General features: G+C 61.2%; 46 protein-coding genes and 1 riboswitch (2 of these 47 cut by a window edge). Of the genes, 13 read left to right on the forward strand and 33 right to left on the reverse strand.

What is annotated here, in order from left to right:
* The 3 genes in view from GIW48_RS07805 to asd are tightly spaced (at most 57 nt apart) and all read left to right on the forward strand, a layout consistent with a single transcriptional unit that may run on beyond the window.
* A protein-coding gene (locus GIW48_RS07805; protein WP_236460417.1) for an HDOD domain-containing protein crosses the window boundary here: on the forward strand, nucleotides 1–1,221 show its 3' portion. It extends 315 nt beyond the left edge of the window; only the last 1,221 of its 1,536 coding nucleotides appear in the window; its start codon lies off the left edge, out of view; it ends in the stop codon at nucleotides 1,219–1,221.
* A gap of 57 nt (nucleotides 1,222–1,278) precedes the next feature.
* Nucleotides 1,279–2,094, forward strand: a complete 816-nt coding sequence (rhdA, locus tag GIW48_RS07810) for a thiosulfate sulfurtransferase (RefSeq protein ID WP_236460418.1) — start codon at nucleotides 1,279–1,281, stop codon at nucleotides 2,092–2,094.
* 15 nt (nucleotides 2,095–2,109) lie between these two features.
* Nucleotides 2,110–2,970 carry an archaetidylserine decarboxylase gene (asd, locus tag GIW48_RS07815; protein ID WP_017138475.1) on the forward strand — a complete coding sequence of 287 codons (861 nt, stop codon included), beginning with the start codon at nucleotides 2,110–2,112 and terminating at the stop codon, nucleotides 2,968–2,970.
* Between the two features lie 141 nt (nucleotides 2,971–3,111).
* On the opposite strand, the gene serB is transcribed toward asd, so the two are convergent.
* Nucleotides 3,112–4,326: a phosphoserine phosphatase SerB gene (gene serB / locus GIW48_RS07820; protein ID WP_017138476.1), complete on the reverse strand. Its 1,215-nt coding sequence runs from the start codon at nucleotides 4,324–4,326 to the stop codon at nucleotides 3,112–3,114.
* Between the two features lie 133 nt (nucleotides 4,327–4,459).
* Here serB and GIW48_RS07825 point away from each other — a divergent pair, with 133 nt between their 5' ends.
* On the forward strand, nucleotides 4,460–5,992 hold the full coding sequence (locus tag GIW48_RS07825; protein WP_099548089.1) for an AhpA/YtjB family protein: 1,533 nt from the start codon (nucleotides 4,460–4,462) through the stop codon (nucleotides 5,990–5,992).
* Between the two features lie 189 nt (nucleotides 5,993–6,181).
* On the opposite strand, the gene GIW48_RS07830 is transcribed toward GIW48_RS07825, so the two are convergent.
* From GIW48_RS07830 to GIW48_RS07870, 9 genes are all read right to left on the reverse strand, one after another.
* The gene (locus GIW48_RS07830) at nucleotides 6,182–6,889 is read right to left on the reverse strand and encodes a PqiC family protein (RefSeq protein ID WP_026013799.1); all 708 of its coding nucleotides are present in this window, start codon (nucleotides 6,887–6,889) and stop codon (nucleotides 6,182–6,184) included.
* Between the two features lie 176 nt (nucleotides 6,890–7,065).
* A complete protein-coding gene (gene parC, locus GIW48_RS07835; protein ID WP_017138479.1) occupies nucleotides 7,066–9,330 on the reverse strand; it encodes a DNA topoisomerase IV subunit A in 2,265 nt (754 codons plus the stop codon).
* A gap of 10 nt (nucleotides 9,331–9,340) precedes the next feature.
* Nucleotides 9,341–9,862, reverse strand: coding sequence for a retropepsin-like aspartic protease family protein (locus GIW48_RS07840; protein WP_017138480.1), 522 nt, complete (start codon nucleotides 9,860–9,862; stop codon nucleotides 9,341–9,343).
* Entirely contained in the window at nucleotides 9,859–10,854 is a 996-nt protein-coding gene (locus GIW48_RS07845) for an esterase-like activity of phytase family protein (protein WP_170039105.1), read from the reverse strand. The genes GIW48_RS07840 and GIW48_RS07845 overlap by 4 nt, the downstream gene beginning before the upstream one ends.
* On the reverse strand, nucleotides 10,854–12,758 hold the full coding sequence (parE, locus tag GIW48_RS07850) for a DNA topoisomerase IV subunit B (protein ID WP_099548087.1): 1,905 nt from the start codon (nucleotides 12,756–12,758) through the stop codon (nucleotides 10,854–10,856). The genes GIW48_RS07845 and parE overlap by 1 nt, the downstream gene beginning before the upstream one ends.
* Nucleotides 12,759–12,802: 44 nt before the next feature.
* The gene (locus tag GIW48_RS07855; RefSeq protein WP_099548086.1) at nucleotides 12,803–13,411 is read right to left on the reverse strand and encodes a YqiA/YcfP family alpha/beta fold hydrolase; all 609 of its coding nucleotides are present in this window, start codon (nucleotides 13,409–13,411) and stop codon (nucleotides 12,803–12,805) included.
* A 179-nt stretch (nucleotides 13,412–13,590) separates the two neighbouring features.
* Nucleotides 13,591–14,406 carry a 3',5'-cyclic-AMP phosphodiesterase gene (cpdA, locus tag GIW48_RS07860; RefSeq protein WP_236460419.1) on the reverse strand — a complete coding sequence of 272 codons (816 nt, stop codon included), beginning with the start codon at nucleotides 14,404–14,406 and terminating at the stop codon, nucleotides 13,591–13,593.
* An 86-nt stretch (nucleotides 14,407–14,492) separates the two neighbouring features.
* Nucleotides 14,493–14,942: a DUF1249 domain-containing protein gene (locus GIW48_RS07865; RefSeq protein WP_017138485.1), complete on the reverse strand. Its 450-nt coding sequence runs from the start codon at nucleotides 14,940–14,942 to the stop codon at nucleotides 14,493–14,495.
* Nucleotides 14,933–15,550 carry an NUDIX domain-containing protein gene (locus tag GIW48_RS07870; protein WP_017138486.1) on the reverse strand — a complete coding sequence of 206 codons (618 nt, stop codon included), beginning with the start codon at nucleotides 15,548–15,550 and terminating at the stop codon, nucleotides 14,933–14,935. The genes GIW48_RS07865 and GIW48_RS07870 overlap by 10 nt, the downstream gene beginning before the upstream one ends.
* A 194-nt stretch (nucleotides 15,551–15,744) precedes the next feature.
* Between GIW48_RS07870 and GIW48_RS07875 the strand changes: the two genes are divergently transcribed.
* On the forward strand, nucleotides 15,745–16,491 hold the full coding sequence (locus tag GIW48_RS07875) for an RsiV family protein (protein ID WP_017138487.1): 747 nt from the start codon (nucleotides 15,745–15,747) through the stop codon (nucleotides 16,489–16,491).
* On the opposite strand, the gene cytX is transcribed toward GIW48_RS07875, so the two are convergent.
* A complete protein-coding gene (gene cytX / locus GIW48_RS07880) occupies nucleotides 16,460–17,749 on the reverse strand; it encodes a putative hydroxymethylpyrimidine transporter CytX (RefSeq protein ID WP_138450750.1) in 1,290 nt (429 codons plus the stop codon). The two genes, GIW48_RS07875 and cytX, sit on opposite strands and share 32 nt — an antisense overlap.
* A 136-nt stretch (nucleotides 17,750–17,885) precedes the next feature.
* Nucleotides 17,886–19,790: a phosphomethylpyrimidine synthase ThiC gene (gene thiC / locus GIW48_RS07885; RefSeq protein WP_138453474.1), complete on the reverse strand. Its 1,905-nt coding sequence runs from the start codon at nucleotides 19,788–19,790 to the stop codon at nucleotides 17,886–17,888.
* Between the two features lie 147 nt (nucleotides 19,791–19,937).
* Nucleotides 19,938–20,043: riboswitch (TPP riboswitch) on the reverse strand.
* 196 nt (nucleotides 20,044–20,239) lie between these two features.
* Between thiC and GIW48_RS07890 the strand changes: the two genes are divergently transcribed.
* Nucleotides 20,240–21,679 (forward strand): TolC family outer membrane protein, encoded by a 1,440-nt coding sequence (locus GIW48_RS07890; protein ID WP_026013800.1) that lies wholly within the window; start codon nucleotides 20,240–20,242, stop codon nucleotides 21,677–21,679.
* A 136-nt stretch (nucleotides 21,680–21,815) separates the two neighbouring features.
* Here GIW48_RS07890 and waaA read toward each other — a convergent pair whose 3' ends face one another.
* Together waaA and GIW48_RS07900 are read right to left on the reverse strand one after the other, a co-directional pair.
* A complete protein-coding gene (waaA, locus tag GIW48_RS07895; RefSeq protein WP_017138491.1) occupies nucleotides 21,816–23,093 on the reverse strand; it encodes a lipid IV(A) 3-deoxy-D-manno-octulosonic acid transferase in 1,278 nt (425 codons plus the stop codon).
* Between the two features lie 23 nt (nucleotides 23,094–23,116).
* The gene (locus GIW48_RS07900) at nucleotides 23,117–24,007 is read right to left on the reverse strand and encodes a LysR family transcriptional regulator (protein ID WP_017138492.1); all 891 of its coding nucleotides are present in this window, start codon (nucleotides 24,005–24,007) and stop codon (nucleotides 23,117–23,119) included.
* Between the two features lie 103 nt (nucleotides 24,008–24,110).
* Here GIW48_RS07900 and GIW48_RS07905 point away from each other — a divergent pair, with 103 nt between their 5' ends.
* Genes GIW48_RS07905 through GIW48_RS07920 form a run of 4 tightly spaced genes read left to right on the forward strand, consistent with a single transcriptional unit; the run spans nucleotide 24,111 to nucleotide 27,487 of the window.
* Nucleotides 24,111–24,446, forward strand: a complete 336-nt coding sequence (locus tag GIW48_RS07905; RefSeq protein ID WP_017138493.1) for a DMT family transporter — start codon at nucleotides 24,111–24,113, stop codon at nucleotides 24,444–24,446.
* Between the two features lie 55 nt (nucleotides 24,447–24,501).
* Nucleotides 24,502–25,677, forward strand: coding sequence for an NAD(P)/FAD-dependent oxidoreductase (locus GIW48_RS07910; RefSeq protein WP_138450524.1), 1,176 nt, complete (start codon nucleotides 24,502–24,504; stop codon nucleotides 25,675–25,677).
* Complete coding sequence (locus GIW48_RS07915) at nucleotides 25,674–26,486, forward strand: aldo/keto reductase (protein ID WP_138450526.1); 813 nt, start codon at nucleotides 25,674–25,676, stop codon at nucleotides 26,484–26,486. Before GIW48_RS07910 ends, GIW48_RS07915 begins: the two co-directional genes overlap by 4 nt.
* Nucleotides 26,487–26,527: 41 nt before the next feature.
* Nucleotides 26,528–27,487, forward strand: coding sequence for a hypothetical protein (locus tag GIW48_RS07920; protein WP_017138496.1), 960 nt, complete (start codon nucleotides 26,528–26,530; stop codon nucleotides 27,485–27,487).
* A 74-nt stretch (nucleotides 27,488–27,561) separates the two neighbouring features.
* On the opposite strand, the gene GIW48_RS07925 is transcribed toward GIW48_RS07920, so the two are convergent.
* The 3 genes from GIW48_RS07925 to msbA form a co-directional block, all read right to left on the reverse strand.
* The gene (locus tag GIW48_RS07925; protein WP_236460420.1) at nucleotides 27,562–28,497 is read right to left on the reverse strand and encodes an NAD-dependent epimerase/dehydratase family protein; all 936 of its coding nucleotides are present in this window, start codon (nucleotides 28,495–28,497) and stop codon (nucleotides 27,562–27,564) included.
* Entirely contained in the window at nucleotides 28,490–29,914 is a 1,425-nt protein-coding gene (gene hldE, locus GIW48_RS07930; RefSeq protein ID WP_017138498.1) for a bifunctional D-glycero-beta-D-manno-heptose-7-phosphate kinase/D-glycero-beta-D-manno-heptose 1-phosphate adenylyltransferase HldE, read from the reverse strand. The genes GIW48_RS07925 and hldE overlap by 8 nt, the downstream gene beginning before the upstream one ends.
* A gap of 216 nt (nucleotides 29,915–30,130) precedes the next feature.
* Complete coding sequence (gene msbA / locus GIW48_RS07935; RefSeq protein ID WP_017138499.1) at nucleotides 30,131–31,936, reverse strand: lipid A export permease/ATP-binding protein MsbA; 1,806 nt, start codon at nucleotides 31,934–31,936, stop codon at nucleotides 30,131–30,133.
* A 159-nt stretch (nucleotides 31,937–32,095) separates the two neighbouring features.
* Here msbA and GIW48_RS07940 point away from each other — a divergent pair, with 159 nt between their 5' ends.
* Nucleotides 32,096–33,958: a bifunctional O-antigen ligase/aminoglycoside phosphotransferase family protein gene (locus GIW48_RS07940; protein WP_236460421.1), complete on the forward strand. Its 1,863-nt coding sequence runs from the start codon at nucleotides 32,096–32,098 to the stop codon at nucleotides 33,956–33,958.
* A gap of 582 nt (nucleotides 33,959–34,540) precedes the next feature.
* Here GIW48_RS07940 and GIW48_RS07945 read toward each other — a convergent pair.
* The 8 genes from GIW48_RS07945 to GIW48_RS07980 all read right to left on the reverse strand — a co-directional run bounded on the left by GIW48_RS07945 (nucleotide 34,541) and on the right by GIW48_RS07980 (nucleotide 43,164).
* Complete coding sequence (locus GIW48_RS07945; RefSeq protein WP_177034882.1) at nucleotides 34,541–35,425, reverse strand: glycosyltransferase; 885 nt, start codon at nucleotides 35,423–35,425, stop codon at nucleotides 34,541–34,543.
* Nucleotides 35,422–36,576: a glycosyltransferase family 4 protein gene (locus GIW48_RS07950; protein ID WP_236460422.1), complete on the reverse strand. Its 1,155-nt coding sequence runs from the start codon at nucleotides 36,574–36,576 to the stop codon at nucleotides 35,422–35,424. The genes GIW48_RS07945 and GIW48_RS07950 overlap by 4 nt, the downstream gene beginning before the upstream one ends.
* Nucleotides 36,573–37,457 carry a DUF6625 family protein gene (locus tag GIW48_RS07955; protein WP_099548081.1) on the reverse strand — a complete coding sequence of 295 codons (885 nt, stop codon included), beginning with the start codon at nucleotides 37,455–37,457 and terminating at the stop codon, nucleotides 36,573–36,575. Before GIW48_RS07955 ends, GIW48_RS07950 begins: the two co-directional genes overlap by 4 nt.
* A 58-nt stretch (nucleotides 37,458–37,515) precedes the next feature.
* The gene (locus GIW48_RS07960) at nucleotides 37,516–38,931 is read right to left on the reverse strand and encodes a PIG-L family deacetylase (RefSeq protein WP_236460423.1); all 1,416 of its coding nucleotides are present in this window, start codon (nucleotides 38,929–38,931) and stop codon (nucleotides 37,516–37,518) included.
* Nucleotides 38,928–39,824 carry an antimicrobial resistance protein Mig-14 gene (locus tag GIW48_RS07965; protein WP_017138505.1) on the reverse strand — a complete coding sequence of 299 codons (897 nt, stop codon included), beginning with the start codon at nucleotides 39,822–39,824 and terminating at the stop codon, nucleotides 38,928–38,930. The genes GIW48_RS07960 and GIW48_RS07965 overlap by 4 nt, the downstream gene beginning before the upstream one ends.
* A complete protein-coding gene (locus tag GIW48_RS07970) occupies nucleotides 39,824–40,954 on the reverse strand; it encodes a glycosyltransferase (RefSeq protein ID WP_177034881.1) in 1,131 nt (376 codons plus the stop codon). The genes GIW48_RS07965 and GIW48_RS07970 overlap by 1 nt, the downstream gene beginning before the upstream one ends.
* Nucleotides 40,938–42,695 (reverse strand): carbamoyltransferase family protein, encoded by a 1,758-nt coding sequence (locus tag GIW48_RS07975; RefSeq protein WP_017138507.1) that lies wholly within the window; start codon nucleotides 42,693–42,695, stop codon nucleotides 40,938–40,940. The genes GIW48_RS07970 and GIW48_RS07975 overlap by 17 nt, the downstream gene beginning before the upstream one ends.
* Before the next feature lie 133 nt (nucleotides 42,696–42,828).
* Nucleotides 42,829–43,164, reverse strand: a complete 336-nt coding sequence (locus tag GIW48_RS07980; protein ID WP_099548079.1) for a YceK/YidQ family lipoprotein — start codon at nucleotides 43,162–43,164, stop codon at nucleotides 42,829–42,831.
* A 183-nt stretch (nucleotides 43,165–43,347) separates the two neighbouring features.
* On the opposite strand from GIW48_RS07980, the gene GIW48_RS07985 reads away from it, so the two are divergent.
* A complete protein-coding gene (locus GIW48_RS07985) occupies nucleotides 43,348–45,426 on the forward strand; it encodes a TonB-dependent receptor family protein (protein WP_138450278.1) in 2,079 nt (692 codons plus the stop codon).
* Nucleotides 45,427–45,557: 131 nt separating this feature from the next.
* Here the strand turns inward: GIW48_RS07985 and GIW48_RS07990 are convergent, their stop codons facing one another.
* The 8 genes from GIW48_RS07990 to glnE form a co-directional block, all read right to left on the reverse strand.
* The gene (locus tag GIW48_RS07990) at nucleotides 45,558–47,000 is read right to left on the reverse strand and encodes a lipopolysaccharide kinase InaA family protein (protein ID WP_099548077.1); all 1,443 of its coding nucleotides are present in this window, start codon (nucleotides 46,998–47,000) and stop codon (nucleotides 45,558–45,560) included.
* Complete coding sequence (locus GIW48_RS07995; RefSeq protein ID WP_236460424.1) at nucleotides 47,000–47,752, reverse strand: lipopolysaccharide kinase InaA family protein; 753 nt, start codon at nucleotides 47,750–47,752, stop codon at nucleotides 47,000–47,002. Before GIW48_RS07995 ends, GIW48_RS07990 begins: the two co-directional genes overlap by 1 nt.
* Nucleotides 47,749–48,483 (reverse strand): lipopolysaccharide kinase InaA family protein, encoded by a 735-nt coding sequence (locus GIW48_RS08000; RefSeq protein WP_017138512.1) that lies wholly within the window; start codon nucleotides 48,481–48,483, stop codon nucleotides 47,749–47,751. Before GIW48_RS08000 ends, GIW48_RS07995 begins: the two co-directional genes overlap by 4 nt.
* Nucleotides 48,483–49,289, reverse strand: a complete 807-nt coding sequence (gene rfaP / locus GIW48_RS08005; protein ID WP_017138513.1) for a lipopolysaccharide core heptose(I) kinase RfaP — start codon at nucleotides 49,287–49,289, stop codon at nucleotides 48,483–48,485. Before rfaP ends, GIW48_RS08000 begins: the two co-directional genes overlap by 1 nt.
* The gene (locus GIW48_RS08010; protein ID WP_186617928.1) at nucleotides 49,286–50,410 is read right to left on the reverse strand and encodes a glycosyltransferase family 4 protein; all 1,125 of its coding nucleotides are present in this window, start codon (nucleotides 50,408–50,410) and stop codon (nucleotides 49,286–49,288) included. Before GIW48_RS08010 ends, rfaP begins: the two co-directional genes overlap by 4 nt.
* On the reverse strand, nucleotides 50,410–51,471 hold the full coding sequence (waaC, locus tag GIW48_RS08015; RefSeq protein ID WP_017138515.1) for a lipopolysaccharide heptosyltransferase I: 1,062 nt from the start codon (nucleotides 51,469–51,471) through the stop codon (nucleotides 50,410–50,412). The genes GIW48_RS08010 and waaC overlap by 1 nt, the downstream gene beginning before the upstream one ends.
* 1 nt (nucleotide 51,472) lies before the next feature.
* A complete protein-coding gene (waaF, locus tag GIW48_RS08020) occupies nucleotides 51,473–52,507 on the reverse strand; it encodes a lipopolysaccharide heptosyltransferase II (protein WP_017138516.1) in 1,035 nt (344 codons plus the stop codon).
* A 229-nt stretch (nucleotides 52,508–52,736) separates the two neighbouring features.
* Entirely contained in the window at nucleotides 52,737–55,676 is a 2,940-nt protein-coding gene (glnE, locus tag GIW48_RS08025; protein WP_170039085.1) for a bifunctional [glutamate--ammonia ligase]-adenylyl-L-tyrosine phosphorylase/[glutamate--ammonia-ligase] adenylyltransferase, read from the reverse strand.
* A gap of 383 nt (nucleotides 55,677–56,059) precedes the next feature.
* Between glnE and aceE the strand changes: the two genes are divergently transcribed.
* Nucleotides 56,060–57,671: the 5' portion of a pyruvate dehydrogenase (acetyl-transferring), homodimeric type gene (gene aceE, locus GIW48_RS08030; RefSeq protein ID WP_017138519.1), read on the forward strand. It continues 1,034 nt past the right edge of the window; 1,612 of the gene's 2,646 nt are visible here — the first part of the coding sequence; the start codon lies at nucleotides 56,060–56,062; its stop codon lies off the right edge, out of view.

Here is a 57,671-nt window from a genome sequence, read left to right on the forward strand (position 1 = left end):
GTGCCGGAAAAAGACATCCCGGTGGCTTTGCGCCAACTGCTGCTGATAAGCCAGCACGCCTCACAGCAAGCCAACGGTTTGTTCGCCAGCCGCCTGGCGCGGCTGTGGCAAGACATCCATTGGGGCAGCCTGCTGTTTCTGTCGCCGCTGTGGCCGCTGGCCGTGGCCTACCCAAAACTCCTGGAAGAATGGGAACTGCGGGTCATCCACAAAGGCCAGTCGGCGCACAAGGTCGAGCAGGAACTGTTCGGTGTACGCCTGCTCGACTTGTGCCTTGGCCTGACCGAAGCCTGGCACCTGCCGATCTGGGTGTCCCAGGGCTACAACCTGCTGCTGACCGAGCAGCGCTTGCTGGTCAAGGCGCTGCACATCGCCCGCGAAGATGACGCGCTGCGCCAGCAGCAACTGCTCGATGCCGAACCCAACCTGCGGCGCTGGTTGAACCAACCCGCCAACACCGTGCTGCTGGCCAACGGCCTGGCGATGTCGGCCCAGGAATCCTGGACCTGCCCGCACACCGAGCGCTGGCAATACCTTACCGCGCTGTACCTGCAAGCGCCGCTGTGTGACGTGCAGCAGCAGGTTCACCAACAAGCGGTCACCAGCGCGCGCACCACCTTGATGCCGGACCTCTGGCACCCGGCGCTGTCGCTGATCTGGCCGTGGCATGTGCAGAAGGTCCATCGCGGCCTGCTGCCCGCACCGCCGCCCACTGCCGAAGCACTGGCCGTGTGGCGCAAGCGCTGCACCGAGTTGCTGGTCGAACCGAGCCGCTTTGCCAACGCCATGCACTTGACCACCTGCGCCAAGGAAGCCTTGGTCGCCAGTGGCATGCAGCGGGTGCTGCTCTTTATGGCCGACCGCGCCCTGAGTACCTTGCGTGTGCATCAGGCCGATGGCTTGCCCAAGGACGCTGCCAACCTGAGCCTCGACGTCGTCAACAGCACACTGCTGCAACGCTTGCTGGAAAAGTCCGCCCAGGTGCGCCTCACGCCAGACAATCACGCGCAATTTTCTGCGCTGCTGCCGCCGATCCTGCGCCGCTGGTTTACCGGTGAACACCTGTTGCTACGCTCTCTGAGCTGCAATGGCCGCGTGGTGATGCTGATGGTCGCCGACCAGGGCGGCGGGCCGTTCTCGGAAACCACCGTGCAGGCTTTTGGCAAAACCGCTCAATGCATCGAGAAAGCGCTGCACAGCTTTACCAACCGCAGCGCCTGATGCTTGCGCTACAATCGCCCTCTTTTATCACCAACATTTGTGCCCAGGAGACCTCACATGCCTGACTTCTCTGGCTTGCCGCTGGTGATCGAGTCCAGCGACCTGCTTGGTCGCCTGGATGCCGAACACTTGATTCTGGTGGACCTCACCAGTGCCGCCCGCTACGCCGAAGGGCATATCCCCGGCGCGCATTTCGTTGACCCCAAGCGCACCCAACTGGGCCAGCCGCCAGCACCCGGCTTGCTGCCGCACAAGGCCGACCTGGAAAAGCTGTTCGGCGAACTGGGCCACACCCCGGACGCCACTTACGTCGTCTATGACGACGAAGGCGGCGGCTGGGCCGGGCGGTTTATCTGGTTGCTCGACGTGATCGGCCACCAGAAGTACCACTACCTGGATGGCGGCCTGCTGGCCTGGCTGGACGAAAAACACCCGGTATCCACCGAAGTGCCCGCCCCGGTTGGCGGCCCGGTCAGCCTCACGCTGCACGACGGCCCCACCGCCACCCGCGAATACCTGCAAAGCCGTGTCGGCGCCGCCGACCTCGGGATCTGGGACGCACGCGGCCCGCTGGAATATTCCGGCGAGAAAGTGCTCGCCGCCAAGGGTGGTCACATCCCCGGCGCCGTCAACTTCGAATGGACTGCCGGTATGGACAAGGCGCGCAACCTGCGTATCCGCCGCGACATGCCGCAGATCCTCGAAGACCTCGGGCTGACCCGCGACAAAGAAATCATCACCCACTGCCAGACTCACCACCGCTCTGGCTTCACCTACCTGGTGGCCAAGGCGCTCGGTTATCCGCGAGTCAAAGGTTATGCCGGTTCCTGGGGCGAATGGGGCAACCACCCCGACACCCCCGTCGAGATTTAAGGTTTAAGGACAGTTATGAAAAAGCAGTTGTTTATCCTCAGCCAGTACTTGCTGCCGCACCACTTGCTGTCGCGCCTGGCCGGCTGCATTGCCGAGTGCCGCGTGCGCTGGTTCAAGAATGCCTTCACGGCGTGGTTCGCCAAGCGCTATCAAGTGGACATGTCCCAGGCGCTGGTCGAAGACCTCACCGCCTACGAGCACTTCAATGCCTTCTTTACCCGCGCCCTGAAAGACGGCGCCCGCCCGCTGGATGAAACTCCAGGCGCGGTGCTGAGCCCAGCCGACGGCGCGGTCAGCCAGCTTGGCCCGATTGAACACGGTCGTGTGTTCCAGGCCAAAGGCCATAGCTTTAGCGTGCTGGAATTGCTCGGTGGTGATGCGGCGTTGGCTGCACCGTTCATGGGCGGTGATTTCGCCACTATTTACCTGTCACCGAAGGATTACCACCGCGTACACATGCCTTTGGCCGGTACGCTGCGTGAGATGGTCTACGTGCCGGGCCGGATTTTCTCGGTCAACCAGACCACCGCCGAAAACGTGCCGGAACTGTTTGCGCGCAACGAGCGTGTTGTCTGCCTGTTCGACACCGAACGCGGCCCGATGGCTGTGGTGTTGGTGGGCGCGATGATTGTGGCGTCGATTGAAACCGTATGGGCCGGGCTGGTCACGCCGCCGAAACGCGAGCTGAAAACCTTCCGCTACGACGAAGCCGCACGCGCGCCGATTCACTTGGAGAAAGGTGCTGAACTGGGCCGCTTCAAGCTGGGTTCGACCGCCATCGTGCTGTTCGGGCCGGATCAGGTGAAGTGGGCAGAGGAGTTGGTGGCGGGTACGCCGGTACAGATGGGCCAGGGTATCGCACTGCCGAAAGCCTGATTTGAAGCTGATGCAAATCAAATGTGGGAGCCGGGCTTGCCCGCGATAGCGGCGTACCAGTCAATACTTCAATGACTGAACTACCGCTATCGCGGGCAAGCCCGGCTCCCACAGTTACTGCAATATTGCAGTTAGATCGGGTTACAACTGCCCGTCGCGATCGCGAAAGCCCAACAGATACAACACACCATCCAGCCCCAGCGTCGAAATCGCCTGCTTGGCCGATTGCTTCACCAACGGCTTGGCACGGAACGCCACACCCAACCCGGCAATCGCCAGCATCGGCAAGTCATTGGCGCCGTCGCCGACCGCAATGGTCTGCTCCAGACGCAAACCTTCCTTGTGGGCCAATTCCTTCAGCAAGTCCGCCTTGCGCTGTGCGTCGACAATCGGCTCGACCGCCACGCCGGTCACTTTGCCATCCACCACTTCCAGCTCGTTGGCAAATACATAGTCAATGCCCAGCTTGGCCTGCAATTGCTTGGCGAAGTAGGTGAAACCGCCCGAGAGAATTGCAGTCTTGTAGCCCAGGCGCTTGAGTTCGGCAAACAAGGTTTCGGCGCCTTCGGTCAGGCGCAGCGAAGCACCGATCGAATCCAACACACTTACGTCCAAGCCCTTGAGCAGTGCCAGGCGCTCCTTGAAGCTGGCGCGAAAATCCAGCTCACCGGCCATGGCGCGCTCGGTGATTTCGGACACCTGCTCGCCCACACCGGCGGCCTTGGCCAACTCGTCGATGACTTCGGCTTCGATCAGCGTGGAATCCATATCGAACACCGCCAGGCGGCGGTTACGGCGGAACAGCGAATCTTCCTGGAAGGCGATGTCGACATTCAGTTCCTGGGCCACGCTGAGGAATTCGGCGCGCAAGGCTTGCGGGTCGGCCGGCTCGCCGCGCACGGAGAACTCGATGCAGCCCTTGCCTTTGTCGGCCGGCGTGTCCAACGGCATACGACCCGACAGACGGTCGATGTGATCGATATTCAAACCATATTGAGCGGTGATCGAGCTGACACGCTGCAATTGTTCGGCGGTTACTTTGCGGGTCAGCAGGGTCACGATGTGGCGCTTTTTACCCTGGCCTTCGACCCAATGCTGGTAATCGGCTTCGGAAACCGGGGTGAAACGCACCTGTTGATCAAGCTTATACGCCGTAAACAGGATGTCTTTGAGCACCGACGAGGCCTGCTCGGTGCTGGGGATTTCCACCAGGATGCCGAACGACAGCGTGTCGTGGATCACCGCTTGGCCGATGTCGAGAATGTTCACACCACCCTGGGCCAGAACACCGGTAATGGCTGCGGTGAGACCCGGGCGGTCTTCGCCGGTGATGTTTATCAGGACAATTTCGCGCAAAGCGCACCCCCAGGCTGGAAAAAAACCGCATTCTACCCACTTTCAGTGACCATCGGGCACAGCGAGCGCTTTGCCGGTTCTAGGCCTGTCGCTATACTGCGCGTCAACTTCACGGACCAAGAGCCGAGCGCAAGTGAACCGGCCCACGCCAGTAAAAACCGATAACTTCTTCCTGCTGATCTTCCGGGCACTGCGCCACCGCCGTGTACCGATCGCATTACGCATCGCCAGCCATAACGTGATCCTGGTCGCTCTGGCCCTGGTGATCTACGCCTGCGTGATGGGTTTGCAGTTCAAGCAGGCCATGCACGAGCAAGCCGACGCCCTGGGCGAGAGCCTGACGACCCAGACCGCCACTTCGGCGACTGAGTTGCTGGTGTCCAACGACATCCTCAGCCTCAACGTGCTGCTCAATAACCTGACCAAGAACCCGCTGGTGGCCCACGCCGCCATCTACAGCGTGGACAACCGGATCATGGCCGAAGCCGGGCAGCGCCCGAAAAACGGCCTGCTGGGTGAAGCCGAAGGTCTGTATTCGAGCAATATTACGTTTCAGGATGTGAAGGCCGGGCAACTGCGCATCAGCCTCGACATGCAGCAATTCCAGCAGCCGATGACCATCAGCCTGCAAAGCATGGGCATCCTCAGCGCGATCCTGCTGGCACTGGCCCTGGCCCTGAGCTTGCGCCTGGGTCGGCATATCTCCACGCCGCTGATGCAACTGCGCATCTGGCTGCGCGATATCGACGAACACACCCCGGCCACCGACCGCCAGGATGAAATCGGCGACCTCGCCCGCCAGCTTCACGCCAGCTTCGCTCCCGAGCCGGTGGTGCCTGAGGTTGAACCCGAGCCTGAGTACGACGACACCGACTACGACGACGAGCCCGAGTTTGAAGTGCGCAACCTGCGTGACCCAGGCTTTGACGAAAGCGCGCCGGTGGCCGCCCTCAAGCCTGCACCACGCCAGGTGATCAAGGCCGAAGAAGACGAACTGGACGATGAAGACCCGTTCGCCGACCTGCGCGACACCTCGGCCGCCGCACCCGTTGTGGCCTCGCAACCTGCGCCGGTAAAAAATACCGAGCCGCAGCACAGCGCCGTACTGGCTGTGCAACTGGGTGCCCAGGACCAACTGCGTCGCCTGCCCCGTGCGCGCCTCACCGAATTGCTGGAGCGCTACCGCGACTGCCTCGACCAGGCTGCGTCGCTCTATCAGAGCGAGCTGCACACCCTGAACGACGGCAGCACGTTGATGCTGTTCCACAGCGAAGACAGCGGCGAAGACTACCTGACCAATGCCATCTGCTGCGGCGAGCTGCTGCGCGCCCTCGGCCATGCCTTGCAGATTGAAGTGGCCGACAGCGGCATTACCTTGCAGCTGCAACTTGGCCTGACCGTCGGAGACGATCTGTTCGGCATGAGCCAGATCGACCTGCTGCTTACCGAGATCGCCCAGGATGCGCTGGCCTTGTCCCAACACAGCCGCAACCTGCTGCTGGTGGAGCGCAAGATCAGTGAAGATGCGCTGATCCGCCAGCGCGCACGAATCCGCCCGATCGCCAGCCCTGAAGGCGCGAGCTGTGTGGAGCGGCTGATGGAGCCGTACCCGTCGATGCTCGAGCGGCAGTTGGCGCGCATGCATGAGACCCGTAACAAGCCCTGATGGCTGATCGTTCCCACGCTCCGCGTGGGAACGCATTCCGTGACGCTCTGCGTCACTGCTGCGCAGTGCTGACGGCGGGACGCGGAGCGTTCCAAGAGGCATTCCCACGCGGAGCGTGGGAACGATCAAATCGTAGACAACAAAAAGGCCCGCTGAGTAAGCGGGCCTTTTGTTTGGGCGCGATTCAGATCAGAACCTGAACACTTCCATATCCGTGCGAATCGGCGTGGCCATCGGCATCTTAGGCTTCTGCGGAGCTGACGGTTTGGCCTGGGATGGCGCTTGCTTGCGCGGCGCCTCGGCCACTGGCGGCTGGTTGGCCAATGGCTTGAGCGCCACCGACAACTGTTGCGCCAGATGCTGCAACAACACGCCCTGGGCCTGGACCTGGGACGCGGTGGTGCCGGTATGTTCTTCCTGCAGGTGCACGATGCGGTTATCGCGCACCTGGCCACGGCGGTCGATCAAGCGCCATTGGGCGTCAAGAATCGCCGGTTGCGAAGTACCCGAGTCAAGCCGCGTGATGGTCAGCAATACCTGCACGTCCGGGGTAAAACCCGCCGGCCCAGGTGCAAGCACCACACGCTGGCTGTCGAGATGGCCAGCCACCTGACGCAACATCAGCTGGTTGATATCGGACGACAAACTGCCCGCCCAACGACCATCGGTGGAACCTTGCAGGCTGCCGTCGTTCTGACGTTGAAGCAGGGTTTCGCGTTGCAGGTAATCAGCAACAACGACCGGGCCAAGCAAAACGGCCATGCCTGCGGTTTGCGCAGGCTGAGCCGGACTTCCGCTGTCCAGCTGGTACAGCGACACCGGTTGGTGTGTGCTGCAACCCGCCAGCCCCAAAAGGCCAGCGAGCATCAAAAATAAAGGAAGGCGTGGAGCAGTCATCATCCCATCCAGGTGGCTGCCACAAGGCGAACCACAATGTAATACTAAAAATAACCTAAACACGCTCGGCCACGCCGGCGCTGGAAAGGCCATATCATCCGTGAATATGCGCCCTGACTCCAGCGCGAAAGCGCCGATCTACGCGTTAAATCGTAGATCGAGCCCTCTAATCCGCCTTAAACAGGCGTTTCCACCAGCAAAGCATCCACGCGCTGGAAGCCACGCGGCAGTTTATTACCCCGTCGGCCACGCTCACCCTTGTAGTGTTCAAGGTCGTCGGGGCGCAGTGACAGCGTGCGCTTGCCAGCCTGGAGCACCAGGGTAGAGCCTTCCGGGATCACGGCGATGTCGGTCACGTACTCTTCGCGACTGGCCACGCGCTCCCCGGGAATCCCGATAATCTTGTTGCCCTTGCCTTTACCCAACTGCGGCAAATCGCTGATCTTGAACACCAGCAAACGCCCTTCGGTGGTCACCGATGCCAGCCAATTGCTCTCGCGGTCTTCCACGGTACGCGGCAGGATCACCTTGGCGTTGTTCGGCAAGCTCAACAACGCTTTGCCCGCCTTGTTCTTGGCCTGCAGGTCTTCACCCTTGACCACAAAACCGTAACCCGCGTCGGAGGCGATCACATACAGTGAATCGTCGTCCGGCAGCAGCACGCACTCGAAATTCGCCCCCGGTGGCGGCGTCAGGCGCCCGGTCAGCGGCTCGCCCTGCCCACGTGCCGATGGCAAGGTGTGCGCGGGCACCGAATAGCTGCGCCCGGTGGAGTCGATAAACACCGCAAACTGGTTGGAACGCCCGGCCGCAGCGGTCTTGAAACCATCGCCAGCCTTGTACGAGAGGCCGGTGGCGTCAATATCATGCCCTTTGGCGGAACGAACCCAACCCTTTTCCGACAGAACGACGGTAATTTTCTCGTTAGGCAACAGTTCGGTTTCTGTCAGGGCCTTCGCTTCTGCGCGCTCGACGATTGGCGAGCGGCGATCATCGCCATAGGTTTCGGCGTCTTTGATCAGTTCGCTGCGCACCAGCTTCTTGAGCTTGGTTTCGCTACCCAACAGGGCTTGCAGCTTGGCTTGCTCCTTGAGCAGCGCGTCTTGCTCGTCGCGCAACTTCATCTCTTCGAGCCGCGCCAACTGACGCAAGCGGGTGTCGAGGATGTAGTCGGCCTGGATCTCGCTCAGTTCGAAACGCGCGATCAGCTCGGCTTTCGGGTGCTCGGCGGTGCGGATGATGTGGATCACTTCATCCAGGTTGAGGTAAGCGATCAGCAAACCATCCAACAGGTGCAGGCGGCGCTCAACCTTGTCGAGACGAAATTGCAGGCGGCGGCGCACGGTCTGTACGCGGAACTCCAGCCATTCCACCAGCAGGTTGCGCAGGTTTTTCAGCTGTGGCTTGCCGTCCAGGCCGATGATGTTGACGTTGACCCGGTAGCTGGACTCAAGGTCGGTGCTGGCGAACAGATGCTGCATCAGCACTTCGTGGTCGACCCGGCTGTTGGTCGGGATGATCACGATGCGGCAGGGGTTTTCGTGGTCGGACTCGTCACGCAAGTCAGCCACTTGCGGCAATTTCGACGGTTTGGCCTGCATCAGCGCGGCAATCTGCTCCAGCACCTTGGCACCGGACACCTGGTGCGGCAGTGCGGTGACAATAATGTCGCCGTCTTCAATGTGGTAAACCGCGCGCATGCGCACCGAGCCCTTGCCGGTCTCGTACATCTTCAGCAGGTCGGCACGCGGCGTGATGATTTCCGCTTCGGTCGGGTAATCCGGGCCTTGAATATGCTCGCAGAGCTGCTCGACCGTAGCTTTTGGCTCATCAAGCAAACGCACGCAGGCAGTCGCGACTTCGCGCAGGTTGTGCGGCGGCACATCAGTGGCCATGCCGACCGCGATGCCGGTGGTGCCATTGAGCAGGATATTCGGCAAACGCGCCGGCAACACCAGCGGTTCGTCCAGGGTGCCGTCGAAGTTAGGCCCCCAGTTCGCGGTGCCCTGGCCCAACTCGCTCAGCAGCACTTCCGAGTAACGCGACAGACGCGCCTCGGTGTACCGCATGGCGGCGAAGGACTTGGGATCATCCGGCGCACCCCAGTTACCCTGGCCGTCCACCAAGGTGTAGCGGTAGCTGAACGGCTGGGCCATCAGCACCATGGCTTCGTAGCAGGCCGAGTCGCCGTGGGGGTGGAACTTACCGAGCACGTCACCGACGGTACGCGCCGATTTCTTGTGCTTGGAATCTGCGTCCAGGCCCAACTCACTCATGGCGTAGATAATGCGCCGCTGTACGGGCTTAAGGCCGTCGCCGATATGCGGCAAGGCACGGTCCATGATCACGTACATGGAGTAGTTGAGGTAGGCATTTTCGGTGAAGTCAGCCAGCGATCGGCGTTCTACGCCATCTAAGCTGTCTGCGAGGATGTCACTCATGCGGGCCTCATCATTGTTTGGTCTGGCGCAGCAGCATGGTGCCGCTGCGCTGGGTAAATTCAAGTTGTTTCAATGCACTCATGCCCAACAGTACCTGCTCACCGCCCAAGCCCGGCGCTACCAGCGCGCGGACGTCCTGCAGGACAATATCGCCCAGCTTCAGGCGATCAAGGCTGGTGCGGTAGCCCTGGCTACGCCCATTGGCGGTGCTCAAGGTCACGGGCAGGCCGCGCTTGAGCCCGAGGCGGTCGGCCAATTCGGCCGGCACCGCCACATCGGTCGCGCCGGTGTCGAGCATAAACTCCACCGGCGATCCGTTGATCTGGCCGCTGGCGACAAAATGCCCTTGGCCGTTGCCCAGCAATTTTACTTCGATGTAACCCTCATGCTGCTCTGAGGTCACCACCGCATTGGGGTTTTCCTGACGCGCTTCCCACTGCCCAAAAAAACGCGTGGCCAAAAACAGCCCGGCGCCCCATGCCACGAACATCAGTACACGTCCGGCACGTTTGCCGGGCGGCGCTGCCGTCATGGTTGGGCGCCCCAGCCACCGGCCGGCGCGGCAAAACGATAGACCACCGGGCGTTTTTCACCGTCGGCACGCGGGCCAAAATTATTGTCGATACCCAACCACACACCTTCGGCATCCACCACCAGGGCTTCGGCCAAGCCATAAGGCTGGGCATAACGCCGGTTCGGTGTCAGGGTTTCGTCGGCAAACGACCAGCACAGCTCGACTTTGGCCGTGACCGCATCGCGCCGGCAAATCTGGAACGCATTGCGCTCCAGGGTAAACAGCTTGCCGTTGAACAGCGCCAGGTCGGCAAAGTCCTTGGACACCGCCTTGGCGTTGGTGAACTGTGCCGGTTGCACTTCCTGGCCGGCCTCGCTCAGCAACACACAGGGCCCATCGCAATCCCACACGCTCTGGCCACGCTTGATCGAGATCAACCCTCGTCGCTCTCGCTCGGCGGCCAGCCAGATCTGATTGCCTTCGGGGTTGATCGCCAAACCTTCGAACAAGGCATTGAAGTGCAGCAACATCCCACTGGCCCGCGCTTCGCGGACCATGCCCGGAGCAATCTTCAACCATTGCGGCGCACCGTTCACCGGCACTTGCAGCACCGCCGCATGGGCTTCACTGACAATGTAGCGGTTGCCGGCGGCGTCACAGGTGATGCCTTCAAAATCCAGGTCGCCGCCACGAATGAACGACGCAGCCTTGGTGCGCGAACGCAAACCCCAAGGCAGGCCGGACTCGGGCACCGGTGGCACCTCGATCTTTACAGTTTCGGCCTTCCAGGTCGGCGCGCTGATATCGAGGCGGTAAATCTGGTCGTCATCGCGGTCGGAAACCGTCCACAGGTCCTGGCCACACAGCGCCAGGCCCGACAGGTTGCCACCGCGCATGCCGTCCACCGGGTGTTCGGAGACTAATTTAAGCTCAGCCACGGGCGCGGCCACCGCTTGGGTGGCCGCCAACCCGCTCAACATCAGGATCGCCAGGGCGAAGCCTGTGCGCATCAGCCCAGTACCTCGGCCAGGTTACCCTTGGACTCCAGCCAGGCTTTGCGGTCCGGCGCACGCTTCTTCGCCAGCAGCATGTCCATCATTTCCGACGTGCCGGCGAAGTCTTCCAGGGTCAACTGCACCAGGCGGCGAGTGTTCGGGTCCATGGTGGTTTCGCGCAGCTGCGGCGGGTTCATCTCACCCAGGCCTTTAAATCGCGTGACCTGTGGCTTGCCGCGTTTCTTCTCGGCCACCAGGCGGTCGAGGATGCCATCGCGCTCAGCTTCGTCCAGGGCGTAGAAAATCTCTTTGCCCAGGTCGATACGGTACAACGGCGGCATGGCGACGTAGACGTGGCCGGCATCCACCAACGGGCGGAAGTGCTGCACAAACAGCGCACACAGCAAGGTGGCGATGTGCAAACCGTCGGAGTCGGCGTCGGCAAGGATGCAGATCTTGCCGTAGCGCAGCTGGCTCATGTCCGCCGCGCCCGGGTCTACACCAATCGCAACGGCGATGTTGTGCACTTCCTGGCTGGCCAGGACTTCGCTGCCGTCGACTTCCCAGGTGTTGAGGATCTTGCCGCGCAACGGCAGGATCGCCTGGAATTCCTTGTCTCGCGCTTGCTTGGCGGAACCGCCGGCGGAGTCACCTTCGACCAGGAACAGCTCGGAGCGCATCGGGTCTTGCCCGGCGCAATCGGCCAATTTGCCTGGGAGTGCCGGGCCTTGGGTGATGCGCTTGCGCTCGACTTTCTTGCTGGCCTTCAGGCGACGACCGGCGTTGTTGATCGCCAGCTCCGCCAGGGCCAGGCCCAGTTCCGGGTGCTCGTTGAGCCATAGGCTGAACGCGTCCTTGACCACACCGGAGACAAACGCCGCCGCCTCGCGGGACGACAAACGCTCTTTGGTCTGGCCGGAGAACTGCGGCTCCTGCATCTTCATCGACAGCACGAACGCGATGCGCTCCCACACGTCTTCCGGCGCCAGCTTCACACCGCGCGGCAACAGGCTGCGGTATTCGCAGAACTCGCGCATGGCGTCCAGCAAACCCTGGCGCAAACCGTTGACGTGGGTGCCGCCCTGGGCGGTGGGGATCAGGTTGACGTAGCTTTCCTGCACGCTGTCGCCACCTTCGGGCAACCACAGCAGCGCCCAGTCGACGGCTTCCTTATTCCCCGCCAGGCTGCCGCAGAACGGCTCGTTAGGCAGGCGTTCAAAGTCGCTGACCGAGTCTTCCAGGTAGGAGCGCAGGCCATCTTCGTAGTGCCATTCGACCTTTTCGCCGGTGCCTTTGTCTTCAAAGCTGACCAGCAGGCCCGGGCACAATACCGCCTTGGCCTTGAGTACATGCTTGAGGCGGCTGATGGAGAATTTTGGCGAATCGAAGTATTTCGGGTCCGGCGCGAAGTACACGCTGGTGCCGGTGTTGCGCTTGCCAACGGTACCGACGACCTCCAGGTCGGTGGCTTTGTAGCCATCGGCAAAGGTCATCTGGTACTCGTTGCCGTCGCGCTTGACCTTGACCCGCACCAGGGTCGACAGGGCGTTGACCACGGAAATACCCACACCGTGCAAGCCACCGGAGAACTGGTAGTTCTTGTTGGAGAACTTGCCGCCCGCATGGAGCTTGGTAAGGATCAGCTCGACGCCCGACACACCCTCTTCCGGGTGAATGTCCACCGGCATGCCGCGACCATCGTCGGACACTTCCAGGGAATGGTCGGCGTGGAGGATGACTTGTACCGACTTGGCATGCCCGGCCAAGGCTTCGTCGACGCTGTTGTCGATGACTTCCTGGGCAAGGTGGTTCGGCCGACTGGTGTCGGTGTACATGCCGGGGCGTTTGCGCACCGGGTCGAGGCCCGAGAGGACTTCGATGGCGTCGGCGTTATAAGAGCTAGCGCTGGGAGTGGCCATGGGGTCTCGTCGTGAGTCGTTCGATTAAAAAGTGCCCCTGGACTTTACAGTGCTGCAAAGTCGAAGGATTGATACTGATCTGCGCCAATGCCGGCAAAACTCAACATGGCCGGCAATTGCTGGGCGAACCCCTGGTAACCATGGTCGCCACCGGCCTGGATGCGCAAGGCACAGGCCCGGTAATACTGCTGGGCGAGGCGATAATCCAGGGTTTCATCCCCGGTCTGCAACCACACTTGATAACGCGCGGCATCCTGGGGCGCCGGCACTTCCAGTTCGGCCAGGGCCGTGACGTGGTCGTGGGTCAGCTCCCAGGTTTCATCGGTGTAGAGGTTCTTCTGGGTGCCCAGGTAACCGTCAAACATCCGATGCGGGCTGACCGCCGGGTTCACCAGCAGCGCCTTGAGGCCATGGCGTTCGGCAAGATGGGTTGCATAGTAGCCGCCGAGTGAGCTTCCCACCAGCAGCGGCCGCCCCAGTTCCGCAATGGCCTCTTCCAATTGAGGAATCGCCTGACGCGGGTGGTGATGCAGGGCCGGCACACGCAATTGGTCGCTCAAACCGAGGCTGTCCATCACGGTGCTCAACTGGGTGGCCTTGTTGGACGCAGGCGCGCTGTTGAAACCGTGGATATATAGAATCGACGCGGACATGCCGGGCTCTCCGTGCATCAGCCAAAGAGGCGCAGTTTACAGGGAATACAGGCAGAAGCGGATCGAATGTGGGAGCTGGCTTGCCTGCGATGGCGGCGGATCAGTTAGCTATTGATTAACTGGCACACCGCTATCGCAGGCAAGCCAGCTCCCACATGTTGATAAGTGTTTGCAACGTATTAGTAGCCGTTGCTGCCGTAATCGACGGTAAATTCGAATCCTTTTACCCGCTCCACGCCCGTCTCCAACCGTCCGTCGGCATGCAATCGCAGCCAGCGATACCCCGGCGCCTGCTCGCTGACCTTGAAGTCCTCGCTGCCCGGCGCGAACTGGATACAGGTGGACGGCGACGCCAGAAGGCGCACGTCATTGCGCTCACGGTCGATTTCCTGGTGCACATGGCCCCACAGCACCGCCTTCACCTGTGGGAAACGGTCGAGTACGGCAAACAGGGCTTCAGGGTTGCGCAGGCCGATGGGCTCCATCCACGCACAACCGATGGACACCGGATGATGGTGAAAACACACCAGATGATGACGGTTTGGCGCCTCACTCAGGGCTTGGGCGAGCAATTGCAATTGCGAATCCTGCAAATAACCGGGGACCGAGCCCGGAACCGCCGAATCCAGCAGGGTGACGCGCCAATTGCCGATATCGACCACCGGCTCGAGCAAATCGCTGTGCACCGCCGCGTGGGCCATGACCTGCGGCTCGTCGTGGTTGCCAGGAATCCAGCGCGCCGGCGCGTCGATCTGCCGAGTCAGGTCGCGAAATAGCTGGTAAGACTCAAGCGTGCCGTCCTGGGACAAGTCTCCCGTGGCCAGCACCAAATCGATCTGCGGCTGTTGCTCGCGCACCAAACCAATCACCCGCTGCAGGCTGTCGCGGGTGTTCATGCCCAGCAGCGAACCGTCGGCCTCGGCAAACAGGTGGCTGTCGGACAACTGCACCAGCAGCACCGACGCATCAGGGTTCACAGCGGATACGCTCGGCAAGGCGCTCTCCCAAGGCAATCACAGGAATGGATAGGTAGCGCGATTATGCTGGGGCAGGACACAAAGAGGAAAGACGCAGTTCACATCTAGCGCACGACTTCGAATTCATGGCCCAGGGCCAGGCAGTGACTCAACCATTCGCCGAGGAACACATTGAGTTGTGCTTTCTCATCGGGCTGGTGCATGAACACATTCGGATAAGGATAGATGCTGCGAAAGCGTCGCGCGTGTTCTGCGCTGATGACTTCGGCCATGCGCGCATCGTGATACACCTGAACCTCCAGCTGCGGCACCGGCAGCCAGGGCAGGCTGTGCTCCTGGCGCACCCGCAGGGTGGTGGTGTACGGGCAGTTGACGATGACCTCAAGGGTCAGCACGCCCAGCATCTGGTCGCCATGGGTCACGGCAATACGCCGCGCCTCGGGGGCGTGACGCATGTCGGGGAGCAGGCGCATCAGCCGCGCATAATTGGCCTCGCAGGCGGCTTGCAGCCCGATCAGGTCAACCCGGTATCGTTCCCGTGCCTTTACTGCCATAACCCCCTCACTTCCGCGCGATTAAGCGCAAGCCATTGCAGGGCGATAATGCTGGCTGCGTTGGAAATTTTGCCGTCACGCACCGCTTGCAGGGCATCTTCAAAGGCCCAGGGGGTGACGCGGATATCTTCTGCTTCTTCTTCCAGTCCATGGACGCCACCTGCACCTGAGCTGTCGCAACGACCGAGGTACAAGTGCACGAATTCGGTACTGCCACCGGGCGACGGGAAATATTTGGTGATCGGCCACAGCGCAGAGAACGTAAGGCCAGCTTCCTCCTCGGCTTCGCGGTGTGCAACCTCCTCCGGTTGTTCATCCTTATCAATCAGCCCCGCGACCATTTCCACCAGCCACGGGTTGCCGGTACGGCCCATGGCGCCGATACGGAACTGCTCGATCAACACCACTTCATCGCGCTGCGGGTCGTAGGGCAGCACGCACACCGCATCATGACGCACAAAGACTTCACGATTGATCACCCGGCTCATGCCGCCATCGAACTTCTCGTGGCGCAGTTGCACGCGATCAAGCTGGTAAAAGCCCTTATAGGCATTGTCGCGCTGAACGATCTCGATGGTGTTCGGCGTCGATTTGGCAATGTCCGTCATATCCTTCCTCGTTACGCAGGTGCAATTCGCGCCATCCTAACGCGCCCATGGCCCTTGATGCAGCCCCTTTCCGGTTGCCGGGATAGACGGCGGACGTCAAACTCACTCTAATCAGCTTAGTGGCGAACTGACGGCTTTGTTCGCAGTCGAAGCGCTACTCTTTTTCGCTTTCCATCGATTTCCGAAGGACGCACATGTCGCTTTTAAAAATCGCCTCCGTGGCCTGTATTGCCTTGACTCTGGGCGCTTGCCAGAGCCTGTTCCAGCCCAGCTACCTCAAGCCCCTGGACACCAAGCCGGACACTTCCGAACAAATCAAACCCGGCTGCAACAGCCCGGAATGCCCACTGGTGAACATCGACACCGTGCACTTCCCCAGCGAGCCGCAGTTGGACAGCATTGTTGAGCAACGCCTGCTGCAAATGACCCGCACCACGCCCGGCGCCAGCGTGCCGCCGACCCTGAATGCCTACCGCGACAAGTTCCTGCGCGAGTCGCCGAACCGCAACAGCATGTACTTGCAAGCCAAGGTACGTGAGCAGCATGACGGACTGGTGATCGTTGAAGTGTCCAGTTATCTGGATACCGGCACCGCCCACGGCGCGCCCGGCCGCGGTTTCATCAACTATTCACGCCTGCTGCACAAAGAGCTGAGCCTGGCCGACATGTTGCTGCCGGGCCAGGAACAGGCGTTCTGGAACACCGCGAAAGTCGCCCACAACAGCTGGCTGATCAATTCGCAGATGGACCGCGACCCGGAGTTCGTGAAGAGCTGGCCGTTCCAGAAAACCCCGAATGTGGCCCTGACCAGCGCCGGCGTGGTGCTCAAGTACAACGTGAGCACCATCGCCCCTTATGCATTGGGGCTGATCGAAATGACCATCCCCTATGCGCGCCTCACCGGCGTGCTCAAGCCTGAGCTGATGCCTGCGCGCCACTGACCGCACGCCCAAGGATCAGCTGTAACAGCCCTGCCAGCACCAGTGCCGGCAGGGTTGCACCGATATTCGGATACAGGTTGGCCAGCACGTGATAGGTGGCGATGCCACCCAGCCAGGCCACCAGCGCCGGCCAATGCAGGTTGGCAACCGTGCCTTGGCCACGGTGACGCAGGATAAAGTGATCCACCAGCACCACGCCAAACAGCGGCGCAAACACCGAGCCGATCAGCAGCAGGAAGTTCTGATACTGCGCCAGCGGCGCCAGGCAGGCGATCAAGGTGCAGATCACACCGATGACCAAGGCCAGGTGCTCGACCTTCAAGCGCAACAGAATCCCGCTGGACACCGCCGCCGAGTGAATATCGGCAAAGGCGTTTTCCGACTCGTCCAACAGGATCAGCAGCAACGGAATGCCCAAGCCAGCACCGGCCAGCGCCAGCAACAGCGCATTCACTTCACCACTGGGCGCAAATGCCAGGGTATAGGCCACGCCCAGGCTCATCAGCCAGAAGTTACCGATAAAGAAGCCCAACGCCGTACCGCCGAACACGCTTTTGGCGCGCTGGCCGAAGCGTGAGTAGTCGGCGATCAGTGGCAACCACGACAGCGGCATGGCGATGGCAATATCAAAGCCCACCGCAAACGGCATCGAGCCGTCACCGGACTTGGCCCACAACGCCGTGAGGTCAGCCTTGGCGAACAGGTTCCAGGTCAGCCACAGGCAGGCGGCGAGCAGCAGCCAGATGCCCCATTTACGCAGGATCTGGCGCACGAATGTCAGCGGCCCGCTGACCGCCAGCAACGTCGCCAAGCCACCGAAAAACAGGGTCCACAGCAATGGACTGGCGAGCAGGCTGCCCTCGCTGAACGCGCGGGTGCCCAGCAAGCTGGCGGCGTCGCGCATCACGATGATCTCGAACGAGCCCCAGCCGACCAGTTGTAAAAGGTTCAGCAGTGCCGGAAGGCTCGCGCCCTTGGCGCCGAGGCTGAGCTTGAGCGCGGCCATGGCGGACAGGCCGGTGTCGCTGCCGATCACACCGACGGCGGCCAGCAGCAACACGCCGACCAGCGTGCCGAGAAAAATCGCCAGCAACGAGCCGGACAAGCCCAGGCCCGGCGCGAGCAAGGCGCCGGTTTGCAGGACCATCAGGCCGATGCCAAGGGAGAACCACAGGGAGAACAGGTCGCGGGCGCCGAACACGCGTTTGTCGGCGGGGACCGCGATGTCCGGAGAGTAAGTACTCGGTTGAATGCTCAAGGGTGTTATCTCTGAGGGACATGATCGTTCCCACGCTCTGCGTGGGAATGCCGCTAAGGACGCTCTGCGTCCGCCTTTGTGACGCAGAGCGTCACGGGATGCATTCCCACGCTGAGCGTGGGAACGATCGTGGATGTCAGACCTTCTTGTACAGCTGACTGCCTTCCTGCTTGAACCGTTCCGCCTGCTCGGCCAAGCCCTTGGCCACGTCCACGTCCACCGCTTCAATGCGCTGGTTGGCGGCGTACTCGCGTACTTCCTGGGTAATTTTCATCGAGCAGAATTTCGGCCCGCACATCGAACAGAAGTGCGCGACCTTGGCCGAGTCCTTCGGCAAGGTTTCATCGTGATACGAACGCGCGGTGTCAGGGTCCAGGCCGAGGTTGAACTGGTCTTCCCAGCGGAACTCGAAGCGCGCCTTGCTCAAGGCGTTGTCACGAATCTGCGCGCCCGGATGCCCCTTGGCCAAGTCCGCAGCGTGCGCGGCGATCTTGTAGGTGATGATCCCGGTCTTCACGTCATCCTTGTTCGGCAAACCCAAGTGTTCCTTGGGCGTGACATAGCAGAGCATGGCGCAACCGAACCAGCCGATCATCGCCGCACCGATACCCGAGGTGATGTGGTCGTAGCCCGGTGCGATGTCGGTGGTCAGCGGGCCGAGGGTGTAGAACGGCGCCTCGTCGCAGCATTCGAGCTGCTTGTCCATGTTCTCCTTGATCAACTGCATCGGCACGTGGCCCGGGCCTTCGATCATGGTTTGCACGTCGTGCTTCCAGGCGATTTTGGTCAGCTCGCCGAGAGTTTCCAGTTCGCCGAATTGCGCAGCATCGTTGGCGTCGGCAATCGAGCCTGGACGCAAGCCGTCGCCAAGGGAGAAGCTGACGTCATAGGCCTTCATGATTTCGCAGATTTCGTCGAAATGCGTGTAGGTAAAGTTCTCTTTGTGGTGCGCCAGGCACCACTTGGCCATGATCGAACCGCCACGGGACACGATGCCGGTCACGCGTTTGGCAGTCAGCGGCACATAGCGCAGCAGCACGCCTGCGTGGATGGTGAAGTAGTCGACGCCCTGCTCGGCCTGTTCGATCAGGGTGTCGCGGAACAGCTCCCACGTCAGGTCTTCGGCGGCGCCGCCGACTTTTTCCAAGGCTTGATAGATCGGAACGGTGCCAATCGGCACCGGCGAGTTGCGGATGATCCACTCGCGGGTTTCGTGGATGTGCTTGCCAGTGGACAGGTCCATCACCGTGTCCGAACCCCAGCGAATGCCCCAGGTCAGTTTCGCCACTTCTTCTTCAATGGACGAACCCAACGCACTGTTGCCGATATTGCCGTTGATCTTCACCAGGAAGTTACGGCCGATGATCATTGGCTCCAGTTCGGTGTGGTTGATGTTGGCCGGGATAATCGCGCGGCCACGGGCGATTTCTTCGCGCACAAACTCAGGCGTGATGATTTTCGGCACGCTGGCGCCGAAGCTGTGACCGGCGTGCTGCTGGTCGAGCAGGCCACTGGCACGGGCTTCTTCAAGCTTCATGTTTTCGCGGATGGCGACGTATTCCATCTCGGCGGTAATGATGCCTTTGCGCGCGTAGTGCATCTGCGTGACGTTGGCACCTGCCTTGGCGCGGCGCGGGTTCTTCACGTGCGCAAAGCGCAGTGCGGTGAGCTCAGCATCGCTGAGGCGCTGTTGGCCAAAGTGCGAACTCAGGCCGGACAGGCGCTCGGTGTCGCCACGCACTTCGATCCACGGCGAACGCACATCACCCAGGCCTTTGCGCACGTCAATGATGACGTTGGGGTCGGTGTACGGGCCGGAGGTGTCGTACACCACCACCGGTGCGTTGATTTCACCGCCGAAATCGGTGGGCGTCACGTCCAGGCTGATTTCACGCATCGGCACACGAATGTCCGGGCGAGTGCCTTGCACGTAGATTTTTTGCGAGCGGGTAAACGGCTGCACGGAGCCGGAGTCGACTTTGGCCGATTCACTCAGGTGCACGGTATTTTTTAATTTTTGGCTTTTTAATTCAGTGCTCATCACGGGCTCTCCAACTTATCCAGGCGGTGGATTTTTGTCGGAGCGAACCTGTGACGGATGGACGCACTGAAACCAGTGCTGTGCAAGGCACGAGCGCTGTTCGATTGTCGAACAACATCCCGGACGAAGCACAAGAGGACTCGCCGGGTGACGAGAAATCTTGTTCCCTACGCAGGCGTTAACCTGATCAGGTTCAACGGGATCCGGTATTTACCGATCTCAGCCTTCCAACAAGGCACCCCGACAAGAACGCGGCCAGTCTAGACCATGGTGTGGGCAAATTGCCAATAGCGGTGTATTCAGCGTGATGAATGGCGTGATTGCGGGATTGTTGCGCGGGGTCAGCGCCACTACACTCGGGCGTCGTCACAATGCTTGACGCCAGGAATGGCCAGCCTTAGCCTTGGGCGCTTAATTACAGTCGTAATATTCACACTGGGGATCGCCTCATGCTGCGCAAACTCTCACTGGCTCTTGCCGTGTCTTGTGCGACCAATGGAATGGTCTGGGCAGCTGAAGCGCCCTTGTCCGCCAAAACCGACTTGGTCAGCGTCTACCAGGAAGCGGTGAACAACAACGCCGACCTGGCCGCCGCCCGCGCTCAATATGGCGCGCAAAAAGAAGTGGTGCCCCAGGCTCGCGCCGGTTTGCTGCCGAACCTGTCGGCCGGCGCCGACAGCAATAACGTGCGCACCCAGATCGACCAACCGGCAGCCACCGTCAACCGTGACGCGCACTCCTGGCGTGCAACCTTGAGCCAGCCGCTGTTCCGCGCTGATCGCTGGTTCCAGCTGCAAGCCGCCGAAGCCGTCAACGAACAAGCTTCGCTGCAACTCTCGGCGACTGAACAGAACCTGATCCTGCAAAGCGCCGAAAGCTACTTCGCCGTGCTGCGCGCCCAGGACAACCTGGCGTCGACCAAGGCCGAAGAAAACGCCTTCAAGCGCCAGCTCGACCAGTCCAACGAACGCTTTGATGTAGGCCTGTCGGACAAGACCGACGTGCTGCAATCCCAGGCCAGCTACGACACAGCCCGCGCCAACCGCATCGTCGCCCAACGCCAGGTGGACGACGCCTTTGAGGCGCTGATCACGCTGACCAACCGCCAATACAACGCGATCCAGGGCATCGTGCACACGCTGCCGGTGCTGCCACCGGCGCCGAATGACGCCAAATCCTGGGTCGAAACCGCCGGCCGCCAAAACTTGAACTTGCTGGCCAGCAACTACGCCGTGACCGCTGCCGAAGAAACCCTGCGCCAGCGCAAGGCCGGCCACTTGCCGACCCTCGACGCCGTGGCGCAATACGAAAAAGGCGACAACGACGCGCTGGGTTTCAGCAACCCGAACCAATTGCCCGTGCCGTACGGTGGTGATGTGTCTCAGCGCACCATCGGCCTGCGCCTGAATATCCCGATCTACAGCGGCGGTTTGACCAGCTCGCAAGTGCGCGAATCCTATTCACGCCTCGACCAGACTGAACAGCAACGCGAAGGCCTGCGCCGCCAGGTGGTGGAAAACACCCGTAATCTGCACCGCGCGGTGAACACCGATGTGGAACAGGTGCAGGCGCGCCGCCAGTCGATCATCTCCAACCAGAGCGCGGTGGAAGCCACGGAAATCGGCTATCAAGTGGGTACGCGCAATATCGTCGATGTGCTGGATTCACAACGCCAGCTGTACTCGTCGGTGCGCAACTACAACAACAGCCGCTACGACTACATCCTCGACAACCTGCGCTTGAAGCAGGCGGCGGGCACGCTCAGCCCTGGGGATTTACAGGACCTGACGCGTTACCTCAAGGCTGACTACAACCCGGACAAGGATTTTCTGCCGCCGGATCTGGCCAAGGCCGCCGCCGAGCAGCTCAAAGCCCGCCCGGGCTACTAAACACACCACAAACCAATGTGGGAGCTGGCTTGTGTGGGAGCTGGCTTGCCTGCGATGCAGGCAACTCGGTACATCAGACATGCCCAGTTGATGCTATCGCAGGCAAGCCAGCTCCCACATTTTGGTCCGTGTTGGTTCAGTGATTGAGCAGTTTGTCCAAACCGTCCAGTAAGCGTTTCAGCGCACCCTGGTTGGCCTGCATCACCTTCAATCCCGCCTCTGCCATCTTGCGCGCATCCTGCGGCAGTTCGAACAACTGCCGCACGGCTTCTGCCAAGCCTTGCGCATCATCCACCTCACGCAACGCCCCGGCCTCACGCATCATCGCGCTGATTTCGAGGAAGTTGAACAGGTGCGGCCCCATGATCACAGGCTTGGCCAGCGCCGCCGGTTCCAGCGGGTTGTGGCCGCCGGTAGGCACCAGGCTGCCGCCGACGAAGGCGCTGTCGGCAAGGGCGTAAAGGAATAGCAGCTCGCCCATGGTGTCACCGAGCAGCACGGAGGTCTGCGCCGTCACCGGTTCAGTGCTGGAGCGGCGCACCGTGGCAAAGCCTTGTTGCTCGCACAACTCGAACATCGGCCCGAAGCGCTCCTGATGACGCGGCACCAGAATCAGCAGCGCGTTGGGGTAACTTTCGAGCAGTTGGCGATGGGCGGCCAGCACCACTTCATCCTCGCCTTCGTGGGTGCTGGCGGCGATCCACACCGGGCGCTCGGTGGCGCCCCATTGCTCGCGCAAGGCGGCGGCACGCACCGGCAGTTGCGGATCGATGGTCAGGTCGAACTTGATCGAGCCGGTGACTTCAACGGTTTGTGGTCGTGCGCCCAGGCTCAAAAAACGCTGGGCTTCGGTTTTTGTCTGCACCGCAAACAGGCTCATCTCGGCCAGCATCGGCGCGGTCAGCTTGGCGAAGCGCGCATAACCTTTGGCCGAACGCGCCGACAGCCGCGCATTGGCCAGCGCTACCGGAATACCACGCTGAGCGCAGGCGTGGATGTGGTTGGGCCACAGCTCGGTTTCCATGATCACGGCGAGCCTGGGCTGCACACGATCAAGAAAGCGCTTGGCGGCGCAAGGCAAGTCATAGGGCAAGTAGCAGTGCTGAATGCGCGGTTCATTGGCGAACAGCGCCTGGATACGCTCCGAGCCGGTGGGCGTCATGCAGGTAACGGTAATCGGCAGCGTCGGGTGGCGCTCCATCAACCCGCGAATCATCGGCGCGGCCGCGATGCTTTCGCCCACCGACACCGCATGCACCCAGATCCCGCCCGGCTGCATCACCGGCAGGCCATAGGAAAACCGCTCGCCGATACGTTTTGCATACGCCGGCGCCTTGCGCGCGCGCAGCCACAGACGTAAAGCCACCAACGGCAGCGCCAGGTAAAACAGACAGCTGTAGAGAGTTCTATTCATGGCGGCGGAGTTTATCGGCTTTTTCAGTCGATCGCCTGCAAGCACTCGGCAAATCGCTCGGTCAGGAAGCGTGCGGCCGGGCCCAGGTGCTCGTCGCGGCGCCAGACCAGCTCCACCACCAGCGCCGGCGGCGTCCATTCGCTGTCCAGCTCGACCATCTGCTGTTGATAGGCCGGGTACTGCACGATGTGCCGAGGCAGCCAGGCCCAGCCCAGGCCACTCATCAGCCATTCGGCCAATACGTAGAAGCTGTCGGCACGCCACACCAGGGGGCTCGCGGCTTCACTGCCGGGGTACACGCTGGTCTGGGTCGACATCAGCAGTTGCCGGAACTGCGCCAGGCGCTGGCAAGTCACGTATTTGTCCTGGGCCAGTGGATGATTCACGCCGCACACCGTGACCATTTCCACGCTGCCCACCACCCGCCGCTCAAGCGCTTCGGGGATCTGGTCGTGATAGAACAGCAAACCCAGGTCGGCCTTGCGCTCCACCAGCTTGCGCGCCACATCGCCTTGCGCGGCGCTGGAAAGCTGTACTTCCAGCAGCGGGTATTGCCGGGCCAACGCTTCAAGACTGTCGAGCACCGGCTGAAATAACATGGCTTCGTCCTGGGCCAGGCGCAGGCAGGCTTCTTCACCACGGGTCAGCGACAACGCCCGACCATTGAGCCGTTCACATTGGCGCAGCACCTCACGCGCTTCTTCCAGCAACACACTGCCGGCTTCAGTCAGACGGGGCTGACGGCCGCTGCTGCGCTCGAACAGGCTAAGCCCAAGGTCCGCTTCCAGCAGGGCAATTGCGTTACTCACCGCCGATTGCGCCTTGCGCTGCCCACGCGCCACCGCCGAAAACGAGCGCTGCTCGGCGACGCTGACAAACAGGCGCATCTGTTCCAGGTTCCATTGCACGCTCATGACTCAACCCATCTTTAAATCGGATAGGTAATGACTTTATCTCATCTCGCGAAGGGTTAAAATGCGGACCTAATCAAGCACGTATCACACCGAGGATTCCCCCATGAATGTTGCCTACGTTTACCTGGCCATTGCCATTTGCTCGGAAGTGATCGCGACCGTTTCCATGAAAGCCGTCAAGGGCTTGAGCACGCCGATTCCGCTGTTGCTGATGATTGTGGGGTATGGCGTGGCCTTCTGGATGCTCACGCTGGTGGTGCGCACGGTGCCGGTGGGTATCGCCTATGCGGTCTGGGCCGGACTGGGCATTGTAATGGTCAGTATCGCCGCGCTGTTTATCTACGGGCAGAAGCTGGATGTACCGGCAATGCTGGGCATGGGCCTGATTGTGCTGGGTGTGGTGGTGATTCAGCTGTTCTCGAAAACCGCCGGGCACTGACCGCCACGCTACAGCCTGTATACTGCGCCTCTTGTCTTGAACACTGAGGTCGCCGATGCCATCCGTTATTTCCACCGACGTTCTGATTGTCGGCGCCGGGGTTGCCGGCCTCTGGCTTAACGCACGCCTGCGCCGCCAGGGGTTTTCCACGGTGGTGGTGGAAAGCGCCACCTTGGGCGGCGGGCAAAGCGTGAAGTCCCAGGGGATCATCCACGGCGGCGCGAAATACGCCCTGCACGGCGCCCTCACCGGCGCGTCCGAAGCCATTGCCGACATGCCGCGCCGCTGGCGCGAAGCCCTGGCGGGTAACGGCGAGTTGGACCTGACCGGCGTGCGCTTGCTCTCCGAAGCCCATTACCTGTGGTCGCCCGGCACGATCGCCGGCAACCTCACCAGCTTCTTCGCCAGTAAAGCCGTGCGTGGCCGCGTCGATCAGGTCAAGGGCGACGAATTGCCGCCAGCCCTGCAGGACCGTCGCTTCAAGGGCAAAGTCTATCGCCTGGCCGAACTGGTCATCGATGTGCCCAGCCTGATCGAACGCCTGGCGCAATTGGCCGGCGACGGCTTGCTCGCCGGGCAACACATCGAACCGCTGCTTGAAGGCGATACCTTGGTGGGCCTGAAGGTCGATGGCCGCGAGATCCGCGCCCAGCGCATCGTGTTGAGTGCCGGTGGCGGCACCGCTGAGTTACTGACGGCCCTGGGCCTCAGCCAGCCCGCCATGCAAACCCGCCCATTGCATATGATCATCGCCAAAGGCCCGGGCCTGAAGCCGCTGTATGCGCACTGCCTGGGCGGCGGCACCAAGCCGCGCCTTACCATCACCACTCACCCGGCTGCCGACGGCAACTGGGTGTGGTACATGGGCGGCGATATCGCCGAGGCGGATGGCGTGGCCCGCACACCACAAGAACAGATCGCCACTGCGCAAAAAGAGCTGGCGCAGTTACTGCCGTGGATCGACATGAGCCAGACCCAATGGGCCACCCTGCGTGTCGAGCGTGCCGAGCCGCTGCAATCGGGCCTGAGCCGCCCCGACAATGCCTTCCTCGCCGAACAAGGCCGCTTGCTGGTGGGCTGGCCGACCAAACTGGCGCTGGCGCCGGACTTCGCCGATCGTGTACTCAACGCCCTGGAACGCGACGGCATTCGTCCAAGCGCCAGCGACGCGCTGCCCGAGCTGCCAAAACCGACCCTCGGCCAACCTGCCTGGGAGCAACTGTTGCCATGAGCCTGCCAACCCTGCACGACCTGCATCGACCACTGGGCAGCACCGGCCTGCTGGTCTCGCCGCTGGGCCTGGGCACCGTCAAGCTGGGCCGTGATCAAGGGGTGAAATACCCCAACGGCTTCCAGATTCCCAATGACGACGAAGCACGGATGTTATTGCGCCAGGCCCAGCAATTGGGCATCAACCTGATCGACACCGCGCCGGCTTACGGGCGCAGTGAGGAGCGCCTGGGGCCACTGCTACGCGGCCAGCGCAACGACTGGGTGATTGTCAGCAAGGTCGGCGAAGAGTTTGCCGACGGCGTGTCCCATCACGATTTCAGTGCCGCGCATACGCGCATGTCCATTGAGCGCAGCTTGAAACGACTTGAAACGGATTTCATCGATCTGGTGCTGGTGCATTCTGACGGCAATGACCTGCATATCCTCAATGATTGCGAGGTGTACGAGACCCTGGCGCAGCTGAAAAAAGAGGGCAAGATCCGTGGTTTCGGCTTCTCCGGCAAAACCGTCGAAGGTGGCGTGAAGGCTCTGGAACAAGGTGATTGCGCGATGGTCACCTACAATCTGAATGAACAGGCCGAGAAAGCCGTGATCGATTACGCCGCCGCCCACGGCAAAGGCATCCTGGTGAAAAAAGCTCTGGCCAGCGGCCACGTGTGCCTTGAGCCAGGAATGGATCCAATTCATGCCAGTTTCATGCTGTTGTTTGCGCAAACGGGCGTCGCCAGTGCTATTGTCGGGACCATTAATCCGCTGCACCTGGCCCACAACGTGGCGACCGCTGCCCAGGTCATTCGTCAACTCTGATGCCGCCCACGCGGCCGACCCCGTCGCAAGAAGGAGCCGACATGCCGCGAACGCTGATTAGAAAAAACCCCAGTAACTTCAAGACACTGCCGCTGCACGTCGAAGCCACCCCCGAAGGCCTGAGTTACCAGAGCGTGGGCATGCCGCTCAACTTCGCCCAGACCCTGCAACGGCGCAAGCCGGTGGAGGTGGCAAACCCTGAACGTTTCGCCCTGGAACTGGCCAACCTCGGCGTGTCGGTGCGCCTGACCCTGCATTGGCAGAACAAGGATTACTGGGTACTGGTGCGCCAGCGCCGCCAGGACCGTGGCGACGTGGTGCTCAAGCTGATCTCCGGCTACGTACCCGCCCACGAACTGAACCTGCCACTGCACACCGCTATCCAGGAAATTGCCGAAGAATGCCTGCTGGAGACGCCCGAAGGCTGGCTGGGCGGGCGCTTCAATGACACCTGGCTGCCCGCGCCCTACTCCGCCGCGCTGCATTACCGTGAAGCCCTGCCGTTTCGCTTGAGCCCGCTGTCCGGCGCCGCTCGCCCGGTGCGCTGCGCCACCATGCAACTGATCGAGCGCCCACGGGCGTATGTGCATCTGCCGACGGCGTCGCTGCAATTGATTTATGACTTGCGCCTTGAAGTCCCCAAGGAAGCCAAGTCCTTGAGCCTGTTCCATGTGGATGAGCGCCTCGAAGGCGACCAGTTGGTGGCACGCCTGGACCGTCAGCGGCCCGACCTGTACCTGATGCCGTTGAAGGACGGCCAGCCGCTGGCAGAGTTGTACACCGTAAAGAAAGACCAGCTATACCCGGCCAGCACACGCGGCTTGTACCTGGCGGAAAGCTTCGCCCAGCAGGAAGGCTGGCTGGTGCGCGATGAGCGCATTCGCTGGAAGGATTGGCTGCGCCAACAAGGCCTGGCGGAGCCTGAGAAGGAGTCGAAGTTGAAGCGATTGGCGCAACGGGTGCTGCGCAAGATCGTGCCGAAGAAAAAGGCCAAAGGCTGACGCAAATCCAATGTGGGAGCTGGCTTGTGTGGGAGCCAGCTCCCACACAAGCCAGCTCCCACAGATGACCGAGGTCAGCCGTTAAGCAAGCGCTCCAGGCCGACCTTCAGCGGCGTCGGCTCCGGCAGCGTAAAGCTCGCCAACAGGCGCTGGTTATTCGCCCGCGAATGGCGGATATCACCCGAGCGCACCGGCCCGTAAGTGATCACCGGCAACTGCCCCACCACCTCTTCCAACGCCTGAAGCACCTGCTTGAGCGTGGTCGTGCGGTTCCATCCCACGTTGATCGCACCCAGTGGCGCTTCGGGCGCTTCGATGGCCTGGACCAGCACATCCACCAGGTCTTCCACGTACATGAAATCCCGGGTTTGCTCGCCGTCGCCAAACACGCTGATCGGCACACCCTGCTGCACACGCTCGCTGAAGATACTGATCACGCCGGAATACGGCGATGACGGGTCCTGGCGTGGCCCGAAAATGTTGAAGAAACGGAAAATCACCGGTTCCAGGCCATGCTGGCGGCGATAGAAATCAAAGTAGTGCTCGCCCGCCAACTTGTCCGACGCGTAAGGCGTCAGCGGCGCCTTGGTGGTGTCTTCGTCAATCGAAGCACCCTCGCCGTTGTTGCCATACACCGCCGCGCTGGAGGCAAACACCACGCGCTTCACGCCAGCCTTGCGCATGGCTTCGCAGACATTCAGGGTGCCGACGAAATTGCTCTGGTGCGTGCTCACCGGATCATCCACCGAGGCCTGCACTGAAGCCACAGCAGCCAGGTGCACGACGGCGGTGGCGCCGACGGCGGCTTGCGCCACCAACTCGGCATTGGCGACATTGCCTTCAATCAGTTGTACGCGCGGATTATCCAGCGGCAAATTGCTGCGTTTGCCGGTGGACAAGTCATCCAGCACCCGCACGGCATAGCCTTTGGCAAGTAGCGCATCGACCAAGTGCGAGCCGATAAAGCCGGCACCTCCGGTGATCAACACCCACTTTTCAGCATTACTCATTGTTGCGGATCTTCTCGACAATGGCTGTGGTCGAGCTGTTCTCAACCAACCCCAGCACTTTGACCGTACCGCCGTAGGCGCTGACGATGTCGGCCCCCACAACCTGGTCGACAGAATAGTCGCCACCCTTGACCAACACGTCCGGCTTGACCTGGGCCAGCAGGTTTTCCGGGGTGCCTTCAGAGAAGCTGATCACCCAGTCCACCGCGCCCAAACCGGCCAATACCGCCATGCGGCGATCGACACTGTTGATCGGACGGCCCGGGCCTTTCAAGCGGCTCACCGAAGCGTCATCGTTGACTGCCACGATCAGGCGGTCGCCTTGGGCGCGCGCCTGTTCCAGATAAGTCACGTGGCCAGCATGCAGGATGTCGAAGCAGCCGTTGGTGAACACAATGCTTTCTTTGTGGGCACGGGCGTCGTCGATGGCCAGCAGCAATTGCTCGATGCCCAGCACGCCGCGCTCCGAGCCTTCGGAACGCTGGATCGCCCGGCGCAGCTCGGGTGCGCTGATAGCCGCGGTACCCAGTTTGCCCACCACAATACCCGCCGCCAGATTGGCCAGGGCCACGGCGTGGGGCAGTTCTTCACCCGCCGCAATCGAGGCGGCCAGGGTGGAGATGACGGTGTCACCGGCACCGGTGACGTCGAACACTTCACGGGCACGGGCCGGCAGGTGCATCGCCGGGTGGTCCGGGCGCAGCAGGGTCATGCCGTGCTCGCCACGGGTCACCAGCAAGGCGCCCAGGTCGAGATCGGCCATCAACGCCGCGCCTTTGGTCACCAGCTCATGCTCATCGGCGCAACCGCCGACAATGGCTTCGAACTCACTGAGGTTTGGTGTGATCAGGCTGGCGCCCCGATAAATCGAGAAGTCCTTGCCCTTGGGATCGGCCAATACCGGAATGCCGCGGGCCTTGGCGGCCTGGATCAGCATCTGGTGGTTTTTCAAGGCGCCTTTGCCGTAGTCGGACAACACCAGCACCTTGATACCTTCGAGCAGCGCGTCGACCTGGCCGCTGAGGGCCAGGGCGTCGGTGGCGAAGGGTTCTTCGAAATCGATACGCAGCAATTGCTGGTGACGGCTCATGACCCGCAGCTTGACGATGGTCGGCTGATGGGCAATGCGCTGGAACAGCGCGCGCACACCGGCACCGCGCAGGCTGTTGGCCAGGCTGTCGGCGGCTTCGTCGTCGCCGGTCACACCCACCAGGGAGGCCGGGGCGCCGAGGGCGGCAATATTGAGGGCAACGTTGGCAGCGCCACCTGGACGGTCTTCGATTTGCTCGACCTTGACTACCGGTACCGGTGCCTCAGGGGAAATCCGTGAGGTACCGCCATGCCAGTAACGGTCGAGCATGACATCGCCGACCACCAAGACAGGGGCTTGATCGAATCGCGGCATGGACAACTTCATGGAGCAACCCACATACAAAATGAACAGGGGCGCGATATTAGCACAGGGTTATGGGAGGCTTGTGGAGGGTGTGCACAGAAGATAGTGCGACGGACCTGCCATTGAATCCACCGAGGAACACATGTGGGAGCGGGCTTGCCCGCGATGGCGGTGAATCAGTCGAAACATTCGCTGACTGACACTGCGCTATCGCGGGCAAGCCCGCTCCCACAAGGTTTAGGTGATGTCGGCCGGCACCGGGGCATCCAGGCCCATGGCATGCAGGCGGGCGTAGTAGCCGTTCTGGGCCAGCAGCTCGGCGTGGCTGCCGCGCTCGACGATCCGACCGTCGTCCATCACCAGGATCAGGTCGGCCTTCTCGATGGTGGACAGGCGGTGGGCAATTACCAGGGTCGTGCGACCCTGCATGACCTTGTCCAGGGCCGCCTGAATGTGGCGCTCGGATTCGGTGTCGAGCGCCGAGGTGGCCTCGTCGAGAATCAGCAGTGGCGCGTTCTTCAGCAGGGCCCGGGCAATGGCCAGGCGCTGGCGTTGGCCGCCGGACAGCAGCACGCCGTTCTCGCCCACCTGGGTATCGAAGCCTTTCGGCAACTGGTCGATGAAATCCTTGGCGTAAGCATCCGCCGCCGCTGCTTCAACGTCGGCCCGTGGCGCGCCGGCCAGGTCGCCGTAGGCGATGTTGTTGGTCACGGTGTCGCTGAACAGCGTGACATGCTGGGTCACCTGGGCAATATGCTTGCGCAGGTTAAGCAGCTTGTAGTCTTCGACCTCTACGCCGTCGAGCAGGATTTCGCCGCTTTCGTGGTGGTAGAAACGCGGGATCAGGCTGGCCAGTGTGGACTTGCCGCTGCCGGAACGGCCGACCAGGGCGATCATCTGCCCGGGTTCTGCGGTGAAGGTGATGTCCTTGAGCACATGGCGCTCGGTGCCTGGGTAGGTGAAGTTCAGGTTGCGCACTTCCAGGCGGCCACTGACCTTGTCGCGCTCGACGCTGCCGCGGTCGACTTCCTGCTCTTCGTCCAACTGTTCGAAAATGCTTTCAGCACCGGCCACGCCTTTCTGGATGGTCGAGCTGACTTCCGACAGTTGGCGGATCGGCTTGGGCAACAGCCCGGCCAACGTGATGTAAGCCACCATGTCACCGGCCGACGCGTCACCGCGAAGGTAGAGCACCAGGAACATCAGCACCGCCATGGCGGTATAGATCACCAACTGCAGCAACGGAGTGTAGATGGCCCCGGTGCGGGTCATGCGCAGTTGCTTGTCGGTGTTGCCCTGGCTGGCCTTGAAGAAGCGTTTCTCTTCGTAGACTTCACCGCCGAAGCTGCGCACCACGCGATAGCCCTGGATGGTTTCCGAAGCCACGTGGGTCACATCGCCCATGGCCACCTGGATCTTCTTGCTCTGCTTGCGGAATTTCTTGCTGGCCGTGCTGACCATCACTGCAATCAACGGCAGGATGGCGATCATCACCAGCGTCAGGCGCCAGTTCATGAACAGCAGCGAGGCAAACAGGAAGATCACCGTCATGCCTTCGCGAATCACCACCTTGATGGCATCGGTGGCCGCCCCCGTAACCATGGTCACGTTGAAGGTGATGCGCGAAATCAGGTGCCCGGAGTTGTGGTTGTCGAAATAACGGTTGGGCAGCGTCAGCAGGTTGTTGAACAGCTGCACACGCAAGTCGTGAACCAGGCCCAGGGAAACCTTGGCCAGCAAGTAGTTGCCCAGGAACGAACCCAGGCCCTGCCAGGCGGCGATCAAAATGATCAGCAACGGCACGGCTTGCAACAATTTCATGTCACGCAGGAATGGGACGCTGGGGAACAGCACGGCGTCAGGATTGGATAGGCCGTCGACAAAGTACTTGAGGATGTACCCCAGCATAGGCTGGGTCGACGCGAAAATCAGAAATCCGACAATACTCAACGCGAACAAGCCGGCGTAAGGCTTAACGTACATGAGCAGGCGGAAGTATATTTTCAAGCTCGAAGGGCTTGCGCTCGGACTGGAGTCGGTCATATCACGCGGCGTTTTGAAAAAGGAGGCTGACTTTAGCACAGCTTCTCTGTTGTACTTGCACCCGGCGTGACCCGCGGCCCGGCTGGATCCAACGGGCGACATTATATAGCCACTGTCTTAACATGGTCGGCTTTCTCTATTCTGGAACGGCTTTACTGTATGCACTCCAAGCGCCTTACCTATGGCACAAATCGCGTTTTCGACTTCCTGGTCCTCTGGATTTTGCCCATTGGCTTATTGTTGCTTCTGAGTTCGCTGTTTTTCGTCAACAATCGCAATGTCATGCACCGCGGCTTCTATATTTTCTTTGCCCTGCCGGCCTTGCTCCTGCTGTGCCTGCGCCCACGTGAACTCAAAGAGTTACTACGCGAGCCGCTGGTGCTTGCCTTCACAGCATTTTGCGCATGGGCAATGATCACGGTGCTCTGGAGCCCGGAACCCACCGGCGACTCCAACCTGTTCAAGATCCCGTTGCAGACGTTCATGTTGTTTGCCGGCTGCGGGCTGCTGCTGCATTACCGCAATGACCTGTTCAAGCCGATCTTCTTCAGCGCCGCCGTGATTGCGCTGGTGGTGACGCTGTTAAACCTGGTGGCATTCGTCAAAGGCTTCGAGCCGGGCATGCGCATGATTGGCGGCCTTGGCGCCTTGGACAATCCGCTGCTCAGTTCCCACCTGTTCGGCTTTTTCTGCGTGTATTGGCTGTACCTCTGCGTCACCACCAAACGGCTACGGGTACTGTGGCTCAGCGCACCCGCCCTGGCGGTCATGACCCTGGCAATTCTGGCCACCGGCTCCAGGACGCCATTGGTTGCACTGGTGATAGCAGTCCTCTGGATGGGCCTGCTCAGCCGCAATCGGCGCTCGGCGCTGATGGTTGCCGCCCTGGTGCTGGCGGCCGCCGGCTTGCTGCTGTTTTACCCGCAACAGATCACCGAGCGCGGCAGCTCATTCCGCTTCGAAATCTGGCAAATCATCCTCGACCGCATCGCCGATCATCCATGGCTTGGCCACAGCTACGACTCCGAACTGTATGTAAAACCTGCCAACTACGATTTTGAACCACTGCGCGAGCCCCACAGCTTTGCCTTGGGCGTGCTTTATTACGTCGGCATCATCGGCTTTATCCCGTGGATCTTCATGCTGGGCCGCGGGCTGTACGCAGGGCTCAAGGAACGCGCGCAGCCGCTGTTTATCCTGACTTCCTCGCTGCTGGCCTACGGCATCGGCGCGGGGCTTACCGAAGGCGGTGGCATCTTGTCGCGGCCCAAGGAGCACTGGTTCCTGCTGTGGATCCCCCTCGCACTGATCGCCGGCCTGAGCATCGCCAAGCGTCGCCACAGCCTGCTGCGCATTGTGGTGAGCACGCCCAAGCCACAGGTGTTCAAAGCCCTGTGCGAAGGCGCGCATATCGTCGAGGAAGATGGCCTGGGGCCTAAAGTCCTGCGCCTGGGCAATGGCAGCTTCCTTAAGCTGTTCAGGGCTCGACGCTGGTACACCTCGGGCACATTCAACCCGTACTCGGAACGGTTTGCCTGCAACAGCGAACAGCTCCAGGCACTGGGCATTACAGCACCGCCGATCCTCGACCTGTACAGCCTGCGCGACGGCAGCACCGCCGTGCGTTACCAGCCACTGCCGGGCCTGACGTTGCGCCAGGCCTTGCAAAGCCTGGACAGCAGCCTGCGCGAATCGCTGATCGAACGGTTTGGGCGGTTTATGGCCCAACTGCACGAACGCGGTGTCTACTTCCGCTCCCTGCACCTGGGCAATGTGCTTCTGTTGGAAGACGGCGAGTTCGGCCTGATCGACGTGGCGGATATGCGCGTCTATCCGTCAGCGCTGCGCAACACGCTGCGCCAGCGCAACCTCAAGCATATGCAACGCTATTCGCAGGATCGCAATTGGTTGTTCGAAGCTCACTTCGAGCAATTGGCCAAGGGCTATGCCTCGGTGGCTTCGCCGCACGCCACGCAGAAAATCCGCGAGCAGGTACTGACACTCGCCCGCCCGGCGGCCTGAGGTCGTATTCGGCACAAATAGATGTGGGAGCTGGCTTGCCTGCGATGCAGACACCTCGGTACTTCTGATGCACCGAGGTGATGCTATCGCAGGCAAGCCAGCTCCCACCTTTGACCGAGTATGGCTCTGCTTTTGCTTTTGCTGTTGCTCTTACATCCTTTTCGATGACGAAGTCAGCGGTCTTTTGATCTGCGCTTTTGATCGTGATCTTGATCTGAAATCGCCCCGTCAAACACGATGGCCGCAATTCGACAGTGATTTGGGGGGTAAACCGGCAGGGATGCCGGTTTAGCCGCGCTGGGCCAAGGATGGCCCATCGCGGCGCCCCCCCAAATCACTGGCGGATTGCGGGCATGCCGAGCCATGGAGAGGCACCGAGTGTTGGGGCGAAGACTTTTTGGTTACTTTTGTCTGGGCCGGCATTCCGGTCTTTACAAAAGTGACCCGCTGTAAGAGCGGAACCAATAGAAGCCGTTACCGCAGCAACGGATATGTACACCAACAACCCGCCATCGCAGGCAAGCCAGCTCCCACATTTAGATTGCGGCACATCCAGTGGAGGTGTGCTGCTTGATCTTGGTATCAGTCTTTTTCCAGCGGGGAAAAATACAGGCGGCCCAAGCCGCGCCACGTCTTCTTGTTCCAGGCCCGAAACGGAATTTGCGCCAGCAGCTCTCGCGCCAACGCACGGTTGCGGTTGGAGGTTTTGAGGAACATGGAGCTGAGGAACTTGTAACGCACCTCGTTGTACAGCGGGTGATCACTGAACAACGCGTAGGTGCGCAGGATATTATCGATCATGAATCGATGATTCTTGTACGAATTGGTCGCGTGCTTGCGGTAGCGCGCCATCACCACGTTCAAGCCATCAATAAAGTACCCGGCGTGGGTAATCTTCAGTTCGATCAGCAAATCTTCCAGACGAATCTGCGGGTCAAACCCACCGACCCTTTCCAGCGCTTCACGCCGGATCATCAGCGTAGGCGCTGGCGGGTAAGGTTTGCGCTCCAGGAACATATCGTCGAAATCCAGGCGTCGAAACGGCACGTCACGGCGCTGGCGCTTCTCCGGGAACAGCTCGCCCTGGGAGTCGATCAGCTCGATATTGCCCGCACAGATCCCCACCTCAGGCTTGCCATCCATATAGGCCACCTGGGTCGCAATGCGCTCGGGCATCATGATGTCGTCCGAACCGAACGGCACGATCAGCGGCCCCTGAGACCGGGCAATCGCACCATTGAGGGTGTTGGTCAGCCCCTGGTTCTGCTGCACACGAAAGTCGAACCTGTGCTGCTCCTGCAGGCGACGGATGCGCTCGACACTGTCGTCTGTCGAGCCATCGTCGACCACCAGCAGTTCGATGTTGGGATAGGTCTGGTTCAACACACTGAGGATACTTTCCTCAATGTAGGGCGCATGGTTATACGACGCAATGATCACCGTGACCAACGGCTGACTCTGGCTCATACATTCTTCCCGCGTGCTTGAGCCAACCCTGAATCAATCAGCTCCAGGTATTCCTGACGGAATACCTCAATGTCGTGTTGCGCCTGAAGGTACTGGTAGGCCTGCTCGCCTTTTTGTGCGAGTGCCTCGTCGGACAGCGCCAGGTAAGTGTCCAGCGCCTCGGTCAGCTGGGGCACATTGGCCGGCTCAACCGCCAGGCCACCGGCGCCTTCGATCAACGGCAGCATGGCCGGTACGCTGGAGGCAATCACCGGCAGGCGACCGCTCATGCCTTCCAGCAGTGCCAGGCCCAGGCCTTCTGCGAGCGAAGGCATTGCCCAGATGTCAAAGGCACGCACGTATTGCAGGGCATTTTCCTTGAAGCCCAACAGGTGCACGCGTCCATCCAGGCCAAGGTTCTGGATTTGCGCGGCCAGGTTGGCCTCTTCGCGCCCGGCGCCAATGATGGCCAGTTGCGCGGTGGGGTAGTTATCTTTCAGCGCCGCAAACGCCTGCAACAAATAGGTGTGGCCTTTGACCGGCACCAGCCGGCCCAAAGCGCCGATCAACCGCACCGAAGGGTCAATGCCCAGCAACTCGCGCGCACGCGTGCGTGAATGCTGCAAGCCTTCGGCCTGCTCGATGTCGATGGCGTTGGTAATCGCGTAGGTATTCTGGTCGGTAAACCCGCACTGGCAATCGAGCAGGTACTGCTTGACCGCCGGCGACACGCCGACAAAGCGCCAGTGCGCGTCGATCCAGCGCTGCGCCTGCTTGCGGCGGTAGAGACGGTCATACTCGCCAAAACCGTGGGAGATGCCGATACACAACGGGATCTTCAACCAACGGTTGAGCTGCAACATCATGTTGACCGGCTTGAAGCGGTTGCACACCACCACGTCGAACTGTTCGCGGCGGCAGAACTTATACAACTGCCACATGGCGCGCAGTCGCAAGCCTTTGAGTGACTTGTCGGAAAACTCGAAGTAGACCGACTTGGCAGCCCGGCTGACCGGTTCCCCAGGCGCTGGCTTGCCACGCAGGAACGCGGCGGTGACCTCATAGCGCTCGGCGGGCAATGCCTTGACGATCTGCTCGGCCAGGTCGGCAAAGTCATGGGATTTAACATTGTAGTCAGGCTGCAGTTGCAGGACCTTGAAACGCCGACTCATAACTCTCCTCGATGGAAACCTGTGGCATCAACCACCCAGGTTGTTTCAGCCGCCAGCGTCTCGACGTATTCGGCGTCAGGCTCCGGTAGCAACGGCCACTGATTACGCTTCCAGCAGACAAAATGGAAATACGGAAATTCCCGCTCACCATCCCTGTCGTTAGTCAGGCGGCCCTTGTTCCAGAACCACTGATGCGGGAAGCGATCACTGCCGTCGTGCCATTTGATCACACCACCGGGCGTACTGAACGCCTCGGTAAACTCACTGCGCCGACGCCATGGGTTGAACTTGCCGACCAGCTCAAACAACGGCTTCGGGAAGTTCTTGCGCCACAGGAAAATTCGACTGAATGCGCCTTCATCCAGCGCATGATGCGCCTGATCGGTAAAACGCGCTTCCCAATCCTTGATGTGCATGAACGCATGCCGCTTCCTGGGCGTGTTACGCATCAGGCACAAATGGCCGGCGACTCGTCGTTCATGGGTTGAAAACAAGTCATGGCTGGCCAACCGCTCGGCGGTGAAATACTCGCGCAGGTTGCCGTAGATCAGGTCCAGATCGCCAAACGCCCAGAAATCGTAACCGGTGAGGCGATCAGCGTGGATATGCCCCAACGCCGGCTTGATGTCGCACAGCTTGTACGGCGCCAGGGGTGCAAAATTGATGTACAGCCGCTGGGAAACCAGCGCGCAGTAATCGGCAAAGGTGATGCTTTCGATGCGGACATTGTCCGGCACATTGGCCGGCATCGGGCAGTCGCTGAACAGCAACCAGTCGACGTCAGCGTTTTGGCGGCAGCTTTCGAGAAAAAACGGCATCCAGAATGGCCAGCGGCCAAAGTAAGGAATAATGAAAAGGATGCGGGGGCACGAATTGCTCAAGGGGGACTCACTGTCATTTGGTACTGAGGCGCGCTGCGCGCCACCACGTTGCTTAACGTTACTTGTGCTTGATGAACCAAAAGAGTTCATGACGCCGAATGGCCTTGCGGAAAAACTCGTTCTCACCCCACGGTGAGACGGCCCTCCCCGCCAGCAGACGCTGTATGACTCGCCGCACCCGCCGTTTGAACGGCATCTGCGGTTGCAAGTCATGCATCATGCCCAGCGACATGGCCTTTTCACACTGCCGCTCCTCCGATACTGGCATGCAATATGGTTGCAAAATGTAAGTGGAGTCGAAGCATGGCGGCAAAGCGACACTATTGCCCGAATCCCCCATCGGCCAGCGGTCGTTGTCATGCAGATGGTTGGCGTAACCGAGCAAGGTCGTCGGCTGCCATTCCAGGCCCTGCAAGGCTTCCAATACAGCTTGCTGAGCGCAGATATGGTCAGGGTGCGGATCGATCACCGGATGCGGCAGCACAATGACCTCAGGACGTGCCATCAACAGCACGGCACGCAGATCCGCCAGCAGGTTGTTCCAGGTCGGCTGGCCATCGGCGTCGGCGGGCAGCGGGAACGGGTTGAACTGGCGAAACAGGCGGATATCGCTCAACTCGGCTTCCCGCGACGCAATGGCACGCGCAGGCTCGGCCTTCATCGCCGCCAACTGCAGGCAAAAATACCCGAGCTGAACGCAGTGCTCTTGCGCCACGCCCGCCCAGCGCGGCACGGCGATACTGTCCCAGGCCCGCAGCCGGCCCTTGAGGCGCGCCGCTTCAGGCTTGCCCAGGCCCATGTGCTGATAATGCTCGGCTTCGATCTCCCCGGCGGTCAGTGTCACGATCCAGGGCTGTGCTGCCTGGCTGTACAGGCCAAAGGCGGCCAGTTCGGCATCGTCGGCATGCGGCGCAATCACCATCACCCGCTGTTGACGCACATCCGGCTGGCGGAACACCGACAGCACAGGCTCACCCTGTACCCGGCAAAACCGGCCACGCAACAGCAACTGCCCAGCCAGCAAGGCTTGCGCCTGACCCGTGAGATTGAGGTAGCGCAGGCCGTTGACGCCGCGTTCGAACACTTGGCGGTCGCCGCCCGGCAACGCAACATAGGGATCGATAAACCGCCCCAGCAGGTTGCTCTTGAGCCGCAGTGCGAGGATCAAGGTCTCATCACCCGCCAGCTCCAGCGTCTGGCCCAGCACCAGCCGGCCCTTGTCCAACGTCACCTTGGGCTGTTCGGTATCGGCGGCAAATTGATACCGATAGTCGTCCTTGGGCGAGTAAAACAGATGGTCGGCAAACCAGGCTTCATGGGCCACCCAGGCCAGCACCGCCAACAGCAGCGGCAACCACCAGGCCACCAGCACACCCACCGCAATCAGTACCAACAGGCTGACCAGCAGCCCGATGCGCTTATTGCGGCGATGGCGCTTGAGCAACGCCTGCTTGCGGCTGGTCGAAGTACTCATACGGTGAACACCGGCACGGGGTTGCACCAACGGTCTTTGTACTCGCGGTCCGCACGGCCGAACGAAAAGCGCAACGGCTTGCCGACTTCCCGCGCCTGTTCCCAGGCACTTTGCGTATTGAGGAAGCTCAGCACGCTGCCGGGGCTGAACGCGCGGGTTTCGGGGTCTACGCCGCCATTGATGTACTCGACGCTGACCCACTGCGGCGCTTCAACGCGATACACCAATTGCACAGCAATCGGCGCATCGTTGAGGAAAATCACCGAACCGATCAGCCACTCACGCAACAGCTCGATCACCTGCGCCATGTGCGCGGCACCGGTGGCCGCGAAGCCCCAGCGGCGCTGGAACAGGTCGCAGTAGATCGCCGCCAGCTCGGCGCTGGAGAAGTCCTGCACCGGCCGCACCACACCGCCCGCCTCTTCCAGCAGGCGCAATTCACGGCGCTGGTTATAGCGAAACTTTTTCGACAGTTCTTCAGGCGTGCGCGCCATGGCCAACTGTTCGGCCTGGAGTTTGATGCCGGCAAAGCGGCCTTCATTCAGGGCCGACAGGTAACGCGCGCGATGGCGCAGCGGCGCCTGGGCATCGGCAGCGGCGGGCAGGATCAACTCGGCGTTGCCGAGGTCGAACAAGCCTTTTTTGCCATTGCGCTTGAGCACGTCTTTGGACAACGCCAGGTCGCGCCCCCAGGTCGCAATACACGCTTTAAGCTCGCCGCTTTGCTCCCAGGCCAAATAGCGCACCGGAATTTCGGCCAGCCCGGCCAGACGCTCGACCACCTGCGGATGGGTGGCGACACTGCCGCCAAAACGCTGCCAGGCGTCGCTGTAGGTCGGCGCGTCAACGACCGACCAACCGCGCTCGCGAAAGCCTTGGAATCGATTGAGCATCAAGCCCTCGCGGTCAGTTCGGTGACAGCAGGCAACTGCCAGAAGGTATCGCGCACGGCCTGATCCGAAAACCGTTGGTGCAGGCGCTCAAGCATCATCTCGGCGCACTGCTGGTGCTGCTGACGACCCATCGCGGCCAAGTGCCGAAGGCCCTGCCCCAAGTGCTCGGCATCGCCGAACGGAAACAGGATGCCCACGCCTTCAACCACTTCCTTGGCGCCGCCGCAAGACGTGGCGAGCAGCGGCACGCCAGCGGCCATGGCCTCCAGCAGCACCATGCCGAACGGCTCATGGTCGGAGCTCAGGGCAAAGACGTCGAATGCACGGAAATACCGGCGCGCATCCGGCACCTGGCCGAGGAACAGCACCTGCTCGGCAATGCCCAGTTCGCGCGCCAGAGACTTAAGGTCTTGCTCCAGGCGGCCGGTGCCGAGGATCGCCAACCGGCTCTGCGCCGGCAAATGCGGCAAGGCCAAGGCAAAGCCTTTGAGCAAGGTGGCTTGGTCCTTGTCCGGGTGCAGGCGGCCGACGTTGCCGACCACCCACTCATCCGGCGACAGCCCCAAGGCATCGCGCGCCTCATCGGCCGACACCTGCAACGCTTGCATGGCCTGGACATCGATGCGGTTATACAAGGTCTGGATACGTGCCGCCGGCCAGGCCGGCAGGCAGCGGCGCATATCATCACGCACCGCGTCAGATACACCGAGCAGGCTCAGGCGCTTGCTGAAAATCGAGGCAAACAGCTTGCGGCTGCGGCGCTGATAATCACCAAAAGCGTGATGTACGCCGATCACTGGCAGGCGCGTACCGAGCAAGGCGATGTAGATCGGCTTGAAGCGGTGGGCAATACAGAAACTGAAGTTGCGCGACGCGGCGATTTTGCGCAATTCACGGATGGCGCCCAGCTTGAGGCCACGAATGGCCTTGGAGCTGAACTCCATGAACAGCACTTCATCAGAGGCGCAACCGGCGGCCACATCGGGGTCGGCGACCCCGGTGAGAAACACCGTGGTCACCTTGTAGCCTGTGCCTGCGAACAGGCTGGCGTACTGCCGCGCGCAGTCCAGAAACGGCCCGTCATAGCCGTGGCAGAACTGCAGGACGTGGCGCTCAGCCGACCGAGTCATAAGGGTCCACGCCGTCTTTGACGACCAGGATGTCTTCCATGATCAGGTACTGCAGGTCGGAGCCGAAGAACATGTTCAGCGCGTCGGTTGGCGAGCAGATCATCGCTTCGCCACGGCGGTTGAGCGAGGTGTTCAGCGACACGCCGTTGCCGGTCAATACTTCCAGCTCTTTCATCATGTCGTAGTAACGCGGGTTGTATTCGCGCTTGAGCACCTGGGCGCGGGAGGTGCCATCTTCATGGACCACTTCCGGTACGCGGGTTTTCCACTCTTCGGACACTTCAAAGGTGAAGGTCATGAACGGCGCCGGGTGATCGACCTTGATCATCTGTGGGGCCACGGTGTCGAGCATCGACGGGCAGAAAGGCCTCCAGCGCTCGCGGAACTTGATCTGGTGGTTGATGCGGTCGGCCACGCCGGTCGCGCTTGGGCAACCGATGATCGAACGACCGCCCAACGCACGCGGGCCGAACTCCATGCGGCCCTGGAACCAGGCCACCGGGTTGCCGTCGACCATGATCTTGGCGATGCGCTTGGGCATGTTTTCGATCTTGCGCCACACCGGCTTGCTTTCGTGTTTGGCGCACGCGGCAATCACGTCTTCATTGCTGTAGGACGGGCCGAGATAGACGTGTTCCATCTTCTCCACCGGCACGCCACGGGCGTGGGACACATAGGCCGCCGCGCCAACCGCGGTGCCGGCATCGCCGGACGCCGGCTGCACGAACAGCTCTTTAACGTCATCGCGGGCAATGATCTTCTGGTTCAGCTTGACGTTCAGCGCGCAACCACCGGCGAACGCCAGCTTGCCGGTGTCCTTGAGGATGTCGCCCAGGTAATGGTCGATCATCTGCAAGGCCAGCTTCTCGAACAGCGCCTGCATGCTGGCTGCGTAGTGGATGTACGGCTCGTCGGCGATGTCGCCTTCGCGCTTGGGACCCAGCCACTCGATCAGTTTTGGCGAGAAGTAAAAACCCTTGCCCTTCTCTTTATAACGACGCAGGCCGATGACGTTGGCGTAGTCGGTGTTGATCACCAACTCGCCGTTTTCAAACGAAGCCAGGCGCGAGAAATCGTATTTGCTGGCGTCGCCATACGGCGCCATGCCCATGACCTTGAACTCGCCGTCGAGCATCTCGAAACCGAGGAACTCGGTGATCGCGCCGTAGAGGCCGCCCAGGGAGTCCGGGTCGTAGAATTCCTTGATCTTGTGGATCTTGCCGTTTTCGCCATAGCCAAAGAACGTGGTGGCGTACTCACCTTTACCGTCGATGCCCAGGATCGCGGTTTTTTCCTGGAAACCCGAGCAGTGGTAGGCGCTGGAAGCGTGGGCCAGGTGGTGTTCAACCGGTTCGATCTTGATTTTCTTCGGATCGAAGCCCAACTGCTCCAGGCACCAGACGATCTTGTTGCGATAGCGCTTGTAGCGACGGTTACCCATCAGGATCGCGTCAAGGGCGCGGTCCGGGGCGTACCAGTAACGCTTGGCGTAGTGCCAGCGCGCCTCGCCAAACAGGCTGATCGGGGCGAACGGGATCGCCACCACGTCAACGTCGGAAGGCTTGATGCCGGCTTGTTCCAGGCAGAACTTCGCCGATTCGTAGGGCATGCGGTTCTTTGCATGTTTGTCGCGTACGAAGCGCTCTTCTTCGGCGGCCGCGATCAGCTTGCCGTCGATATACAGCGCTGCGGAAGGATCATGGCTAAGGGCGCCGGACAGGCCAAGAATCGTCAATGCCACTGGGGTCTAGCCTCTTTTAGTCTGCATGCAGGCGGGTTGCGCCTGAAAAAAGTGTGCCTCCCGCCTGAGCGAGAAACAGCTAAAGGGCGGGATTATAGCGTAAAAGAGCCAGGAAGCTGTTAGCTGCGAGGGACTAGCGAAGCTCAATGCTGCCATCGACATTTTGCTGGTAGATCGTGTAGGGCAAGATGAGCGTATCCAGAACAGCGGAGAGAGGCACATCGATAAAAGCCCATGGCACGTCGTTCAACGCGATCCCGCTTGCGGAATTCGGCGGCCCATGCAGTACGCAGAGGTCATAGACCACCCCGCTGTAGATACGCGGAACAGACTGACAATAGGTTTTTTTCGCCTTGAGCGTTCGAACCGTGTCGCCATCCTCACGGAACGCCGTGGTCACGGTGCCGCAGCCGCCCAGAACCAGAAACCCGCCTATCAAGACCCACAGGCTCGCTTTTTTGCCTTTCATGGTTGCCTCTAATCGTTGGAAAGGCGAGAACCTACCATTATGGCCGGCGACTGACAGATAACTCGAAGCTCAAAACGGCGTAGGAGTCTTCTTCTTCGGCAAAAGCAGGAGGGAGCCGTTAAACTCGCGCTTTTCTTGCGCCGACGTCTATCCCTTGCGTCGCGCCACTGATCCGGCTTCCCGATGAATACACCCCCACCCGTTCCCCTTGCCCTGCTGCTGCTCGGCTTGAGCAGCACCGTCCTGGCCGACGATGCCACTTTGGTCCTCGACCCCAGCGTGGTCACCGGCTCGCGCAGCGCCAGCCCGACTTTCGACCTGCCGTACTCGGTGGACAGCATCAGCCACGCGCAAATCAGCGACGGCCAACTCGGCATCAACGCCTCCGAGGCGCTGTCGCGCGTACCGGGCCTGGTGGTACAAAACCGCCAGAACTATGCCCAGGACCTGCAGATCTCCTCGCGCGGCTTCGGCGCGCGCTCGGCGTTTGGCGTACGCGGCCTCAAGTTGATCGCCGACGGCATCCCGGCCAGCACTCCGGACGGCCAGGGCCAGGCGGCCACCTTCAACCTCGACACCGCCGAGCGCATTGAAGTGCTGCGCGGCCCGGCCGCCACCTTGTATGGCAGCAATGCCGGCGGCGTGATCCAGATGTTTTCCCGCGACGGCGAAGGCCCGCCACGCATCGGCGCCGAAACCCTGGTGGGCAGCGACGGCATGAGCAAAAACCACCTCACCGCCGAAGGCGCGGCGAACGGCGCAGGTTTTGTGCTCGACGCTTCACGCATGGACACCGATGGCTACCGCGACCACAGCAGCGCCCGTCGTGACCAGACCTTCGCCAAGCTCAACTTCCAGCCGGACGAAGACAGCAAGTTGGCGCTGATCTATAGCAGCCTGGAGCAAAACGGCACGCAGGATCCGCTTGGGCAAAGCTGGGCAGCCTACAAGGCCGATCCGCGCTCGGTAGCGCCGGCTGCATTGCAGTACAACACGCGAAAAAGCATCGATCATCAGCAGTTGGGCCTGAATTACGAACGCTACATCGGCGATGCGACGTTGCAGGTGAATGCGTACACCGGCCGCAGGAGCGTGATTCAGTACCTGTCGATTCCAGGCGGCACCGCCTCTGACAAGCGCGGCGGCGTGGTGGACTTCGACCGTAAATTCTACGGCGGCTCGGTGCATTGGCTGCAACCGATCACCAGCGCCCCCGGCGAGCTGACCCTGATCACCGGCCTCGATTACGACCGCAGCCAGGATGACCGCCAAGGTTATTCCAACACCCTGGACGGCGTGCACGGTGTCAAAGGCGCCCTGGGCCGTGACGAACTCGACACCGCCACCAGCATCGACCCGTTCGTGCAAGCCAACTGGCTGCTGGGCGACTGGACCCTGCAAGCCGGCCTGCGCCACAGCAGCATGAAAATGGAGGTGGACGACCACTTCACAAGCGACGGCAATGACAGTGGCAGCAAGACCTACCAGAAGAACACGCCTTCGGTCAGCGTGATGTACGCCTTCACGCCGGACCTGCATGGCTATGTGAGCGCGGGCAAAGGCTTCGAAACCCCGACCCAGGCCGAGTCGGCGTATTCGACCACTTCAAATGGCTTCAACTTCGCCTTGAAGCCGTCAGTCAGCAAACAATTTGAAGTCGGCTTGAAGGCAAAGATAGGCCAGGACACGCGTGTCAACGCGGCCCTGTTTCAAATCACCACTGACGACGAACTGGTGGTGCTGTCATCCAAGGACGGCCGCACTACCTACCAGAACGCCGGCCGCACCTTGCGCCGAGGCTTCGAACTGGGCATCGAAAGCCAGCTCTCGGAACAATGGAGCACCAACCTCGCCTATACCCGCCTGCAAGCCACCTATGACAGCGATTTCATGGGCGGCGGCAAGCCTGTGGACAAAGGCAACTACCTGCCCGGCGTACCGCAAACCACGCTCTTCGCCGAGCTGAACTGGAAACCCCGCGACTGGGTCAGCACCGCCCTCGAAGGCATGTACCGCAGCAAGGTCTACGTCGAAGACACCAACCAGCAACGCGCCGCACCGGGCTACAGCGTGTTCAACTGGCGGGCGCGCTTCGAACAAAAGGTGGAGCACTGGACCTTTCACCAGACGGTGCGCCTGGATAACTTGCTGGATCGCCAGTATGTCGGTTCGGTAATTGTTGGGGACGGCAACTTCCGTTACTACGAGGCGGCGCCGGGAAGGTCGTGGTATGCGGGGGCCGGGGCTGAATACCAGTTCTGAGTATCGGGCTGATCGTTCCCACGCTCCGCGTGGGAATGCATCCCGTGACGCTCCGCGTCACCTTGCACGTGGCTTGAGGAGCGGGACGCAGAGCGTCCGGGGCGGCATTCCCACGCTGAGCGTGGGAACGATCATTGCACCTGTTTGGGCAAACGCTGATCTATAAGCTGGTACAGCGCACTGCTCTCAGGCCAGTTACGCATAAACCGCGCGCGGTCCTTGGCGAACGCCGGCGCGAAGCTTGCGACCGAGCTGTGCTGACACATGGCGTCCAGGTCGATCAACGCCCAGCGATCCTCGGCCCAGAACAGGTTATGGCCCTTGAAATCACCATGGCTGATGCGCTCGCGGATCAGCTCGGCGAACAAGTGGTCCAGGGCCAGCAGTTCATTCTCGGGCGCATCGCCTTTCTCAACATACGGCGCAAAACGCTCGATGATGTCCGGCCCCGGCAGGTATTCAGTCACCAGGTAAGCCCGGCTGCGCAGCCACAAAAAGCGTTTTTCCAACACCGCCAGCGGCTTGGGCGTGGCGATGCCAAGGAACGCCAGGCGGTTGCCTTCACGCCACGAATGCCAGGCCCGGCTGGGGCGCCAGAAGCGCTTGAGCCAATGGGCAAACCCCTTGATGTTATAGCGCTTGATCACCAGTGGCCGTCCGCCCGCTTCGACCTTGGCGACGGTGGCCGCACCACCGGTTTTGTACAAATGGCCTTGGTCGAGCAGCGCGTCGGCCTGCTCCAGCACCGGCAGCATCGCCGCCTCTTCCTCACGACGAATCGCACGCAAGGCAAAGGCGCCACGCACCACGCTGAACAGCGTGCATTCACGGCCGACCTTGTTCAAAAAGTCTTTCAAGCGCCAGGCGCTGACCTTGCGCACCTGTTTTTCCAGGGCTTGCAGCGGCAAGGCGTGCTCGCCGTTGCCCAGCAGGTAGTACACCAGCAACTCTTCGGTGAACGGCTCGAGGTTTTTCGGCAACTGGGCGAAGAACACGCCAAGGTTTTCCAGCACCCGGTTGCGCGACAACGGCTTGCCCGCCGCTTCAACACGAATCCCGGCGCCATCAATCAGGTACAGCTTGCCGTCCTGGCGCAACAGGTTGTCCAGGTGCAGGTCTTCTTGCCACAGGCCTTTGGCGTGCATCTGCGCAATTGCGCCCAACGCCTCTGCGAGCACAGCCGTTTGCTCGTCCGCCAATGGTGGCAACCCTTCGACCGCCTGCCAGGCATCGGCGAGGCTTTCGGCACCTTCGATAAATTCAAACAGCAGCCAGCCGCCCTCGCCTTCCTGCAAGCCATCGGCCAGCAATTGTGGCGTGGTCAGGCCTTGCTCGGCCAGCAGGCGCACGCCGCTGAGTTCACGCTGAAAATGCCGCGCGGCCTTGCTGCCTACCAGCAACTTGGCCAACACCGGACGGCCGCGCCAGACGGCGGCGCCCACGTAGCGTTCGCCCGGCAACACGCGCAACAGGTTAAGCAGTTGCAGCTGGCCAGGGCCTGCGGCGTCGGCCAGCTCGAGGGTCAGCGGCAGCTCGGGCGTGCGGCCGGCTTTTTTCAGTTCGGACAAGCGCATCAGCGCTTCTCCTTGTGGCTGCGCCGGGCCGTCAGGCGCTCGAACCAGGCGCCCACCAGCGCACTGTCTTCAGGATGGTCCAGATACGCCGCCAGCAGTTGCCGCACTTGCGCATCCGACCACTGCGGCGCGCGGCGCAGCAACGGCTCCAGGTCCTTGATCCGATCACGCCGGCCGAACAGCAGCGGGCGGGTTTTCTCCAGGTCGATCAACTGCGCGGCATAACCGTCTCCGAGCGGTTGCAGGAAAATATGCTTGGGGTAAAAACAGCCATGCACTTGCCCTACGCTGTGCAGGTGGCGCGCCAGCTGACCACAGGCCAGCAAGATCGCACGGTGCTGGTCGTCACTCAGCTGCGGCCATTGTTCGAGCAGTGAATCCAGGTCATTCCAGCCATCCAGGGCTCGGGTCAGCAACATCGCGCGGCGCTCGCCTTCAACCTTGCGCTCACCGAAAAACGCCGCCTGCAACGCCGGAATGCCCAGCTTCCGGTAGCGGCTGATATTACGGAACTCGCGGGCAAACGTCGGCTCGCCAAACGGCTTGCTGAGCGTGCGCGTCAGGTAGTTGCTCTGGCGCTTGAGGTAGTAACCCTGGCCATCAAGCTCCAGGCGAAACACGCTGCTCCAGCCGCCGTCGCTGGTATTGGGTTCATCCACCGCGTCCAGTTGCCTGGCCCACAGCGCATCGAAGTCAGCCAGGCCGTGGCGCGCAAGCAATGCGCGATCATCGGCCGCCAGGAAATCAGTCATTCGCGCCCCTCGAAAAACTTCACCACGTGACGGATTCGCTGTTTGTCCGAAGCCGTCAGGTGCTTACGTTGGCGGTATTGCATGTAGAAACGCAGGCGCTGGGTGGCCGACAAGTGATACTTGGCGACTTTATCCAGGCAGGCCAGGTCCTTGGTAATACGGTACTTGAGCCAGAAACCGCGCCAGAAATCGCCGTTGGGGCAATCGATCAGGTACAGCGTACGGTTATCGTCAACCAGCAGGTTGCGCCACTTCAAGTCGTTATGGGTAAAGCGGTGTTCGTGCATCGTGCGCGTGTATTCGGCGAGCTGACGGCTGATCACGTTGACCCACTGGGGGTCTTTCAAGCACGGATCGTTACGATCGGCCAGCACCGACAGGTCTTCGGTCTTGGGCAGCTCGCGGGTAATCATCGCCCCGCGCGCATAGGCCAAACCCTTGCGCTCAAGGCCCCAGGCCACCACGTCGGCGGTGGGAATCCCCCACTTGGCGAAGCGCTTGAGGTTCTGCCATTCGGACTTTACCCGAGGTTTTCCCAGGTAACGGCGCAGGCCTTTGCCGGCGCCTACGTAGCGTTTGACGTAGTAATTGACCCCGCCACGCTCCACCCGAATCACTTCCGACAAGGGGTCGCGCGTCAGTCGCTCACCCTGCAAGGCAAACACCGCCTCCAGGCTGCCGAAATCATCCGCCAGGGCGGCGTAAGCAGGTTCCAGGTTCCAACCCGCCATCAGATCGCATCCCCCAGGCGTTGCTTGCGCGCATACAGCTTGTCTGCCTTGCGCTGCAACAGGCTCAGGGACGCCGACTGCTCGGCCAGGATCTGGCGCAGCGGCTGTCGGAAGTAGCCTTTGAGAAAGCGCAGTTTGTCGCGCTGAGTCAGGCCGATGTCCAGCGCCGAGTAGTACAGCGCGGACAAGTCCTTGTCGCGCCAGCGCAGCGGCAGATGGGCACGCAATTGGGCACGGTGCAGGTCGATCACTGAAAGCTTGATGGTGCGCGCATCGATCGGCCGGGACGTATCCAGCAGGAAGTGGCACAGGTAGCAGTCGCGGTGATTGACGCCGCCACGGTGCATGTCGCCGACCATGCGCGCCAGTTCAGCGGTGAGCGCATGGCGCAATGCCGGTGCCGGCGGCTCGGCCACCCAGTTGACGGTCAGGTCTTCCAGGCTGATGGTCGGGGCCAGTTCTTCGGTGATGATGAACGAGTGCTGGTCGGCCGGGTTGCTGCCTTTTTCACCGAAGGCCACGCCGGTCATGGTCGGCACACCCAGTTCCTGCAAGCGGTGGATGGCCGACCATTCCAGGCCGGCACCCAGCACCGGCAGCTTGGCGGTGATCAGGTTCTTGAAGATCTCGCCCCAACCGATGCCACGGTGGATTTTCACGAAATACGGGCGGCCCTCCACCTCGGTACGCAAGGTGCGACGCGCCGCCAGTTCACGAAATACCTGGCCTTGCAGTTTCTCGACTTCGGCAAAGGCGTCACGCCCGGCCCATAAGGTCTTGAACGGTTCGGCAAGAATCAACTTCATCGTTTCGGCTCCGCCAGAATCACATCTGCCGCGTGCTGCGGCATGCTGTAGAGGTCGGCCGTCTCGGCGAAGGCCAAACCATTACGGCCCCAGGCCGCGCGCTGTGCAGTGTCGGTAAGCATCTGCGTGAGGTACTGGTTGAGCTGCGCTTGTTCAAACGGCTCATCCAGCACCAGCCCGCTGTCGGCTTCGCCAATGTAGTGGGCATACCCACACACCGCCGAGACCAGCACCGGCAACCCGGCCACCAGGGCTTCGAGCAACACGGTACCGGTATTTTCGTTGTACGCCGGGTGAATCAACAGGTCGGCGCCCAGCAGGAAACGCGGGATATCGCTGCGGCCCTTGAGGAACTGCACGTTATCGCCCAGCCCCAATGTGGCGCTCTGCAACTGGAATACTTTGGGGTCGTCCTGGCCGATTACAAACAGGCGCGTACGTTTTTTAAGCTCGGTCGGTAGCGCGGCCACGGCCTTGAGGCTGCGGTCGACGCCCTTGGTCTTGAAGCCGGAACCGATTTGTACCAGCAGCAACTCGTCGTCGCGCAGGTTGAACTCCTTGCGGAAACCTTCGCGGATTTCGGCCGCATTTGGCGGCGCGCGGCGGTCCTGGGCAATGCCCGGCGGCAGCAGGTGGAAGCGCTCCAGCGGCGTGTCGTAATGCTTGATGAACAGCGGTTGCTGCACTTCGGAGATCATCAACACTTCGGTCTTGGCGTCTTTGGCGAACACCGCACGTTCGTACTCGGCAAAGTGCTTGTAACGGCCAAAGCTTTTGTACAGCGAGTGACGCAGGTTTTGCGCCTTGTCTTCAAAGCAGCCGTCGGCGGCGTAGTACACGTCCAGGCCGGGCATTTTGTTAAAACCGATCAAACGGTCCACCGGGCGCTTGGCCAGGTCAGCTTCCATCCAGGCCAACAGTTTCTCGTTGCGCCGATGGTTGAAGAACGCCTTGACCGGCGCCACCAGCACTTCAAAGCCGGGCGGAATCTCGCCTTCCCAGATCAGCGTGTAGACCCGAATCGTATGGCCGCGCTGCTGGCACTCCAGGGCGATGCGCATGAAGTCGCGCTGCAGGCCACCGAAGGGGAAATATTTGTACAAAACAAAAGCCAGTTGCATCAGTGCAGCTCCTCAGCCAATAACAACGTGCTCAGTCGGTTTGCCACACGCTCAGGGTTCAAGCGCGTGAAGCACAGGGGCGACTCGCGCGTGATGTCGAACCGACGCAGGTCGTCGGCCGTCGGTTGATAGGTACAGGTTTTTTGCAGGCACGGTGCGCATGGGAAATCGCTGGCCAGGTGAATCTGGCCTTTGCCGTAGGCGCCCGTCAGGCCCGGGTTGGTGGGGCCGAACAGGGAGATAGTCGGCACGTCCAGCGCGGCGGCCAAGTGGCCCAGCCCCGTGTCCACCGCCACACAGGCGCGGGCACCGGCCAGCACACGGGCGACGCCGGCCAGGTTGAGTTTGGGCAGCACTTCGGCGTTTTGCAGGCCTTGGGCCAGACGCTCGGCGCGGGCCTTTTCGGCGGCATTGCCCCATGGCAATTTCACGTCCACACCCAGGCGGCCCATGCGTTCGGCCAGCTCACGCCAGTAGGCTTCGGGCCAGTGCTTGGTGTCCCAGGTGGTGCCATGCAGCAGCAGTACAAAGGGTTTTTTCGGCGGCAGGCCGAGCAACTTGTCGACGCTCAGGCCGTAATCGCCCAGGCCTTTGGGCAAGTCATAACCCAACGCCACGGCGAACAGCTGGCGCAAGCGTTCTACCGCATGCTGCCCACGGGCCACGGCTAGCCGGCGCGAGTAGAAACGCGCAGCCATCGGTTCACGGGCAGAATTCTTATCAAAACCGGCCACCGGCGCGCGTACATAGCGCGTCAGCCAGGCGCTTTTGAGCAGCCCTTGGGCATCGATCACCAAATCGTATTTGGTCGACTGCACGCTCTGCTTGAAGCGCCGCCATTCACCGCTCTTGATGGTTTGCCAGATGTTCTTGCGCCAGCGACGAATCGCCACCGGGATCACTTTGTCCACGGCTGGGTGCCAGGTGGGAATCTCGGCAAAGCCTTCTTCCACCACCCAGTCAAAGCGGATGCCAGGGATCGCCCGCGCCGCGTCGGTCAGTGCCGGCAAGGCGTGGATCACATCGCCCAAGGATGAGGTCTTGACTACCAATACGCGCAAACTAGCGAACCTCGACCGCGGAACCCTGCAACCGCTGCAAGGCTTCATTCACTGGCTGCGGCAGCAACTGACGCATGCAGTTGTAATGGCCAAAACGGCAGGTACGCTCAAAGCACGGGCTGCAATCCAGGCCCAGGCGCACCACCTCAACCTTGTCGGCCAAAGGCGGGGTAAAACCGGGCGACGTCGAGCCATACACCGCCACCAAGGGGCGGTTCAGCGCGGCCGCCACGTGCATCAGGCCGGAGTCGTTGGACACCACCGAATCGGCGCAGGAGAGTAAATCGATAGCCTCGGCCAGCGACGTGTCGCCACTGAGGTTCACCGCTTCTTCACGCAGGCCGGGGATCAGGCGCTGGCGAATGTCTTCGCCGACCGGGTGATCCTTCTTCGAACCAAACAGCCACACCTGCCAGCCTTCGCGAATCTTCATCTCGGCGACTTTGGCGTAATGCTCCGACGGCCAGCGCTTGGACTCGCCAAACTCGGCGCCGGGGCACAGCGCCAGCACTGGACGGTCAAGCGCCAGGCCGAACTTGGCCAGCGCCGCGTCACGGCTCACCGGATCGATCTGCAGGCTCGGGCGCGGGTACGGCGTGGGCAACTCGGCGCCGGGCTCGTAGGCCAGCGCCATGAAACGTTCGATCATCAGCGGGTAGCGCGCCTTGTCGAGGGTGCGCACGTCATTAAGCAACACGTAGCGAAACTCGCCGCGCCAGCCGGTACGCTTGGGGATGCCGGCAAAGTACGGCACCAACGCCGACTTGAGCGAGTTGGGCAGCAAAATCGCCTGGTCGTACTGGCCGACCATGGATTTACCGATGCGTCGGCGCGTCGCCAATTCAAGGGCGCCATGGCCGAGCGGGAAGCTCAAGGCCGTGCGCACTTCGGGCATGCGCTCGAGGATCGGCCGGCTCCACTCAGGGGCGAGCACGTCGATTTGGCAGTCGGGATGACGTTGCTTGAGGCACTGGAACAGTGTCTGCGCCATCACCATGTCACCGACCCAACTAGGCCCAACGATCAGAATATTCATGTAGTTTCCACAAACGATGCGGGGAGGCTTATGCCTCCCCGCATCGTTATTTACTGTAGGTCACGGTAGCCACTTTGTGTCAGAGCTGGCTTATGTGGGAGCTGGCTTGCCTGCGAAGGCATCAACTCGGTATCACTGATAAACCGAGGCGTCTGCATCGCGGGCAAGCCCGGCTCCCACACAAAGCTGTGTGTCCACATTAGATTGGCATCCCACATTTAATCGAGTTTCAGCTTAACCCCAGTTCATTCCAGATTCGCTTCACCTGGCGCCGTTCGTCGGCGAACTGATCCCCGGCTACCGTGCCGGCCTCGTTTTGCAAGGCCTGGCGGTGCGCGGCGGAACGGTAGGCCTTATACACCTCCCGCAGCAGATGGGCATCGGCAGCGGGCATCAGCCCGACCTGCTCCAGGCCTTCCAGAATGCGGATATTGTCGGTATAGCGCAGCAACGATGGATGTTGCGCAGACCACGCCAAAGCCGCGTATTGCACCATAAATTCAATATCGACGATACCACCGGCGTCTTGCTTGAGGTCGAACACGGTCGTCGGCTCGAAGGCGTTCGCCCCCGTCCCGGCAGCCGTCGCCTTGGTGCCCAGGTTATCGCGCATCTTGGCGCGCATCTCGCTGACCTCCTGGCGCAGCTTCGCCAAGTCACGTTCACGCCCCAGCACGTTAGCGCGTACCTGTTCAAACGCATGGCCGACATCCTGACTGCCCACCAATACCCGCGCGCGGATCAGGGCCTGATGTTCCCAAGTCCAGGCTTCATTTTCCTGGTAGCGCTCAAACGCCCCAAGCGAGCTGACCAGCAAACCGGAGGCGCCGGAAGGTCGCAGGCGCATGTCCACTTCATACAATTGGCCGGAGTTGGTCTGGGTGGTGAGCAGGTGAATGATCCGCTGGCCCAGACGCGTAAAGAACTGCGCGCCGTCGATGGGTTTGGCGCCATCGGTCTCGGCCTGGGGATCACCGTCGTGGATGAACACCAGATCAAGGTCCGAGCCATGCCCCAGCTCGATGCCGCCGACTTTCCCGTAACCCACAATGATGAACCCCGGGTCGCACAGGCTGCCGTCCACGCGCTGCGGTGAGCCATGACGGGCGACCGTCTGGCGCCAGGCCAGGGCCAGCACTTGTTCGAGGATGGCTTCGGCGAGCCAGGTCAAATAGTCGCTGACCTTCATCAACGGCAGGCTACCGGCGATTTCCGAAGCGGCTACACGCAGGCGGTGGGCCAGTTTGAAGTGACGCAAGGCCTCCATCTGTTGTTCAAGGTCATCTTCGGGGATGCGTGTGAGGCGCTCACGCAGCTCAGCGGCGAGCTCCGGCGCCAAAGGTGGCTTGAACAGGCGGCCTTCGTTGAGCAACTCATCGAGCAGCAGCGGGAAGCGCGTGATTTGCTCGGCAATCCACGGGCTGGCGGCGCACAGCGTCAACAAGCGGCGCAGGGCGTCGGGGTTTTCGGTCAGCAGCACCAGGTAAGCAGAACGTCGCGCCACAGCCTCCACCAGCGGCAGCACGCGCTCGAGCACCAGATCCGGGTTGGCGTGCTCGACGGCCTGGGCCAGCAGGCGCGGGATAAAGGCGTCGAGCCGCTCGCGACCGAGGCGCTGCATGGCGCGCAACTGCGGGCTGCCACGCAGGCCAGCCAGGGCTTTGAGGGCTTTGGACGCGTCAGTAAAACCACCCTCGGCCAGTTGGCGACAAGCGGCGTCTTCGTCCTGGGTCTCTTCCCACAACGGTAACCACTCCCCGCCCACCACCAGCTCGCTTTCTTCGCCTTCTTCTTCGTCAGGATCAGCAATCACCTGACGGAAGTGCCAGTCCACCCGGCCACGCCAATACATCAGGCGCTCATGGAACGCGGCCCAGTCGACAAAGCCCAGCATAAAGGCAATGCGCGCCTGATCTTCGGGGCTGTCCGGCAGCATTTGCGTCTGACGGTCGGCAATCGCCTGGATCGCGTGCTCGGTATAGCGCAGGAATTCATAGCCATTGCGCAGTTCGGCGATCACCGCAGGCGGCAAGTAGCCCTGGCCTTCCAGCGTGCCGAGCACCATGAGCAACGGCCGCTGCTGCAGGCTCAGGTCGCGGCCACCGTGGATCAACTGGAACGCCTGGGCGATAAATTCCACCTCGCGGATGCCGCCCGAGCCCAGCTTGATATTCTCGGCCATGCCCTTGCGCCGCACTTCCTGCTGGATCAGCTGTTTCATGGTGCGCAATGCTTCAATCGCAGAAAAATCCAGGTAACGGCGGTAAACGAACGGGCGCAGCATATCCAGCAATTGCGCGCCGGCCACCTGGTCGCCGGCCACCACGCGCGCCTTGATCATGGCGTAGCGTTCCCAGTCGCGGCCCTGATCCTGGTAGTACTGCTCCAGCGCATTGAAGCTGAGCACCAACGCACCGGCTGAACCATAGGGCCGCAGGCGCATGTCGACACGGAACACAAAACCATCGACCGTCATGGGGTCGAGCGACTTGATCAGTTTTTGACCAAGTCGAATGAAAAACTCCTGGTTGTCCAGCGCGCGCTTCACGCCCACCGTCTCGCCGCCTTCGGGGTAGGCGAAGATCAGGTCGATGTCCGATGACAGGTTCAACTCCACCGCGCCGAGCTTGCCCATGCCGAGGATGACCATGTGCTGGGCTTCGCCGCTGCGCCGGCCAGTGGGCGTGCCGAACTGTACGCAGTGGCGCTGGTACAGCCACTGGTAAGCCTGGTCGATGCTGGCGTCGGCCATGTCGGAAAGGTCGCGACAGGTTTGCACCAGGTCCGCCTGTCGGGTCAGGTCGCGCCAGATAATGCGCACTTGCTGACGCGTGCGTTGGCGGCGCAGCACCCGGCCCAACTCATCTTCTGTTTCGGCCTGTTGCACGGCACCGGCGATCTGACTGCACAGCTCACCGGGCGCAAAGCCGCGGTCCAGCTCGCCCCAGGCCACCAGTTCAAGCAACATCAAAGGGTCACGAACACTCTGTTCAATGACGAAATCACTGGCGGCGCACACCCGGGCAAAGTCGGCCCACCGTTGCGGCGTCCACGCAGAAAGTCCATGATCGGCGTCCAGCGCGGCCACTGCGTCACGAAATGACTGCTCGGCCCGCTGGGCAAAAGGCAAGAGAATGGCCGGCAGTTCGGCCAGCGTTGGAAGGCTCATGGTCTATCCTTGATCGGCGCGCGAAAGGCATGTGGTTGTGAAGGCAAGAACCACGCTTGGTGAAGGACTGTCGAACAAAGGTTAGAAATAGCTGAAATTAATTTCATCTTGGCAGCCAGCATCAAACTTTCACCTTTTCTTGTTCGCAAATGATCAACAATAACGATTATGCTCACCAGCCAGACCGAGCCATACGCTCAGTCTTGTGTAGTTTTACTACTCGTATATACATTCGAAAGGCTGAAATGGCCGACGATTTGTAGTAAAACTACAGGACGCCGAAGCAACCTTCGGCCATCCAAGAATTTATGTCGTCTGCCCACAAGGCCAGTCGCAAACTTCAGGCAACCGATTCTGGTAGCCTTTCCGCCCTGGAGCAAGCCATGCAAGACCTCGATCCCGTCGAAACCCAGGAATGGCTGGACGCCCTGGAATCGGTTCTCGACAAAGAAGGCGAAGACCGTGCTCATTATTTGATGACCCGTATGGGCGAACTCGCGACCCGCAGCGGCTCGCAATTGCCTTACGCCATCACCACGCCATACCGCAACACCATCCCCGTTACCCACGAAGCACGCATGCCTGGCGACCTATTCATGGAACGCCGCATTCGCTCGCTGGTACGTTGGAACGCCATGGCGATGGTAATGCGCACGAACTTGAAAGATTCTGACCTGGGCGGTCACATCTCCAGCTTCGCTTCCAGCGCAACCCTGTATGACATCGGCTTCAACTACTTCTTCCAGGCCCCGACCGACGAACACGGCGGCGACCTGATCTACTTCCAGGGCCACACCTCGCCAGGCGTCTATGCCCGTGCGTTCATGGAAGGCCGCATCACCGAAGAACACATGAACAACTTCCGCCAGGAAGTGGACGGTAACGGCCTGTCGTCGTACCCGCACCCTTGGCTGATGCCTGATTTCTGGCAGTTCCCGACAGTATCCATGGGCCTTGGCCCGATCCAGGCGATCTACCAGGCACGCTTCATGAAGTACCTGGAAGCCCGTGGCTTCATCCCTGAAGGCAAGCAGAAAGTCTGGTGCTTCCTGGGCGACGGCGAGTGTGACGAGCCGGAATCCCTGGGCGCTATCTCCCTGGCTGGCCGCGAGAAGCTCGACAACCTGATCTTCGTCATCAACTGCAACCTGCAGCGCCTCGACGGCCCGGTTCGCGGCAACGGCAAGATCATCCAGGAACTCGAAGGCGTGTTCCGCGGTGCTCAGTGGAACGTGACCAAAGTCATCTGGGGCCGTTTCTGGGACCCACTGCTGGCCAAGGACGTCGACGGTATCCTGCAACGTCGCATGGACGAAGTCATCGACGGCGAGTACCAGAACTACAAAGCCAAAGACGGCGCGTTCGTACGTGAACACTTCTTCAACACGCCTGAACTCAAGGCAATGGTTGCAGACCTGTCCGACGACGAAATCTGGAAACTCAACCGTGGCGGCCACGACCCGTACAAGGTCTACGCGGCGTACCACGAAGCGGTCAACCACAAAGAACAACCTACCGTCATCCTGGCCAAGACCATCAAAGGTTATGGCACCGGTGCCGGCGAAGCGAAGAACACTGCGCACAACACCAAGAAAGTTGATGTTGAAAGCCTGAAGCTGTTCCGCGATCGCTTCGACATCCCGGTCAAGGATGAAGAGCTGGAAAACCTGCCGTTCTTCAAGCCGGAGCCAAACAGCGCCGAAGCCCGCTACCTCAGCGAGCGTCGCACTGCACTGGGCGGTTTCGTGCCACAGCGCCGCGCCAAGTCTTTCGACATCCCGACTCCGCCACTCGATACCCTCAAGGCTATCCTGGACGGCTCGGGCGACCGTGAAATCTCCACCACCATGGCTTTCGTGCGCATCCTGGCGCAGCTGGTCAAGGACAAGGAAATCGGTTCGCGTATCGTCCCGATCATCCCGGACGAAGCCCGTACCTTCGGTATGGAAGGCATGTTCCGTCAGTTGGGCATCTACTCCTCCGTCGGCCAGCTCT

Origin of the sequence: Pseudomonas sp. PA-6-3C, from assembly GCF_021605825.1 — a bacterium.
GTDB lineage: Bacteria > Pseudomonadota > Gammaproteobacteria > Pseudomonadales > Pseudomonadaceae > Aquipseudomonas > Aquipseudomonas edaphica.

Excerpts from the sequence above, each read along its gene's own strand:
- rhdA (WP_236460418.1), top strand. The coding sequence starts at position 1,279 with ATGCCTGACTTCTCTGGCTTGCCGCTGGTGATCGAGTCCAGCGACCTG.
- GIW48_RS07970 (WP_177034881.1), bottom strand. The coding sequence starts at position 40,954 with ATGACTCGGTCGGCTGAGCGCCACGTCCTGCAGTTCTGCCACGGCTAT.
- GIW48_RS07920 (WP_017138496.1), top strand. The coding sequence starts at position 26,528 with ATGCCGCGAACGCTGATTAGAAAAAACCCCAGTAACTTCAAGACACTG.
- GIW48_RS07915 (WP_138450526.1), top strand. The coding sequence starts at position 25,674 with ATGAGCCTGCCAACCCTGCACGACCTGCATCGACCACTGGGCAGCACC.
- GIW48_RS07870 (WP_017138486.1), bottom strand. The coding sequence starts at position 15,550 with ATGACGGACATTGCCAAATCGACGCCGAACACCATCGAGATCGTTCAG.
- parE (WP_099548087.1), bottom strand. The coding sequence starts at position 12,758 with ATGGCCACTCCCAGCGCTAGCTCTTATAACGCCGACGCCATCGAAGTC.
- GIW48_RS07925 (WP_236460420.1), bottom strand. The coding sequence starts at position 28,497 with ATGAGTAATGCTGAAAAGTGGGTGTTGATCACCGGAGGTGCCGGCTTT.
- GIW48_RS07940 (WP_236460421.1), top strand. The coding sequence starts at position 32,096 with ATGCACTCCAAGCGCCTTACCTATGGCACAAATCGCGTTTTCGACTTC.
- GIW48_RS07965 (WP_017138505.1), bottom strand. The coding sequence starts at position 39,824 with ATGCTCAATCGATTCCAAGGCTTTCGCGAGCGCGGTTGGTCGGTCGTT.
- waaF (WP_017138516.1), bottom strand. The coding sequence starts at position 52,507 with ATGAATATTCTGATCGTTGGGCCTAGTTGGGTCGGTGACATGGTGATG.
- asd (WP_017138475.1), top strand. The coding sequence starts at position 2,110 with ATGAAAAAGCAGTTGTTTATCCTCAGCCAGTACTTGCTGCCGCACCAC.
- GIW48_RS07855 (WP_099548086.1), bottom strand. The coding sequence starts at position 13,411 with ATGTCCGCGTCGATTCTATATATCCACGGTTTCAACAGCGCGCCTGCG.
- GIW48_RS08010 (WP_186617928.1), bottom strand. The coding sequence starts at position 50,410 with ATGCAACTGGCTTTTGTTTTGTACAAATATTTCCCCTTCGGTGGCCTG.
- GIW48_RS07845 (WP_170039105.1), bottom strand. The coding sequence starts at position 10,854 with ATGCGCACAGGCTTCGCCCTGGCGATCCTGATGTTGAGCGGGTTGGCG.
- GIW48_RS07900 (WP_017138492.1), bottom strand. The coding sequence starts at position 24,007 with ATGAGCGTGCAATGGAACCTGGAACAGATGCGCCTGTTTGTCAGCGTC.
- GIW48_RS07840 (WP_017138480.1), bottom strand. The coding sequence starts at position 9,862 with ATGACGGCAGCGCCGCCCGGCAAACGTGCCGGACGTGTACTGATGTTC.
- waaA (WP_017138491.1), bottom strand. The coding sequence starts at position 23,093 with ATGAATAGAACTCTCTACAGCTGTCTGTTTTACCTGGCGCTGCCGTTG.
- GIW48_RS07990 (WP_099548077.1), bottom strand. The coding sequence starts at position 47,000 with ATGCGCTTGTCCGAACTGAAAAAAGCCGGCCGCACGCCCGAGCTGCCG.
- GIW48_RS07950 (WP_236460422.1), bottom strand. The coding sequence starts at position 36,576 with ATGAGTCGGCGTTTCAAGGTCCTGCAACTGCAGCCTGACTACAATGTT.
- GIW48_RS08000 (WP_017138512.1), bottom strand. The coding sequence starts at position 48,483 with ATGGCGGGTTGGAACCTGGAACCTGCTTACGCCGCCCTGGCGGATGAT.
- GIW48_RS07830 (WP_026013799.1), bottom strand. The coding sequence starts at position 6,889 with ATGACTGCTCCACGCCTTCCTTTATTTTTGATGCTCGCTGGCCTTTTG.
- parC (WP_017138479.1), bottom strand. The coding sequence starts at position 9,330 with ATGAGTGACATCCTCGCAGACAGCTTAGATGGCGTAGAACGCCGATCG.
- rfaP (WP_017138513.1), bottom strand. The coding sequence starts at position 49,289 with ATGAAGTTGATTCTTGCCGAACCGTTCAAGACCTTATGGGCCGGGCGT.
- GIW48_RS07980 (WP_099548079.1), bottom strand. The coding sequence starts at position 43,164 with ATGAAAGGCAAAAAAGCGAGCCTGTGGGTCTTGATAGGCGGGTTTCTG.
- GIW48_RS07865 (WP_017138485.1), bottom strand. The coding sequence starts at position 14,942 with ATGGCAGTAAAGGCACGGGAACGATACCGGGTTGACCTGATCGGGCTG.
- GIW48_RS07910 (WP_138450524.1), top strand. The coding sequence starts at position 24,502 with ATGCCATCCGTTATTTCCACCGACGTTCTGATTGTCGGCGCCGGGGTT.
- GIW48_RS07960 (WP_236460423.1), bottom strand. The coding sequence starts at position 38,931 with ATGAGTACTTCGACCAGCCGCAAGCAGGCGTTGCTCAAGCGCCATCGC.
- GIW48_RS07945 (WP_177034882.1), bottom strand. The coding sequence starts at position 35,425 with ATGAGCCAGAGTCAGCCGTTGGTCACGGTGATCATTGCGTCGTATAAC.
- GIW48_RS07875 (WP_017138487.1), top strand. The coding sequence starts at position 15,745 with ATGTCGCTTTTAAAAATCGCCTCCGTGGCCTGTATTGCCTTGACTCTG.
- glnE (WP_170039085.1), bottom strand. The coding sequence starts at position 55,676 with ATGAGCCTTCCAACGCTGGCCGAACTGCCGGCCATTCTCTTGCCTTTT.
- GIW48_RS07985 (WP_138450278.1), top strand. The coding sequence starts at position 43,348 with ATGAATACACCCCCACCCGTTCCCCTTGCCCTGCTGCTGCTCGGCTTG.
- GIW48_RS07995 (WP_236460424.1), bottom strand. The coding sequence starts at position 47,752 with ATGACTGATTTCCTGGCGGCCGATGATCGCGCATTGCTTGCGCGCCAC.
- msbA (WP_017138499.1), bottom strand. The coding sequence starts at position 31,936 with ATGACCGACTCCAGTCCGAGCGCAAGCCCTTCGAGCTTGAAAATATAC.
- hldE (WP_017138498.1), bottom strand. The coding sequence starts at position 29,914 with ATGAAGTTGTCCATGCCGCGATTCGATCAAGCCCCTGTCTTGGTGGTC.
- GIW48_RS07890 (WP_026013800.1), top strand. The coding sequence starts at position 20,240 with ATGCTGCGCAAACTCTCACTGGCTCTTGCCGTGTCTTGTGCGACCAAT.
- thiC (WP_138453474.1), bottom strand. The coding sequence starts at position 19,790 with ATGAGCACTGAATTAAAAAGCCAAAAATTAAAAAATACCGTGCACCTG.
- GIW48_RS07905 (WP_017138493.1), top strand. The coding sequence starts at position 24,111 with ATGAATGTTGCCTACGTTTACCTGGCCATTGCCATTTGCTCGGAAGTG.